The organism is Desulfallas sp. Bu1-1 (genome assembly GCF_015594625.1).
GTDB lineage: Bacteria > Bacillota > Desulfotomaculia > Desulfotomaculales > Desulfallaceae > JADNRQ01.
Genome location: NZ_JADNRQ010000022.1, coordinates 1 through 49119, shown reverse-complemented (window position 1 = coordinate 49119; position 49119 = coordinate 1). Strand labels below are relative to the sequence as shown.

General features: G+C 49.2%; 56 protein-coding genes. 31 read left to right on the top strand and 25 right to left on the bottom strand.

The genetic code is table 11. From position 1 onward, the window contains the following. Positions 1 to 52: 52 nt before the first annotated feature. The 3 genes from IT084_RS15170 to htpG all read right to left on the bottom strand — a co-directional run bounded on the left by IT084_RS15170 (position 53) and on the right by htpG (position 3198). The gene (locus IT084_RS15170) at positions 53 to 463 is read right to left on the bottom strand and encodes a hypothetical protein (protein WP_195713727.1); all 411 of its coding nucleotides are present in this window, start codon (positions 461 to 463) and stop codon (positions 53 to 55) included. Further along, the gene (locus IT084_RS15165; protein ID WP_195713726.1) at positions 444 to 1118 is read right to left on the bottom strand and encodes an undecaprenyl diphosphate synthase family protein; all 675 of its coding nucleotides are present in this window, start codon (positions 1116 to 1118) and stop codon (positions 444 to 446) included. Before IT084_RS15165 ends, IT084_RS15170 begins: the two co-directional genes overlap by 20 nt. A gap of 208 nt (positions 1119 to 1326) precedes the next feature. Then, a complete protein-coding gene (gene htpG, locus IT084_RS15160) occupies positions 1327 to 3198 on the bottom strand; it encodes a molecular chaperone HtpG (RefSeq protein ID WP_243277010.1) in 1872 nt (623 codons plus the stop codon). A 570-nt stretch (positions 3199 to 3768) separates the two neighbouring features. Here htpG and IT084_RS15155 point away from each other — a divergent pair. Then, positions 3769 to 4845 carry a YeiH family protein gene (locus IT084_RS15155; protein WP_195713734.1) on the top strand — a complete coding sequence of 359 codons (1077 nt, stop codon included), beginning with the start codon at positions 3769 to 3771 and terminating at the stop codon, positions 4843 to 4845. A gap of 37 nt (positions 4846 to 4882) precedes the next feature. Then, positions 4883 to 5008 carry a hypothetical protein gene (locus IT084_RS18690; RefSeq protein ID WP_279327888.1) on the top strand — a complete coding sequence of 42 codons (126 nt, stop codon included), beginning with the start codon at positions 4883 to 4885 and terminating at the stop codon, positions 5006 to 5008. Here the strand turns inward: IT084_RS18690 and IT084_RS15150 are convergent. From IT084_RS15150 to IT084_RS15140, 3 genes are all read right to left on the bottom strand, one after another. Further along, positions 5005 to 6435: a hypothetical protein gene (locus IT084_RS15150; RefSeq protein WP_195713725.1), complete on the bottom strand. Its 1431-nt coding sequence runs from the start codon at positions 6433 to 6435 to the stop codon at positions 5005 to 5007. The genes IT084_RS18690 and IT084_RS15150 overlap by 4 nt on opposite strands. 90 nt (positions 6436 to 6525) lie before the next feature. Next, positions 6526 to 7140, bottom strand: coding sequence for a response regulator transcription factor (locus IT084_RS15145; protein WP_195713724.1), 615 nt, complete (start codon positions 7138 to 7140; stop codon positions 6526 to 6528). Continuing rightward, positions 7127 to 8740, bottom strand: a complete 1614-nt coding sequence (locus tag IT084_RS15140) for a PAS domain-containing protein (protein ID WP_195713723.1) — start codon at positions 8738 to 8740, stop codon at positions 7127 to 7129. Before IT084_RS15140 ends, IT084_RS15145 begins: the two co-directional genes overlap by 14 nt. Before the next feature lie 434 nt (positions 8741 to 9174). Here IT084_RS15140 and IT084_RS15135 point away from each other — a divergent pair, with 434 nt between their 5' ends. Beyond that, entirely contained in the window at positions 9175 to 10515 is a 1341-nt protein-coding gene (locus tag IT084_RS15135; RefSeq protein ID WP_195713722.1) for a YeiH family protein, read from the top strand. A gap of 73 nt (positions 10516 to 10588) precedes the next feature. Here the strand turns inward: IT084_RS15135 and IT084_RS15130 are convergent, their stop codons facing one another. Together IT084_RS15130 and IT084_RS15125 are read right to left on the bottom strand one after the other, a co-directional pair. Continuing rightward, entirely contained in the window at positions 10589 to 10957 is a 369-nt protein-coding gene (locus IT084_RS15130) for a hypothetical protein (protein WP_195713721.1), read from the bottom strand. Between the two features lie 94 nt (positions 10958 to 11051). Next, positions 11052 to 11597 carry an ankyrin repeat domain-containing protein gene (locus tag IT084_RS15125; protein ID WP_195713720.1) on the bottom strand — a complete coding sequence of 182 codons (546 nt, stop codon included), beginning with the start codon at positions 11595 to 11597 and terminating at the stop codon, positions 11052 to 11054. A gap of 222 nt (positions 11598 to 11819) precedes the next feature. Here IT084_RS15125 and IT084_RS15120 point away from each other — a divergent pair, with 222 nt between their 5' ends. Further along, on the top strand, positions 11820 to 12287 hold the full coding sequence (locus IT084_RS15120; RefSeq protein WP_195713719.1) for a universal stress protein: 468 nt from the start codon (positions 11820 to 11822) through the stop codon (positions 12285 to 12287). Between the two features lie 102 nt (positions 12288 to 12389). Further along, the gene (locus IT084_RS15115) at positions 12390 to 12857 is read left to right on the top strand and encodes a DsrE/DsrF/DrsH-like family protein (RefSeq protein WP_195713718.1); all 468 of its coding nucleotides are present in this window, start codon (positions 12390 to 12392) and stop codon (positions 12855 to 12857) included. 127 nt (positions 12858 to 12984) lie between these two features. Here the strand turns inward: IT084_RS15115 and IT084_RS15110 are convergent, their stop codons facing one another. Continuing rightward, positions 12985 to 13179, bottom strand: a complete 195-nt coding sequence (locus tag IT084_RS15110; protein WP_195713717.1) for a hypothetical protein — start codon at positions 13177 to 13179, stop codon at positions 12985 to 12987. Between the two features lie 99 nt (positions 13180 to 13278). Continuing rightward, complete coding sequence (locus tag IT084_RS15105) at positions 13279 to 13503, bottom strand: hypothetical protein (RefSeq protein ID WP_195713716.1); 225 nt, start codon at positions 13501 to 13503, stop codon at positions 13279 to 13281. Between the two features lie 225 nt (positions 13504 to 13728). On the opposite strand from IT084_RS15105, the gene IT084_RS15100 reads away from it, so the two are divergent. The 5 genes from IT084_RS15100 (at position 13729) to IT084_RS15080 (ending at position 16745) form a co-directional block, all read left to right on the top strand. Beyond that, positions 13729 to 13959: a hypothetical protein gene (locus IT084_RS15100; protein WP_195713715.1), complete on the top strand. Its 231-nt coding sequence runs from the start codon at positions 13729 to 13731 to the stop codon at positions 13957 to 13959. Further along, positions 13956 to 14621, top strand: coding sequence for a cytochrome c biogenesis CcdA family protein (locus IT084_RS15095; RefSeq protein WP_195713714.1), 666 nt, complete (start codon positions 13956 to 13958; stop codon positions 14619 to 14621). The genes IT084_RS15100 and IT084_RS15095 overlap by 4 nt, the downstream gene beginning before the upstream one ends. A gap of 14 nt (positions 14622 to 14635) precedes the next feature. Beyond that, positions 14636 to 14875 carry a thioredoxin family protein gene (locus IT084_RS15090; protein WP_195713713.1) on the top strand — a complete coding sequence of 80 codons (240 nt, stop codon included), beginning with the start codon at positions 14636 to 14638 and terminating at the stop codon, positions 14873 to 14875. A gap of 13 nt (positions 14876 to 14888) precedes the next feature. Next, positions 14889 to 15278, top strand: coding sequence for a putative zinc-binding protein (locus IT084_RS15085; protein ID WP_195713712.1), 390 nt, complete (start codon positions 14889 to 14891; stop codon positions 15276 to 15278). Positions 15279 to 15701: 423 nt separating this feature from the next. After that, entirely contained in the window at positions 15702 to 16745 is a 1044-nt protein-coding gene (locus IT084_RS15080; protein WP_195713711.1) for a permease, read from the top strand. 75 nt (positions 16746 to 16820) lie between these two features. Here IT084_RS15080 and IT084_RS19065 read toward each other — a convergent pair whose 3' ends face one another. The 6 genes from IT084_RS19065 to IT084_RS15055 form a co-directional block, all read right to left on the bottom strand. Continuing rightward, positions 16821 to 16940 carry a universal stress protein gene (locus tag IT084_RS19065; RefSeq protein WP_395879953.1) on the bottom strand — a complete coding sequence of 40 codons (120 nt, stop codon included), beginning with the start codon at positions 16938 to 16940 and terminating at the stop codon, positions 16821 to 16823. Then, positions 16934 to 17158 carry a universal stress protein gene (locus IT084_RS19060; protein ID WP_207744627.1) on the bottom strand — a complete coding sequence of 75 codons (225 nt, stop codon included), beginning with the start codon at positions 17156 to 17158 and terminating at the stop codon, positions 16934 to 16936. The genes IT084_RS19065 and IT084_RS19060 overlap by 7 nt, the downstream gene beginning before the upstream one ends. A 59-nt stretch (positions 17159 to 17217) precedes the next feature. Next, a complete protein-coding gene (locus IT084_RS15070) occupies positions 17218 to 17646 on the bottom strand; it encodes a universal stress protein (RefSeq protein ID WP_195713710.1) in 429 nt (142 codons plus the stop codon). Between the two features lie 105 nt (positions 17647 to 17751). Then, the gene (locus tag IT084_RS15065) at positions 17752 to 18912 is read right to left on the bottom strand and encodes a cation:proton antiporter (protein WP_313885501.1); all 1161 of its coding nucleotides are present in this window, start codon (positions 18910 to 18912) and stop codon (positions 17752 to 17754) included. A gap of 136 nt (positions 18913 to 19048) precedes the next feature. Beyond that, the gene (locus IT084_RS15060; RefSeq protein WP_195713708.1) at positions 19049 to 20833 is read right to left on the bottom strand and encodes a dynamin family protein; all 1785 of its coding nucleotides are present in this window, start codon (positions 20831 to 20833) and stop codon (positions 19049 to 19051) included. Then, a complete protein-coding gene (locus IT084_RS15055) occupies positions 20834 to 21436 on the bottom strand; it encodes a helix-turn-helix domain-containing protein (RefSeq protein ID WP_195713707.1) in 603 nt (200 codons plus the stop codon). A gap of 528 nt (positions 21437 to 21964) precedes the next feature. Between IT084_RS15055 and IT084_RS15050 the strand changes: the two genes are divergently transcribed. Further along, positions 21965 to 22501: a Chromate resistance protein ChrB gene (locus IT084_RS15050; protein WP_195713706.1), complete on the top strand. Its 537-nt coding sequence runs from the start codon at positions 21965 to 21967 to the stop codon at positions 22499 to 22501. A 123-nt stretch (positions 22502 to 22624) separates the two neighbouring features. Next, a complete protein-coding gene (locus tag IT084_RS15045) occupies positions 22625 to 23755 on the top strand; it encodes an MFS transporter (RefSeq protein ID WP_279327887.1) in 1131 nt (376 codons plus the stop codon). Positions 23756 to 23794: 39 nt separating this feature from the next. Here IT084_RS15045 and IT084_RS15040 read toward each other — a convergent pair whose 3' ends face one another. Then, on the bottom strand, positions 23795 to 24781 hold the full coding sequence (locus IT084_RS15040; RefSeq protein ID WP_195713705.1) for a bile acid:sodium symporter: 987 nt from the start codon (positions 24779 to 24781) through the stop codon (positions 23795 to 23797). A gap of 128 nt (positions 24782 to 24909) precedes the next feature. Continuing rightward, on the bottom strand, positions 24910 to 25464 hold the full coding sequence (locus tag IT084_RS15035) for a putative zinc-binding protein (RefSeq protein WP_243277009.1): 555 nt from the start codon (positions 25462 to 25464) through the stop codon (positions 24910 to 24912). Positions 25465 to 25702: 238 nt separating this feature from the next. Here IT084_RS15035 and IT084_RS15030 point away from each other — a divergent pair, with 238 nt between their 5' ends. Together IT084_RS15030 and IT084_RS15025 are read left to right on the top strand one after the other, a co-directional pair. Further along, positions 25703 to 26029, top strand: coding sequence for a YnfA family protein (locus IT084_RS15030; RefSeq protein WP_195713704.1), 327 nt, complete (start codon positions 25703 to 25705; stop codon positions 26027 to 26029). A 116-nt stretch (positions 26030 to 26145) separates the two neighbouring features. Then, positions 26146 to 26550 carry a (2Fe-2S)-binding protein gene (locus IT084_RS15025; protein WP_195713703.1) on the top strand — a complete coding sequence of 135 codons (405 nt, stop codon included), beginning with the start codon at positions 26146 to 26148 and terminating at the stop codon, positions 26548 to 26550. Positions 26551 to 26636: 86 nt separating this feature from the next. Here the strand turns inward: IT084_RS15025 and IT084_RS15020 are convergent, their stop codons facing one another. Continuing rightward, positions 26637 to 27617 (bottom strand): cation diffusion facilitator family transporter, encoded by a 981-nt coding sequence (locus tag IT084_RS15020; protein ID WP_195713702.1) that lies wholly within the window; start codon positions 27615 to 27617, stop codon positions 26637 to 26639. 323 nt (positions 27618 to 27940) lie between these two features. On the opposite strand from IT084_RS15020, the gene IT084_RS15015 reads away from it, so the two are divergent. The 17 genes from IT084_RS15015 to IT084_RS14935 all read left to right on the top strand — a co-directional run bounded on the left by IT084_RS15015 (position 27941) and on the right by IT084_RS14935 (position 41905). Beyond that, positions 27941 to 29155, top strand: a complete 1215-nt coding sequence (locus IT084_RS15015; RefSeq protein WP_195713701.1) for a tungsten cofactor oxidoreductase radical SAM maturase — start codon at positions 27941 to 27943, stop codon at positions 29153 to 29155. A gap of 346 nt (positions 29156 to 29501) precedes the next feature. Beyond that, entirely contained in the window at positions 29502 to 30005 is a 504-nt protein-coding gene (locus IT084_RS15010; RefSeq protein WP_195713700.1) for a (Fe-S)-binding protein, read from the top strand. Between the two features lie 82 nt (positions 30006 to 30087). Beyond that, complete coding sequence (locus IT084_RS18285; RefSeq protein ID WP_243277008.1) at positions 30088 to 30606, top strand: thioredoxin family protein; 519 nt, start codon at positions 30088 to 30090, stop codon at positions 30604 to 30606. A gap of 60 nt (positions 30607 to 30666) precedes the next feature. After that, complete coding sequence (gene arsB, locus IT084_RS15000) at positions 30667 to 31731, top strand: ACR3 family arsenite efflux transporter (protein WP_195713699.1); 1065 nt, start codon at positions 30667 to 30669, stop codon at positions 31729 to 31731. A 90-nt stretch (positions 31732 to 31821) separates the two neighbouring features. After that, the gene (locus IT084_RS14995; RefSeq protein WP_195713698.1) at positions 31822 to 32184 is read left to right on the top strand and encodes a metalloregulator ArsR/SmtB family transcription factor; all 363 of its coding nucleotides are present in this window, start codon (positions 31822 to 31824) and stop codon (positions 32182 to 32184) included. A 42-nt stretch (positions 32185 to 32226) separates the two neighbouring features. Beyond that, on the top strand, positions 32227 to 32943 hold the full coding sequence (locus IT084_RS14990) for a metallophosphoesterase (RefSeq protein ID WP_195713697.1): 717 nt from the start codon (positions 32227 to 32229) through the stop codon (positions 32941 to 32943). Positions 32944 to 33178: 235 nt separating this feature from the next. Then, positions 33179 to 33520 (top strand): DRTGG domain-containing protein, encoded by a 342-nt coding sequence (locus IT084_RS14985; protein WP_195713730.1) that lies wholly within the window; start codon positions 33179 to 33181, stop codon positions 33518 to 33520. Positions 33521 to 33543: 23 nt separating this feature from the next. Further along, entirely contained in the window at positions 33544 to 33969 is a 426-nt protein-coding gene (locus IT084_RS14980) for an ATP-binding protein (protein ID WP_195713696.1), read from the top strand. A gap of 1 nt (position 33970) precedes the next feature. Next, a complete protein-coding gene (locus IT084_RS14975) occupies positions 33971 to 35317 on the top strand; it encodes a [Fe-Fe] hydrogenase large subunit C-terminal domain-containing protein (protein ID WP_195713695.1) in 1347 nt (448 codons plus the stop codon). Beyond that, entirely contained in the window at positions 35301 to 35651 is a 351-nt protein-coding gene (locus tag IT084_RS14970) for a DRTGG domain-containing protein (RefSeq protein WP_195713694.1), read from the top strand. The genes IT084_RS14975 and IT084_RS14970 overlap by 17 nt, the downstream gene beginning before the upstream one ends. Positions 35652 to 35826: 175 nt before the next feature. Next, the gene (locus IT084_RS14965) at positions 35827 to 36324 is read left to right on the top strand and encodes an NAD(P)H-dependent oxidoreductase subunit E (RefSeq protein WP_195713693.1); all 498 of its coding nucleotides are present in this window, start codon (positions 35827 to 35829) and stop codon (positions 36322 to 36324) included. Positions 36325 to 36330: 6 nt separating this feature from the next. Then, positions 36331 to 36903: an ATP-binding protein gene (locus IT084_RS14960; RefSeq protein ID WP_195713692.1), complete on the top strand. Its 573-nt coding sequence runs from the start codon at positions 36331 to 36333 to the stop codon at positions 36901 to 36903. Next, positions 36878 to 37237 carry a ferredoxin gene (locus tag IT084_RS14955; protein WP_195713691.1) on the top strand — a complete coding sequence of 120 codons (360 nt, stop codon included), beginning with the start codon at positions 36878 to 36880 and terminating at the stop codon, positions 37235 to 37237. The genes IT084_RS14960 and IT084_RS14955 overlap by 26 nt, the downstream gene beginning before the upstream one ends. An 83-nt stretch (positions 37238 to 37320) precedes the next feature. Then, positions 37321 to 39108 carry an NADH-quinone oxidoreductase subunit NuoF gene (gene nuoF / locus IT084_RS14950; protein ID WP_279327889.1) on the top strand — a complete coding sequence of 596 codons (1788 nt, stop codon included), beginning with the start codon at positions 37321 to 37323 and terminating at the stop codon, positions 39106 to 39108. Positions 39109 to 39121: 13 nt separating this feature from the next. After that, positions 39122 to 40843 carry an NADH-dependent [FeFe] hydrogenase, group A6 gene (locus tag IT084_RS14945; protein ID WP_195713689.1) on the top strand — a complete coding sequence of 574 codons (1722 nt, stop codon included), beginning with the start codon at positions 39122 to 39124 and terminating at the stop codon, positions 40841 to 40843. Positions 40844 to 41045: 202 nt separating this feature from the next. Further along, positions 41046 to 41474: a type VII toxin-antitoxin system MntA family adenylyltransferase antitoxin gene (locus IT084_RS14940; protein WP_195713688.1), complete on the top strand. Its 429-nt coding sequence runs from the start codon at positions 41046 to 41048 to the stop codon at positions 41472 to 41474. 2 nt (positions 41475 to 41476) lie between these two features. Beyond that, positions 41477 to 41905: a type VII toxin-antitoxin system HepT family RNase toxin gene (locus IT084_RS14935; protein WP_195713687.1), complete on the top strand. Its 429-nt coding sequence runs from the start codon at positions 41477 to 41479 to the stop codon at positions 41903 to 41905. Positions 41906 to 41968: 63 nt separating this feature from the next. Here the strand turns inward: IT084_RS14935 and IT084_RS14930 are convergent, their stop codons facing one another. From IT084_RS14930 to IT084_RS14905, 6 genes are all read right to left on the bottom strand, one after another. After that, entirely contained in the window at positions 41969 to 42532 is a 564-nt protein-coding gene (locus tag IT084_RS14930) for a Uma2 family endonuclease (RefSeq protein WP_195713686.1), read from the bottom strand. Positions 42533 to 42802: 270 nt separating this feature from the next. Continuing rightward, a complete protein-coding gene (locus IT084_RS14925; protein ID WP_195713685.1) occupies positions 42803 to 44521 on the bottom strand; it encodes an ABC transporter ATP-binding protein in 1719 nt (572 codons plus the stop codon). Between the two features lie 25 nt (positions 44522 to 44546). Then, on the bottom strand, positions 44547 to 45401 hold the full coding sequence (locus tag IT084_RS14920; protein WP_195713729.1) for an ABC transporter permease: 855 nt from the start codon (positions 45399 to 45401) through the stop codon (positions 44547 to 44549). Positions 45402 to 45412: 11 nt separating this feature from the next. After that, the gene (locus IT084_RS14915; RefSeq protein WP_195713728.1) at positions 45413 to 46387 is read right to left on the bottom strand and encodes an ABC transporter permease; all 975 of its coding nucleotides are present in this window, start codon (positions 46385 to 46387) and stop codon (positions 45413 to 45415) included. Positions 46388 to 46420: 33 nt separating this feature from the next. Continuing rightward, the gene (locus tag IT084_RS14910; RefSeq protein WP_195713684.1) at positions 46421 to 48043 is read right to left on the bottom strand and encodes an ABC transporter substrate-binding protein; all 1623 of its coding nucleotides are present in this window, start codon (positions 48041 to 48043) and stop codon (positions 46421 to 46423) included. A 41-nt stretch (positions 48044 to 48084) separates the two neighbouring features. Continuing rightward, on the bottom strand, positions 48085 to 48969 hold the full coding sequence (locus IT084_RS14905; protein ID WP_195713683.1) for a bifunctional 2-polyprenyl-6-hydroxyphenol methylase/3-demethylubiquinol 3-O-methyltransferase UbiG: 885 nt from the start codon (positions 48967 to 48969) through the stop codon (positions 48085 to 48087). Positions 48970 to 49119: the final 150 nt, after the last annotated feature.

The following is a 49119-nucleotide window of genomic DNA, read 5'->3' as shown; positions in this document are numbered from 1 at the left end:
GCCTCCGAGTTAAACCGGCACTACCGGAATCCGGCTTGATTCCCGCCAATCATTAAGCGGGACCCGTGGCGCACGGTCCCAAAGCACACTTGCTGCAAACATCGCACAGTCCCAGGTCGGTAAATTGACCGGCTACTTCCAGTAAACGCCGGTAACAGGTTTGCTTGTCCAACCCGTCAACTTGTAGCGCCCCCGTGGGGCAGTTTGTGACGCAGTACAGGCATTTCCCCCCGTTGTAATACCGGCAAAACTCCCTGCCCGGCCGGGGGGTGGGGGGAATTTCCGCCGATATGACCATACTGCCGAAGCGCCCGGCGCAGCCCGCCGGGGTGATCAGCATCCGGTTGACGCCAAAAGTGCCCAGGCCGGCCACAAAAGCGATGCTCTTGTGGGACCAGCCCGCAGTCAGGTCCTCTTCGTTGAAATTGTGCGTCCCCTCATTCTCAACCGCCCAGGGTAACATCCTGGGTTTCATACCACCTCAAGGCATCATAAAAATGTTCCTTTTTAAAATCGGGCCACAAATCATCCACGACGTAAAAATCGGAATATATGGATTGCACCGGCAAAAAACCGCTCAACCTTCTCCTGCCCCCCCAGCGGATGATCAAATCGATCCTGGAAACATCACGGGAGGCAATGGAATCCCGCACATTGGGCCCGTTGCCGTTATTGCTTGCCAGGTCGTGTTTGAGCAGGTGATTTAAATCCCACATCCATCCGTAGTTCACTAAGAAGTTGATTTTAATCAGGTTTCGCCCGAAGGTTTTTCTTTCCCTGTACTCCAGCAGCTCCCTGGGAAAAAGGGGAGAATTATAATCTCCGATTACAAGCAAAGAAGCATCCCTGTTGGATAGCATACGCACGGCGTCCACGCACGCCTTTTGGAAAGCCCTGGTTTGAACCGCCGGGCGTTTTGTATTGTCCTGCGTAAAACCATAAAAAGTCAATTCCGGAATGCCCAGCTCAAGACACAACTCGTATAGCATCATCCCTGGTTCCAATCCATTCCGGTACCCGTCTTCCTTGGCCAAACCCCTTGCCACTGCCCATCTCCTGTTTCCGTCCGGTATCACCCCGATATGCCCGGGCAACCTTTTAAATTTAGGGTGAGCCATAATATTCCCCCATTGATTATTATCGGCATACATTACATACAATTCCACATTCGTTACCTTTTTATTCCTTGAGTAGAAACTATGAGCGACCCTGCTTGACAAAAAAAACACTTCCTGCCGGCGGTATTAATACGCCAACTGCAATGGAAGTGCTTTTTTGATATTATTCTGAAGGGAAATTGAATAACTGGCGGCCTGGACCATACGATTACTCACCCAGGGCCCGTTCCAAAATCCGGTACATGCGGTCCACCATGCCCTGGGGGTCTGTGATCAAGCCCGCCGCGATCACGGCGTTGTCGTAAATCTGCTCCACCGCCAGTTTGGCGAATTCTTCGTCCTTCAAGCGCAGGGCCGCCAGCCCCTTGATCAGCCTGTGCCGGGGATTGATCTCCAGGACCTTGCCGTAGATATTGCCCAGGTCTTTGTTGACCACTTGCATAATCCGCTGCATACTGCTGGTCATGGCGCCGTTCAAATTAACCAGCATGGCCGGACTGTCCACCAGTCGCTTGGATTCGCGGACCTCGCTCACCCTGTCGCCCAGCGCCTGTTTTATCCAGGCGGTCAGGTTCCTCAACTCCAGGCCGTCAAGTCCCTCGCCTTCCAGCTGATCCTTGTTTTCCAGCTCCGGCAGCTCCACGCCGGCCTGGTCCGCGGAAACAAGCTTTTTACCCTTATACTCACCCAAATGGGTCAGGACAAAATCGTCAACCGGTTCGTGGGTATAAATAACCTCCAGGTCGCGCACCCGGAAAGCCTCCAGGTAAGGCCCGGCCTCGATCATTTCCCGGGTTGGGCCGTTGATGAAATAGATACTGTTCTGGTTCTCCTTCATCCGTTCCACATAATCGTCGAGGGAAATCAATTGGCCCGGTTCGGATTTGGAAGATTCAAACCGCAGCAGCGGAGCTATATCCTTGCTGTAGGCATGGTCCGAGGCCGCGCCCTCCTTCAAGAAAATCCCGAACTTCCTCCAGAATTCGCCGTACTTGCCGGGGTCGTCCTTGGCCTGTTCCCCCAAAAACTTGAGAAAACGGCCGGTTATTACTTTTCGCAACCTGGCCACCAGCGTGCTGTCCTGCATGGTTTCCCTGGATATGTTGATGGGAATGTCCTCGCTGTCCACCACGCCTTTCAAAAAGCGAAGCCAATCGGGCAGCAACCCTTCCGCCTTTTGCTGGATCAACACCTTGCGGCAGTATAAAGACACGCCCGGTTCCATTTTCCCGAAACCGAAGCGCTCCAGGTTTTCCCCCGGCACAAACAGCAATGCATTGATGGCAATCGGCGCGTCGGCGGAAAAATGCAGCCGGTATATCGCCTCATCATACGCGTTGGCGATAAACTTGTAGAACTCGGCGTACTCCTCTTCCTTGATCTCGTTTTTGTTCCGCGCCCAAATGGCCTGTACCGTGTTGACCTTTTCCCCGCCCAGAATAATGGGAAAGGGCACGAAGTTGGAATAACGCTTGATAATCCGCTTAATGTTGTCAACGGAAGCAAACTCGGCAGCGTCATCCTTCAGTTCCAGGATAATGCTGGTGCCCCGCCGCAGACCTTCCGCCGGGCCGATGGAATAACTGCCGACCCCGTCCGAAACCCACTCGCACCCTTCCGCCCCGGGGCGGTAAGAGCGCGTCAGCACCCGCACCTTTTTAGCCACCATGAAGGCCGAATAAAACCCCACTCCAAACTGGCCGATCAGGTTCAAGTCCTTCCGGTCCGTTTCCGCCAGGTGCTGGACAAACGATTTGGAACCGGAATGGGCAATGGTGCCGAGGTTATCCACAAGTTCATCCCTGGTCATCCCGATACCGGTGTCACTGATGGTGAGAGTCTTGTCCCGGTCGTTCACTTCAATGGTTATTTCCAGCGGCAATTCGGGGTCGGTAATATCCTTGTCGGTAATGCTTTTATACCTTATCTTCTCCAGGGCGTCGGCCGCGTTGGAAATCAATTCACGCAAAAAAATTTCCCGGTCGGTATAAAGGGAATTGATCACAATGTCAAGTAATTGTTTAACCTCCGCCTGGAATTCCAGAGTTTCCCGTTGTGACTCCATCTTTTCCGCGGGCATTGCAGTGCAAAACCTCCTTTGCAGAAATTAGAAAACAGGAAGCAATTATTCCCGTTCCCCGCAGTTCCGGTATATCGTGCCGGCCAATCCCGAAGCGGGAACAAAAAATAATTGTTAGCACTCGCCGGCATTGAGTGCCAGCATTATGCTATTAAAAAAAGTCCCTCACTAGCAAGTTTACAAAGAATACAAAATGCGGGAATTTCCCTCCACAGTAAGGATTATCTCCTGATTTCTTCCGGTTTTATACTAAAAGACCTGAACTTGTTCAATCACTTGCACCAGTTCCGCCATCCATCTCCGAAGGTCGACGCCCTTTCTATTTATTTCGTTTTATTATCAAGTTATAATATAATCAAAAGCCTGATCAATACTTTGGAGATTTTACCCTTTGGCAACTCATTTTACCAAAATGAGTTGTTGGAAATGGGAAAAACTCAGATCAAGCCATATTCGTATACTTTTGCCTTAATTTTTAATATATTATAGAATGGTGATTATGGACAAGCCACCAAAGGGGATTTTCGCGTGCCGTCAGCGATTACATTGTTATTAAAGCTGATACCGGGAATGTTGATCATGTTTGCCGTAGCCGTGCTGGCAAGGGGCGGAACGGACCTGGGCCTGCCCTGGCAAGGCCTGGAAGCCATTTTTGCCTCCAACCCCGTAACAAATAAAATATTAATCGATATATTGCATCTTAATTATATCCTCATCTCCATTTTAATCGGCATGCTGTTAAGAAATGTTACCGGCATCCCCAACGTGTTCCTGCCCGGCATCAGAACCTCACGGCTGTTTATCAAAATTGGCGTGATCTTGCTGGGCTCGCTGTACAGCATTGTTGACCTGGCCAACCTGGGCATCCAGGCGTTTTTGATCGTTTTAATCTTTATTACCATTACACTGGCTTTAACCTTGTACCTGGGGCAAAAAGCGGGCATGTCACCGGCGGCCGCATCGGTACTGGCGGCAGGCACGGCGGTTTGCGGCGTTTCGGCCATTGTGGCGGCCGCACCCGCCGTAAGAGCCAAAGTTCCCGACGTAATCTATTCCATTGCCACCATTCTAACGGTGGGATTAATCTTCTTGTTCACCTTCCCCACCATCGGCGCATTTTTGGGGTTGAGTCCCCACCAGTTCGGGGTCTGGGCCGGCACCGGCATTTTAAATTCAGGCCAGGTTTTGGCCGCAACCCTGGCCTTCGATCACACAGCCGCGGACCAGGTCTCGATCAGCTTGAAAACCGGCGAAATATTCAACCTGACCAGGATCCTCTTCCTCCCCTTTATCGTGCTGGCCCTGGCCGTATATAACAGCCGCCTGGACAAGCAAGATGAGTACAACATCAACACCGGGTTTTGGGACAAGTTTCCCTTGTTCGTAGCCGGGTTCTTCGTCGTGGTTATCATCACGTCGCTCGGCCTGCTGGGTGAAACATCCCCTCCTTCACCCGAGCTGGTTTACATCCGCAACCTGTATAACTGGTTTTTCGCCATCGGTTTATCCGGTTTGGGCATGCAGATATCATTTGATGAATTGCGCAAGGCGGGTGGAAAACCGCTGCTGGTCGGTACCCTGGCGGCCCTGGTCAAAGCGTTCGGGGCGCTGGTCGTTGTATTGCTTTTTATATCTGATCAACCCTAAACCGGACCGCGGAAAACTATAAAAAAGGAGGCCTGCTATGGACGGAAGAAAAAATGACCGGGAAGAAAAAATGGACTTATTTTTTACCTCGGAAAGGCTGGAAGATTACATTGCCCTTGCCGTATCCGCCCTGATCCTGATTCTGGTGCTGTTGTTTTTTTAGCCCGGTTTGTTTTTTAAAAATATTATCGCTCCGGAATAGAACCCGTCATTGTCGTAAATTGGCGCAATTTCACAGAGAATGTCTCCGAAAAACAAACTTCCCCGCGTCAATGAAGTTGATCCGATGCTGTTCTCCAGCAATGAAGCCAGTTCCGAGTTTATATCGCTGATGTCCATTTCGCTCCTGATGTTGCCGAGATAGTAGCTGGCCATCAGATTAAATGCCATCACCTTGTTATCCTTGTCCACAAAGATTACGCCATCTTGTAAAAACCGGATAACCTTATCCAGCGCGTAACTGCATAAAAGCTCCTTTTCGCGGCTTAAACTGATCACGACCAGTGATCCCAGCAATTTACCATTTTTAAAAATGGGCGAGCTGATGATTTCCAACAGATTGTCCGACTTTTTCAGGGTTACTTTTTTATCCGACACGCTGGTATTGCCGATTATTTCCTTGAGCTCGGTCTTTTTAAAAATAATGTTCTTTTCGGCGAAAATTTCATGGGCCACATTATTGGCAAACACTATTTTATTAAACTTGTTGGCAATGATAATGCCTTCTTTCAGGTTGTTGAAGATGTTGAAATCAACATTTTCAAAATACGAGTTAATGTTATTCGCTTTAAGCAGTTCAACGAAAAACTGGTAGATCAAAAAATACAACGTAAACAATAAAAACATAATGGTAATAATGCGATAAGTGTCCAGGTTGTTTTGTTTAATAAAAAAATATAAATCCAGAGTTGAATCGTTTATCCCGAGTCTTTCAACAGAATATTGTACATTCCCGGTTTTAAATGTTTCCCGGCCCGGGTTGAACCGGGCCAGGCTGTCCCGGCTAAAAGGCCACACCACCTGGTAACCCCTCCGGTCCATAAGAGCAACCTTTAATTTTTCCGTGGAATAACTTAAAATAAAATTGTTGCTAAAATCACTAATGTTAAAAATTACCACCAGGTACCCCGTTCCACCCTTATCATTTCCCACTGGTGCGGCAACACCAAGCCGGCTGACCGTATTGTCTCCCTTCACCCCGAAAACATAAGGGTCATTACCCCGAATATTTCCAAGTTCCTCCAATTTACCCCCCCGGCCGCCCAGGGCATGCAACACATATCCTCTTTCATCCGTTAACATTACATTGGTAATTCGGGAATCCTGTCTGCCTATGTTTTCCAGCCGCTGTTTAACCGTCGCGTCATTTCCAGCATTAATAGTTTTGGCGACGTTCCCGGTAAAAAACTTTAGATCCTGGATATAGAAACTGGTATTGGTTGACACGATATGCTCAATGCTTTGCTCATTTTCCTGCATAATTCTTTTGATAAAACGAAATTCAAGCACAAAAAAAAGAATAATCAAGGTCAAGAAAAAGATTATGGCAAAGTAAGCCAGAACCTTTTTCTTGCTGTTAAACCTTTCCATAGAAACCACCCTTTTAAATTGAAGCGAAAAGCTCGTTCAAATCAACCGGTTAAGCGCTGCCGGGCCTCACTTTGTGCCGGGCGAATCGTACTATTCGATCAACCCTTTTTTAACCGCGGACGCCAGGGCTTCTTCAATGGTATCCACACCCAGTTTGGTGCAAATCCCCTTGATCCTCCTTCTCAGCGTGGAAATGCTCATAAATAACGCCGACGCAACCGTTTTCTGCGTTTCGCCGTTGGCAATCATCTGCAATATCTTAATTTCCGTTTTCGTCAGGCCTGTTTCCGGAAGGTTCATCAGTGCTTCCAGGCTCAACCCCGGGTAAAGGTACCGGCCGTCCCTGAGGGTAATTTTAATTGCCGATTTTATTTCATCAAAGGATGCGTACTTGGGAATAAATCCATGCACGCCGCTTTCCAGCGCTTTTTTTACAAACAAAGCATCATCGTAGGTTGTTAATGCGATAAATTTTACACCGGGTAGTCTTTTTTTAATTTCATGGCAAAGTTCCAAGCCGTCTCCGTCGGGAAGTTTTATGTCCAACAGAATAATATCCGTGTCTTTTTTCAGGTTGTCCAGGGCGCCGGCACAAGTACCGGCTTCAGCTACCACAGTCATGCCTTCTTCCATTTCAATCAACCTTTTCAGGCCTTCCCTTACAATATTATGGTCTTCCACCAGCATAATCTTAATCTTGTTCATTCCGGTCGCCCTCCGTTGACGCGGGTACGGTCAGGATTACCGAAAAACCGGATTCATCCCCTCCAAATACCAAATCGCCGCCGATTAAATTGGCCCGTTCCTTCATACCCCACAACCCTTTTCCCGCCGCGTAATCTTCCGGTACCTGCCCGTTGTCCATAATTTCCACTTTCAAGGTATTGTTTTCTTCCTTAAAATAAATATCCACCTCGGTGGCATTGCTATGTTTTATCACGTTGCTCAGGGCTTCCTGAACTATCCTGTAAATAATGATTTCCGCCTCTTTTTTTAAATGTAGTTTTTTATTTTGATAATACAGGTAAACCCTGATATTGTGCATTTGTTCAAAATTCGCCACGTACGACTCCAGGGCGGAAATCAAGCCCACCCTTTCAATCAAATACGGGTGAATATCATTCATAATACCGCGCATATCCATGGCGGCGGTTTGGCAGTGGGCTCTCAGTTTGACCAGATCGTCAAAAACATCACCGGGCATTTTCTCACGATGAACCCTTAGAATATAATCCAGGGAATGGATGATCGGGGACATGGCCCTGCCGATCCAGTCGTGAATTTCAATGGATATTTTTTTGCGTTCCGCCTCGATGGTATCGAACAAGTAACGCTTGTTTTTTTCCGTTTCCACGTGGTGCGCCACCATAACCGCGCCGGATAATTTGTCCAGGTAAAATAGCGGGTGGTAATCCACGTTAAGTAAAACTTTCCGGCCGCCGCCGGTGAAAACCACCTGGTTGTTCAAAACTTCTTTTTGCTCCAAAATAACGGTGAAAAGGGGCTGCAGTACATGCTGGGTGGTGGGGAACAAAACCATGATGTCATTAAGGGATTTATTTTTTATTTGTGTTGCGGGGAGACACAGCAACGTTTCCGCCACGTGGTTGATCCCCGTGATTCTACCCCTGTGATCTATAAATGCGATGGCATCTTTTGTAAACTCCGTTAATTTTTCCAAGTGGTGATAATTCACCAGCATGGGGTAAATAAATTTTCGGGTACCGGCAACTAGAAGCGCCAGGGACAAAAATACCAGCAAAATTGAAATGAAGTTAAGCCTTTTTTCGCCGGCAACCAGGCTTTTGGCATCACTGCTTATAAATTCATTACGGGCCGAAAACATTGCATCCGCCGAACTCCGCAATTCCGCGGTCAATGATTCGAATTGCTCGCGGTGTAAAGAACTGATATTGCCCGGCTCGATTGCAGGGGCGATTTCATCCTGTACAAAAGATATATATTCTTTTGTAATCCCTATTAACTCCTGTAACCTGTTCCGGGTTGTGCCGGAATTCACTTGGTTAATTAAGTCATTTTCATTTTTTAATACTATAACACTATATTCATTAAATTTGTCCAAATACCGGGCATCGGAAAATAGAATATATGCCTGGGCATTATAAATCAAATACGATATATCGCCGGACAGCTTGCATATTTCCGATATGAGTTCGTAATTGCCGGACACTCTGGTTAACTTCGCCGGGGTGACATAGGCATCATACAAATTTACCAGAGGCACCAGTAATACCGCCACTAAAAAAAGCGCCGCCCATTTTTTAAAATCGCTGGAAATACCCATATTATCACCTGGTTTTTATTTTCGACACAATGTAATATTCCCCCTCCAGGAAACAAATTTCTCATCAAAATGAACTAAAATGTTCACTATTTTGAAGTGCTTTGACCTTGTGTGAAAACCAAAACAATCACCTTGGCCGTTTGGCATTGATTATATAGGAAAATGTTATAAGATTTTTTTAGCAGTTATTAGCCAGATTTATTCATGCTATAAGAAGGCATGATTTTAAACCGTCACTTTTAACCAACCAGTCAACCGGTTATATGGTAATTTTATAATTTATCAGCCCGGGCTTTAAATTAAATCTTTAACAAAGAGGTGATACAATCTCTGATCAAGTGCCCGAATTCTCAATGTTTATCTGATGTTAACGCGGGATGAAAATAGCAATGGTTTAAAATTAAAAAGCTAATTCTTAAGAAGGAGTGATCTCCATGTCCAATAAGCCCGCTACAGCCAGTGGGGGTTGGTCGGACCTGTACAAGAAAGAAGACTGGTGGGCGGTCTGGCTCGGTATTGGTCTGGTCTTGGCAGCCATATTATTCTGGTTTTCCGGCAGCTCGATCAAGTTGATCGCATTCGACATTCCTGGATGGACGGAATTCGGCGCTGTCACCGCTTACCTTGGAAGCAACCTGGAATCGTTAATTCTAATGTTTATAGTTTTTACGGTTCTGTTTTCCATTGCCGTAAAAATCCTGGGTCACAAACTCAGCGAGTTCATACCCGGTTTTCTAATCATTTTCGTCATGGCCGTAATGGTATCAATATTCGGCTCCTGGGAATGGGCGAAAAAATACAACCTGGAAGCGCCGCTGGTAGCGCTTGGCCTTGGTTTAATCATCAGCAACGTTTTACCGGTTCCCAAATGGTTTGAAGCAGCATTGCGCACTGAATTTTATGTTAAAGTCGGTATCGTTTTACTCGGTGCCACGCTTCCCTTTACTTTAATCATTCAGGCAGGCCCCGTTGCTTTTACCCAGGCCACTGTAATAGCCGTTTCAACATTCCTGTCCATTTACTGGGCCGCCACCAAGCTGTTCGGCCTGGACAGAAGGTTTGCGGCCACCCTGGGCGCCGGCGGTTCCATTTGCGGCGTATCGGCATCCATTGCCATCGGCGGTGCCGTTAAAGCTGAAAAGCAACACGTTTCTGTAGCCATTACGCTTGTTGTCGTTTGGGCCATTATCATGATCTACGCCCTGCCGGTTTTCATTACCGCATCCGGTATTCCCGCCGGCCCCGCTGGAGCATGGATCGGCACTTCGGAGTTTGCCGATGCCGCCGGAATGGCCGCCGCAGCCGCCATCGGGGATAAGGCCATCACAACCTTCACTCTGATGAAGGTAGTCGGGCGCGACATGTTTGTAGGCATTTGGGCTTTCCTGCTGGCTCTGATTTCCATCACCAGGTGGGAAAAGAGGGAAGACGGCACCAAGGCCGACGCCGGCGAAATATGGCGCAGGTTCCCCAAGTTCGTTCTCGGTTTCTTCGTAGCATCGGCGCTGGTGACGTTGATTATCGCCGGAGCCGACGCTGCAACCTCGCAGGCCATAACTTCGGATATAATCAAGCCTCTTAAAACCTTAAGAACCTGGGCCTTTATCTTCTGCTTCCTGGCCATTGGCCTGACCACCCGTTTCAGGGAGCTCACCTCCGTGGGTTGGAAGCCGTTTGCAGCATTCACAACCGGCGTGTTGATCAATGTTCCCCTTGGATACATTTTCTCCGTATTAATCCTGGGGAGTTACTGGGTAGCGGTCGCAGCAAAATAATCATCTTCAAAACACAACGAGTCCCCGGCCAACTTTATCGCCCGGGGACTCGATTTTTATTCCGGCATTGTTACTACAACATACCCCATTTACGTTCATACTCCACTTGCAAAACAAACTCGTCGTCATGAAAACCGTGTTCCTTTAATAATCTGATGGCGTCATTAAAGTCAAACGAGTTGGTCTCCATGATGACCCTGTCCTTTTTACCGGTGACGGCCCAGTTGTCATGGGCGGATAGTAATATTTCCATCATCCGCGCTATTCGGTCAAGCCGCACCGACAAAAAGGCGCCCAAATTCCTGACAGCCCCGGGTTCAACTTTGCGGACCCCGGTGATTTTTTTCAACGGCGACTCTTCCCCCGGCGCCCATTCCCTTTTTTCAAAGAAATCAAAAATAAATTTTGCGTGTTGGATGCAAGTTATATTGTCCTCGCGCACATTATCCCCCGCCTGAACAAATTAAATTTGATTAATACCGCTACACTTATTGTACTCAATTGCCGGGACATGTCCATCCCGCACCGGGAAAATGTTACCGGGCTCCTTTTTCTTTAAGCAGGGAAACCACGTCCGTGTGGCCCTGTTCCTCCGCCAGGTCAATTGCTGTTTTACCCTCGATATTTTTTATATTCATATCCGCCTGACGATCCAACAATAACCGCACGATATCGATATACCCGCCCATCGCGGCGTACATCAAAGCCGTGTTGCCTTCTTTATTTTTTTTATTAATACCCGCGCCCTTATCCACCATTATCTTGACAATATCAGTATGCCCCCTGGCCGCAGCGAACATCAGCGCCGTCCAATCCCGGTTGCCTTGCATGTCCGGTTCGGCCCCGCGATCCAACAGCAGTTTTACCATTCCGGCGTTTCCCCTGTACGCGGCCCACATCAGGGCCGTATTACCGTCGCGATTCGTTATATTGACGTCCGCACCCTCCTGCAACAATTTCCGAACAGCGGCGGAGTCTCCTTCCATGGTCGCCTTGATCAGGGGCTCCCCGGTATTGCCGGAACAAGACGCCAGCAACACGATCGCAAGAATTAAAAAAATGGTATACTTCTTTAATAACATAATTATCACTCATTAACAAATTTGTTTTATTATACAACTTGTAACGATCAAAAAACATGATTTTCTGATACCAACGGGCAAATTAATTTTGCTGCAAAAACCCGGTACTTGTGCCTGGCACTTTTGCAGTAAAATATTATCAGCTTGTTGACAAACCATTATATTGGGGATGCACGCTTTGTCAACAAGCTCGTCATACGTGATTTTTTAAGAAGGGATATTGTGAAAGGCCAAATCGTATTTATCACCGACGGGTCTTTGTCCGCCCGTTTGGCCGGTCTAACGGCAATTGAGTTGGCGCGGTTGTGGCGGACTCCTTTGCGGGCCGTGTTCATCCTGGACGAAAGCTGGAGCTGCATCCTCGGCGATGAATGGATCAGCGCTTCTGGTACAAGAACGAAATTTTTTCGCTGGCTGGAAAATGAACTGGTAAACAATGCACAAAAAGAACTGGCCCGGTTTCAAAAGCTGGCGGAGGAATCGGGGGTTGAAGTGGAAACCGAGATAGCAACAGGCCAAACCACCCGGGTCATTCTGGAATTAGCCGGCTCACCCCGAACGGCCCTGCTGGTACTGCCGAATCCCCATGCCACCCGGCCAGCGGCTGAAGCGGGCCTGAAATTTAATTTCAATACCCTGGCTAAAAAAATAAAATGCCCGGTCATAGTGGGACCCAACACCAGGCCATAGCTTTGAGAAAATCTTCCACGTGTTAATTCTCGCTTGACATTAACACCTATTTATTTTAATATTACAATATATAAATCTAAAAATAAATTATGGAGTGATCTTATGGTTAAAAGTAAACAGAAAAACAATAATAAAAATAAGCGAGCTAATTTCATTTGTTCCCGTAATACCCTGGACGGCGTATACCCCCCCCTGATACTGGCGCTGCAGGCCAAGCGGGCCGGGGCGGAAACCATGATCTTTTTCACCTTTGACGGAATTGACGTTATCCGTAAAGACGGCCTGAAAAAGATTAAATATTACCCCAACGGGTTACTGGGAGCTTTGCCCGGTGTTCCCGCCGCTTCCACCAGAATGATGACCAAACTGGCGGAAGAACGCGCCGGGGTGCCAAATATTGAAACCCTGCTGGAAATGTGCCGTTTGGAAGGCGTAAAACTCCACGCCTGCCTGATGACCATGCAAATGATGAACCTGCAGCCCGAAGATTTTATTGAGGGCGTAGAGGTTTCCGACGCTGCAAGCTACATCAAAACGGCGTTGGAATCGGACGTCAACCTGTTTATTTGACAATTAAGTAGCATCTTTATAGATTTTAGAAATATTAATTATACCCATTTTTTATAATAAAAAAGGCCGTATATGGCCAAGACAATCCCTCCCTTTACGCACCGCACGGGTGCTACTTGATTACACTTCACTTGCGCCTTTGAATTTCGTTTTCCGCCAACAGCAGCAGTTGAGCGGGCTCCAGTACCCGGCCGTCTTCTATTACCGGTTCAATAAAATAGCTGCAATCTTTAAACAACTCGTGGTCACCGGGTTTAATCCGGCGCCCGTTGACATAGCACTGGTCGTTGACCCGCAGGCCGCAGTTCGCACAACCCCTCATAAATACACCCCCGTAATGTACTAAAAACATGTTTGTTAACTTCCAGGTTTTAACTAAATGAACCGTTCTATAACAACACTTTTTTTGGGGCCAGCTACGCTAAATGGGTCCCTTAAACCCCCTGGCCTGCATCTCCATTTCCTTCAACATCAGGTGTTCCTCGGGGGAAAGCAGTTCCCCGTCCTCTTCCATAAACGGGGTAAAATAACTGCACTCACGTTCGGTCTCCGGCGTTTGGGGCGTCATCAGGTAATGGTACTTTACACAGCGCAGCCGACCGTTCTCCCGTTTGGCGATACCACAGCACGCACAATTTGTTGGCATGTGAAATCCCCTTTGCCATAAGTTAATTATTATTTAATTATAATAAAATACAGACATTTTGCCAATACAAAGGAATTAAATAAGATTAAATAATATTGACAACAATAACATATAAAGTTATATTTAATAAAAAAATCATTATATAAGTAAGTATTAATAATGATAACGATAATTGGTCACCGAAAAGAAGGAAGCCCAATAACCTGGATATTAACGATTGGAGGAATGTTATGGGGAAAAGAAGTATGCTTGTTTTATTGCTCATGGATTGACATTGTCTTTTATCAGGAAACCGAGCGCGAAGCATTAATGGAACTGGCCCAAAAATACGCGGTTACCTCTATCCCCGCGGTGGTTCTGGTAGGTAAAGATGGCAAAGCTGTTCCGCCTATTGTAGGCGAGGTGGACCCTACCGGGCTGGATAAACAGCTTCAAGGCCTGGTGAGCGATTCATGATTAACCTGGCAGCCGACTCCATCACCCTTTTGGCCGGCATACTGGTGTTTGCCGGAGGACTAGCCAGCGGTCTCAGCCCCTGCACACTGCCCACGGTGGTTTTTGTGGCGAGCTACGTGGGCGGTTACGCTGAAAAATCAAAGCTGCGCGGGTTTGCCCTGGCGCTGGCATTTGTGCTGGGTTTATCCCTCACCCTGGCCGCTATGGGCGCGGTGGCCGCTTTAGCCGGCAGCTTATTTATGGAAAGCGATGTTTTATGGTATGTGCCGGCCTTTGTTTTACTGCTCATGGGTTTAAACCTGTTGGGCTTATTTAACCTGCCTGATTTACCGGGATTTAACCTGAAATCTACAGGGACCAGAGGTTTTTTGGGGGCGTTTTTACTTGGCATTCCCTTTGCTTTTGCCGCCTCGCCTTGCACCACACCGGTCACGGCCGGGGTTTTGGCCTATGCCGCCGGCAAGGGCAGCGCGTTTTACGGGTTTACGTTGCTTGTCTATGCTTTGGGGCGCAGCCTGCCCCTGCTGATTGTCGGCACCTTTACAGGACTGGTAAAAAAAGTGGGCCGGCTACAAGTTTGGAGAGATATTTTGCAGAGGATAAGCGGCGTGATACTACTGCTGCTGGGTTTATGGTTTTTATGGGATAAAATATTACATTAAAGGAGGCGCAAGTGGTGGATATTAAGGTGCTGGGTCCAGGCTGCAAAAAATGCAAGGAGCTGGAGAAGGCGGTACAGAAGGCAGTGGAGGAAATCGGCTTAGACGCTACAGTGGAAAAAGTGGAGGACATGGACAAAATCACCGAGTACAACGTGCTGATGACGCCGGGGCTGGTGATTAACGGCAAGGTGAAAGTGTTCGGGCGGGTGCCCAAGCACAAGGATATCATTCGTTACATCCAGGAAGAAATGTAAGGGAGGGATTGGCATGGCGGATAAGTGCTCTTGCACTTGCAGCTGCGAAGCAACGGAAATTTTAATTTTTCCCTGTTCGGGGGCTTCCAATGTGGGGCAAATTGCCAACCAGGCGGGCGTAGAGCTGACTAAAGCCGGGATTGGCAAAATGTTTTGCCTGGCCGGCATCGGCGGGCATGTGGAAAGTTTTGTAGAGTCAGCCAAAGGGGCCAAAAGAATAATTGCCATTGACGGCTGCCCCGTGCAGTGCGCCAAAAAGACCCTGGAACACGCCGGAGTGACCATCACCGACTATGTGGTGGTGACCGAGGAAGGTATCAAGAAAAACCATGACTTTGACCTGGCCACGGAGGATATCAATAAAATCAGCGATAGAATTCGTGTTTCTTTGGGTATCAGTTAATTTGTTCATTAAGGTATATGGGCAACTTTCTCCCGGTGTTTCCCCGACACCCAGAGAGTTACTCATAATTCAATTATGCTGGTAAATAGTTATTTAGTTAATTTAATTGTGACCATCACTGGAGCGGGGTTTTAGCTTGGCTGGCCCCGCTTTTATTCTATAAAATTTTTAATAAAAATACATTGACAGAAGATAGGCAGTCTTTTATATTAGATCATAAGGATATAATTATATAAGTAACTGAATAATTTTAATAATATCGTTTATAGCACAAATTTATTAACTTTACGGAAGGATAAAGGAGGAATTTATATGGTTTAACAGGCTGCGCACTAATTTACGCCCTGCAAAAATAAGTAGTTACCAGTTAACCAATCAGTAAACTGCAAAATACAATAAGATGCTTTTGGGGAGATGAACAATATGACCTTCATGGCAATATTACAGAGCGGTATTAACGAACTTCTGGAATACCTGTCGGCGCACGTGCTCACCTGCCTGGTGCCGGCCTTCTTCATCGCCGGCGGCATTGCGGCGGTGGTGTCCACCGGCGCGGTGTTAAAATATTTCGGCCCCCGGGCGCCCAAGCACCTGGCTTACGGGGTGGCCTCGGTATCCGGCGCCATTTTGGCTGTCTGCTCCTGCACCGTGCTGCCCCTGTTTGCGGGTATCCACAAAAAAGGCGCGGGGCTCGGCCCGGCGGTCACGTTTCTTTTCTCCGGTCCGGCCATCAATATCCTGGCCATAGTACTCACCGCCCGGAAAATGGGCTGGGAGCTGGGCCTGGCCCGGGCCATAGGCGCTATATCGTTTTCCATTATTATCGGCCTGTTAATGGCCTTCATCTTCAGGAAAGAAGAAGTTGCCGGCAGCGATGACAGCGGCATGTTTGCCGGTGAAGAGGGCAAGCCGGTGGGTCATCTTTTGGCTTTCTTCGGCACTCTGGTGGCCATCTTGCTGTTCGGCACTGCGGCCATTCCCTTCTGGAGCAAAATCGCCATCATTTTCTCGCTGCTCAGCTTTTTGGCCGTGGTGCTCACCCAGTGGTTCGATGGTGAAGAAGTAAAGGAATGGCTGGTGGAAACCTGGAAATTCGTTAAGCTGATATTCCCCATCCTGCTGGTGGGCGTGTTTGTGGCCGGTATCCTCAAAGCCGTAATTCCCCAGCACTGGATTGAGGTTTCGGTGGGCGGCAACGGCCTGTCGGCCAACCTGCTGGCCTCGGTGTTCGGCGCGCTGATGTATTTCTCCACCCTGACCGAGGTGCCCATCGTCAAGGCGTTTTTGGACATGGGCATGGGCAAAGGCCCGGCCCTGGCGCTGCTGCTGGCCGGCCCCTCGCTGAGCTTGCCCAACATGCTGGTGGTTCGGAACGTTATGGGTACCAAAAAAACTATCGTGTATGTGCTGATTGTAATTGTACTGGCCACAGTAACAGGTATGTTATTTGGTAGTATTGTTAGTTAACACTGGTAAAATCAACAAGCAAGTGTGTCCAAATATTTACTGTTGAACAGAAAAAATGCAATTAAAACTGTAATATTAAGCTTGTACCTGTTTAATAACCATTACCGCGCAGGGAGCGTGCTGGACAATATAACTGGAAGTGCTGCCAAGGATAATTTGTTGAATTTTGTTATGGCCTCGCGCGCCGGTTAAAATAAGATTAAATTTGTTTTCACTGGCAAATTTGACAATTGTATTGCCGGAATGGCCATAATTTCGTCAACTTCACTCACGGTGCCGGCAAAGTCCGGCAAGTTGATTACGGAAACAACCCCGATAAAAGAGTTATATTTTTGCGCCAGGTCAATGGCAGCATCAAGGGCTTTTTGAGCATGCATCGAACCGTCATAAGCCACTAATATTTTTTTAAACATGACACAAAACCTCCAATGCAAAAAATTAAATACCGCCAAAACAGTGATCACAGTCATAACTATTTAACCACTAACACAGGGCAATGTGCTTGCTGGATCACCTTCCGGCTTACGCTGCCCAGCAGCATACCTTTAAAGCCACCGCGCCCCCTGGTGCCGACAACAATTAAATCGCTATTGCTCTGCCGGGCATAATTTACAATGTTTCCGGCCACGTCGCCCTGCAGGGCCACTATTTCCACCGGCAGGCCGGCCCAGTGAAATAATTGTTTTATTCTTTTGAGCAAGGCATCAACTTTTTGGCCGGCGGATAAATGATAATCTGTTGCTGATTCGCCCAGGAACCGGGCTTCATCTTCGGTAAAAGTCAGCACGGTTAAAATTGTGCATTTGGCCTTGGGGATAGATTTCAGCAGGTTAACGGCGTATTGAGCAGCCCTGTAGGCGTTTTCCGATCCATCCACGGCTAATAGTATTTGATTAATCATTGTCTTCCCCCCATCGGGAAAACTAAACTTTAGCCCTTAACAAGCAGATCGAAGGACATGGATATCGCTACAATTATGGCTGCAGATATTTGAGCTTTATGAACGCTAACTTGACGGGGACGGGTTATCCCCCGGCAACGCCTGGGTTTCCTTTTCTGTTTCCGGCCTGAAAAAGGCCTGGGCGATCAGCGTCGGCACTATGGCGCTGCCTACCACCACCGTAACCAAAATGGTATACTGGCTTTGGTCGATTAGATTATGGCTGAGGCCGAACAGTGCGGAAATGGTGCCGAAGGTAAGCCCGGTGGACATGAGCAGGGTGGTGTACATACCGTCCCGGGAGGTAAACTTGAACGCTTTGGTCAAGGGCCACACCCCCAGGAATTTTGTAACCATTTTTACCGCCAGCAGCGCCAGGATCAAGCCAAACCCGGCTATCACAGCGGGAAACGATACAAACAAACCGGCTTTTAGGAAATAAAACGGGGTGAGCATGGCAAAGGCCATTGTCCTCATTTTAACCATTACTTGTTTGTTTTGCATAAAGATGTTGGCTACGGCCAGGCCCAGCAGGTAAGCGGGAAGCACCGCCTCGCTGTTGGCCTTGAGCGCCAGGCCGCCCAGGCCGAAAAGCAGCAGAAAAACAAATTTAACCTCCATCTGGCTGACCTGGTTACCGAACTTCTGGATGACCCACCTGGTCATAAAGGGCGTTAAGGCAATAACGACTACGGAAACAAGCAGGAAAACAGCCAGCCACCAGTCGTAATTGGCAAAGAAGATACCCAGCGCCACCACCGTGCCCAGGTCGTTTACAAAGCAGGCAGCGAGAATAATTTTACCCAGCTCCGTTTCGTTGAGGCCGGTTTCCACCATCACCGCATAAACCACGGCCACGGAAGTGGTGGAAAGGGCAATGCCGGCAATTAAAGACGCGTTTAAAGACCAGCCGATGACATAATAGGCAAAAGCAAACGCCCCCAGGAAGGGAAACAAAAAAGCAATAATACCTATTAAAACAGTCTCCTTAAATTTATTTTTAAGGTCTGACGGGTTAACTTCCGCGCCCGCCAGAAAGGTGAGCAACACTGCTCCAAAACCCGCCAGAAACTCCACCCAGGGTAGCATATGCAGGCCCAGGTAATTGCCGCCGATGGCACCCACCATAATCTCCGTAAGGGCCACGGAAATACCCAGCCGCACGGAAACCAGCGCCGCCACAAGGGCCAAACCCACCCAGAGTGACGCGTCCAACCATATATTCACCTGATAATCCCCCCTTAAAAAAATCACTACTTGGCCATTGTACCGTTGTAATCCAGCGCGATATATTTCAGCCGCAGCACGCCATGACGGGAATGTCGACGGAAATCGTTTCACACCTCCTTTCAATGGGGATCGTTCATCCCCCGGCTTCCTCATCCAGCTTAATTGAGTTTTGCAACTGCACCAGCTCTTTTTTAACCTGCTCGACCTGCGCCAGTTGTTTTTGAATTTCCGCCGTGGCCGCCCCGGCATGTTTTTCGCCCGATGCTTTTTGAGCCAGGGCGCGCTCCAGCACGGACCGCGTCTGGCTGACCACCGCTTGAAATTTCTCCTCCAGCGCCCGGGCAAACAAGCGCACGCTTTTTTCCACCCGCTCCCGCATGTCATACCGCACCCGGCCACAGTTGCGATCCAGTTCCTTATCCACTTTGGCCGTCATTTCCCGCAAAATAATAGGTCCGGAAATAAACCGGGGCAAAACGGCGGCGGTGATTTGGATGGGGTCGGGCAGCAGCAGTCCCGGTTCATCGCCTAAAATATAGTAGAGCTTGCTTTCGGCCGTCAGCCGCTCCACCCTGGTGAAACCTTCCAGGCTGATTTCAAAAATACTGGCAGAATGTTTAAGCAACTCTTCCACTATTTCATTGGTTTTGCCGGTGAACCTTTTTACCAGGTCGTCAAACCCCTGGCTTACCTTTTGGTCCAACTCGGGGTACCATTCCTTCAAACTTCTTTCCACGGATTGATAAATCAGGTCTTCCAGGTGGGCGATTAGTGACCGGCCTCCCAGCCCGCATTCTTGATAGGCACGGCCCACTTCCGCCTCGATCAACTCGCGGCGGGTTGTGCGAAACCGGGTGATTTCCTGTTCCATTGCTGCAAACAGGCGGTCCACTTCCCCCTTTAACAAGTAGCTGTTGTCCAGCTGCTGCTGTTCCAGCTGCCGCACCATTTGATCAAACAATTCAACCTTTTTCTTTAAATCCTGCAGTGGTATCCCCAGCGCTTTTAACTCCAGTTCCAGGTTCAGCTTCAGTTCGCCGCAGGCATTGATACCTTTGGTAACGGCCGCCGCCAGCACGGTCTGGCCCTTTTCCCGCATTAAAAAGTGTTGCAGTTCCTGCTCAAACTGGGGCAAAAGACTGTTTTGCAGTTTTAACCGGTCGCCGGTTATTTTACCCTCCAGCGCAAGCTTGGCGGACAGGGGGTAAACCGGCACCTGGTGATAGCCCAGTTGCTCCGCCAGCGTTCTTTTAGTAAACTCCAGGGCTTTTTCCCTGTCGTTGCCCGCCAAGTAATCTATTTTGTTCAGGATAAAAAATGTTTTGGCCGCATACTGGCTGATTTTGGTTAGAAATTCGCATTCCGCCTCACTAATGGGCTGGTCGGATGAAAGTAGAAAAATGGCGGCGTCGACCATGGGCAGGTATTTGTATGTTTCATCAGTGTTATTTTTATAGATCGATCCCACACCGGGGGTATCGATTAACAGTACACCGTCTTTCAGGTAAGCCGAAGGATAGGCCAGGGTTACATGACGCACATTCTTACTATTGCCCGGGTTGCCTTCTTCCGTTACGTAATCCGGCAGTTCCTGCAGGGTTATTTGCTTGGTCGGGCCATGTTCAAAATAAATGGTAATCTGCATTTGCTCCGCATATTCAATTAAAGTCACAATGGATGTGAGCGGCACCACGCCGGTGGGTAGCACATCATCACCCAGCAGGGCGTTTAAAAAAGTTGTTTTACCCCTTTTAAACTGTCCCAGAACAACCAGGTGAAACCTGTCTTTGGCCAGCTTTAGTTGCTGTTCCGCCAGGTAATCCGCTAAAACCCGGTTGCCCCGGCCGGCCGAGAGCTTTTCCAGTTCTTTCAGAGCGTTGATGGTTTCATGTTTGGCACGGGCGTATTCCATTACCATTTATGAATCACCTCTTTTGCCGGCATGGTATTTTTTAAAAAAGTCATGCCACCACTTTAAGTCGTAGATAAATTTTTGTTGGGCCAATAACGGGAGGTTCTTTAGTATGCTTAAAACTTCTTCCTGTTCCACGGTTAAACCGGCTTGATTTCTTTCGTTATAGCTCTCCGTCAAGCCGAACAAATAATCCAGGCTGACCTGAAAATACCTGGCAATTTTTAAACAAAGCAAGTAACTGGGTGGCCTGCGCCCGGATTCACAGCCAGCCAGCACGGATTTATGGCAGCCCAGTATTTCCGCCAATTGCTCCCGGGTCAGACCGGATAATTTACGCAGGTGGTACAACCGCTCCGCAAATACAGGCAGGTTTTCCGCAATTTGTTCCATTTCCGCCCGGGCCATCATATCCGCCAATGGATGATCCAGTGCTCTGGCCAGTTTTCTGACCATGCGCGGGGTAGGTTTTCTGTTGTCCTGCTCCAACCTGCATAAAGAGCTGGGATCTATTCCCGCTAAGCGGGCCAGTTCCTTTTGGGTCAAGTTTTTTTGATTACGGAGCTGTTTCAGGTAATTGCCGAATGTTTGCATAAAATCACCTTTCACATGACGCGCTCCAATTGCATTAATCAATACACTACCCGGCTTGTGCAGTAAACAAAAAAGCTCCTACCAAACCCGGTAAAGGTGGTAGGAGCTATTAGCCTTGCAGCGTTAAGCGAGCTCCATCGCTGTAATATTTAACTTATAACAAATGTAATTGCCCGGAAAGAAATAGTCAATTGTCATATTCTGCAAAAAACAATGATCACAATCCCCTCATGCCTTTGCGCTCGCTGACACGGGATTATTCTCTATTTTACAACGTTTAATTGGTCATTTAACAATTGTTATTTAACATCCTATCCTATGAACTATAGACAGGGTACAACATCCTTCGGAGAATTTCCATGATGGAATGTGTCTCCAACTGATAGTATGTACAGAATAAAGCGGATACGGGTTTAATTTTTGTTACAGCCTTGACAATCATGTGCAATAGTTTAATAATATCTGTAACCATTGTTAAAGATCAATGAAGTATAACTACCCCAGCTGCCCGGAAAATGTCCTTAATTTATGGAGGTGAAATCCTTGGATTGGTTAATCCTAATCTATAAAATACCGGCCGAGCCTTCCCGGTACCGGGCGTCGGTCTGGAGAAAAATCAAGGACATTGGAGCGATTTATCTGCAAAATTCAGTTTGCATCGTGCCGTTTAACAAAAAAACCGAACGGGTTTTTCGCAAGATTAAAAATGAAATTGAGAATTACGGCGGTGAGGGATATTTGATCAAGGCTGATTTTATCGGTCCGGAAAACAAAATCATCAGTTTATTTAACGACACCAGGGATGAAGAATATGCCGAAATAATTGAGAAGTGCTATGATTTTTTTTATGAAATAGATGCGGAAACGAAAGCCGAGCATTTTACTTATGCCGAGTTGGAAGAGAACGAGGAGGATTTAAAAAAGCTGTACAACTGGTTTGAAAAAGTGCGGGAGCGGGATTATTTCACTTCATTCCTGCAGGAAAAAACCTACCAATTATTAGCGGCATGCCGGGCTTGCCTGGATGATTTCGGTGAGCATGTGTTCGCCCGGGAAGATATGAAGCAAATTGATCAGTGACAGGCTTTCCAAAGGGTTGGTAAAAATTGCACTAATATTGATGGCAAATGGCGAAGATCATTTTGCCAGGATACCAAGGGGGCGATTAAAATATTTAATATAATTATTCTGGGCCTTACCAGTTTGTTGACCGATATCGGTTCGGAGATGGTTTACCCTCTAATCCCCTTGTTTTTGGTGCAACAGTTGGGGGCCACTCCAGCCATTGTTGGATTAATCGAAGGGATTGCCGAGAGTCTGGCTTCCCTGCTCAAAGTTTTCTCCGGCCGGGTGTCTGATAAATTGCAGCGCCGCAAGCCACTGGCCATAGCAGGTTACGCTTCTTCCGCGTTATCGAAAATTCTCATCATTGCGGCGGTCTCATGGACCTGGGTGCTGGCGGGACGCATCGGAGACCGTTTCGGCAAAGGTATCAGGACCGCCCCCCGGGATGCCATTATTGCGGATTCCACCGACCCGCATCAGAAGGGTAAATCCTTCGGACTGCACCGGATGCTGGATACCGCCGGAGCGGTAATCGGAGTCGCCCTTGCCTATTACTTTTTTACATCATATCAGGGCGATTACAGACAGGTATTCATCTGGTCACTGGTTCCGGCTTTTCTCGGGGTGCTGGTTCTGGCGCTGGTGCGGGAAGTCAAAGGAAAGGCGCAAAAAAAAGGGCTGAAAGACGTGCCGCTGAATTGGCAATCTTTAAGCCCGCGCTTGAAAGGGTTTTTAATCGTCGTTTTTCTTTTCGCCCTGGGCAATTCATCCAACCAGTTTCTACTCTTAAGATCTTCGGACCTGGGGATGCAGCCGGCGCAGGTCATTTTATTGTATTTGGTATTTAACATCAGTTATGCCTTGATTTCTTTACCGGCGGGCATGTTATCGGATAAAATCGGCCGGCGGCATTTATTGATTGCCGGGTATTTGATTTATAGTATTGTATATTTTGGTTTTGCCCGGGTACATGATGCCGGCCATCTCTGGCTTTTATTCATTGTGTACGGGTTATACAACGGGGTCACGGAAGGCGTGGAAAAAGCCCTTGTAGCTGATGTTGCACCACAACAACACAGGGCCACCATGCTGGGATTGCATGCCACTTTAGTGGGCATAGGATTGTTGCCGGCTTCCTTTTTGGCCGGCCTGATCTGGCATTACTGGGGCGCCGCCTATATGTTTTATTTTGGTAGTGCCATGGGCCTGCTGGCGGCGCTGGGCCTGGCGGTGGTGTTAAAAATGGAGGATACCAAACAAGCCGGTTAATTGGTTCAACACAGCAACCTACCGGCCAAAAAATTTTCATTATTCACGCGCAGGCTTAACATTTTGCGCCCAGTATTTTTGTAAGGTTGGCGTCAGTCTATAAAACCCCGCCATAAAAAGTACCTGCACCAGCGGTTTGATGGCAATGATCATCACGGTGAGTGGCGAGAAAAATACTACGGCCAGGGCCAGGGCAATGGAGATGTTCTTACCACTAACACCGTAAGCCAGCGCCACCATGTCCGGGTAACTGGTGCGGATAAGCCGGGCGTACAGCACGGAGAATCCGAACAGCAACGTGTAAAAAACCACCAGCGGCATGGCAATGATACCGAGGTACTGGGGATTGCGCACCAGTGTTACGGACTCGGCCATCATCGATATAAAAAAGACCATATACATACCCAGGGCGGAAATTGCCGGAAACACCGGTTTTAGTTCCATAAACTTTTTAGGCCCCCATCTTTTCACCAGCCAGATCCGGGTAAGGTTACCCAGAATTAATGGAATAACTATCGTATAGGTTATTGTTTCTATCATTTTCCAGGCATTCACTGGTACATACTTACCGGCCAAAACGCTCATCCACAGGGGGATCAATATAATGCCCGCCAGAAAGCTGGTAACCGTAATAACCAGCGTCATAGGCGCGTTTCCCTTGGCCATGGACGTCCACGCCACAATCATGCCGGCGCAGGGCACCACACCGGTGAGGATCAGTCCCACCGCAAAGTCGGGGTAACCGGCCAAAAAAATTTGAGCCAGCAATGCCGCCAGCAAAGGGGAAAGAAGATAGTTGAAAAGCATTACTACGGACATAAATCCCACCCTTTTGGCGGCACCTGCTACTTCATCTATTTTTATCCCCACCATCATTGGATAAAGCATCACAAAAAGAGCTACCGGGTAAAGTACCTGAAGCTGTTTGCCCAACCAAGGCAAAATGTACCCCACCAGCAGCCCCAGCACAATTACCCCCATTAATAACTTGATCATGTGTTTATTAATAAATTGGGCGACACGCACCTTTATTTCCTCCAAAGTTATAAAAGTACGTAAGTTATAAAAGTACGTAAAAACACTTGGAGAGCAAAATACTAACATTAGCACTTCCGTTCTCCAAAATATTTAATGAAAATACTCACCACTTTTTACTAAGGCTTAATCAAATAGCCGGGTTTTTCAGTTGGTACAGAATTATACACTTCGCTGACGGCCTGGACAATATGCTGCGATATTGTCTCTAGATCCTGTCCCGTATTTAAATCAAAATCTTTTGTGATCCCGAGGTCTTTGGTAATAACAATGTTTTTCCGTGGTTCCAGCTCATATTTCTTTAATGTTCTCAGGGAACACTGCATTGGGCAACCATCCACAGCTACAATACCCCGGGCGTTTTTGGCACCGTTATAGATATTTTTTAATCCGGCCGGAATACTGGCCAGGCACAAGAGGGCCGCTTTATCATAACCTACTTTATTGGCCGCCTGTACACTGGCCAACATTGAGGCCTGGCCCACATTGGATGCTCCGGCACAATAAAACACTGCCACCGGGCTGGGTTTTTCCTCTACGGCTTCACCCAGGATCTTTTTATTCATGTAAGGTAAATACCAGTTTTCCTTCAATTGTTCCTTCGCAGGTGCGTTTACCGGTTCCATTTCTTGCACTGTAGAACACCCGCAACCACAACCTGTTTTGTTTTCCATGCTGCTCATCTCCTTAATAAGTATAGAATTATATAATATTATCGTGATTAAAGTATATTATAATATTATTCTTATCCCTACTACTTGTCAATATTATTCTTTCAGCAACGAGACATGTATCCCTAACCTCTACAATTTTCATGTCGGCTACCGTCACGGTCAGAGGGTGTCTTGCTTTTAAGATAAGGAAGTATTATCATAAATACCATGTTAAGCCGACAGCTTCAGGAGGGCAGTTATGTTTTTGAGATCGATCATTCTTTTTATCCTGGCCGGTTTGGCCGAAATCGGCGGCGGTTATTTCATCTGGTTGTGGTTACGCGGGCGCAAGGGATTATGGCTGGGGGTTGCCGGGGCGGTCATTCTGGTGTTATACGGCGTAATCCCAACGCTGCAGGATTACCCCCATTTTGGCCGGGTATATGCGGCCTACGGCGGAATTTTTATAGTTTTATCCTTGTTATGGGGGTGGTTTATTGATAAAAAAAGACCCGATAAATATGACTGGGCCGGTTCCTGCGTTGCCCTGATCGGTGCCGCGATCATTATCTGGACTCCGAGGTAGGTAGTTTCCCTTGAAAAACACTAATTAAGCGGGGCTTCGTGACAGCTTCAACTAATGATAATTGTTTAAAAAAATTGTTGAGCAAACCGGCTGCGCAAAGAAAGGTGGTGGGGAATATGTCCATTGCAGTGTGCGGTTTTAACGCCGCCGATAATACCAATGCACTTTGTCCCGCCTGCGGTACGCCCGGAAAAAAAATAAGGCCGGAAACATTAACAAATCTGGTTCAAAGCGACCGGCTCCCGGGTGATCCATACGGTTATAGCCTGTGTTTATCTCCAAGCTGTAATGTTATATATTTTGGTGAGCGGATTTATTATAAAGACGATATTAAAGTCAAAGTCTGGTTTAAGGAACCGGATTTGGACACACCGGTGTGTTATTGCCGAAACGTGACAGCCCAAGACATATTCGAGCATATAGCCATAAAGAAATGTTGCCATAGTATTGAAGACATTCAAGCACACACGGGGGCCAATACCGGTAAGGATTGCCTGACCCAAAATCCCGCCGGCACCTGATGTAAACCGGCAGTGCAATCGGTGATTGCCAGGGCGTTAAAAGTTAGAGACCGGTAAATAATGCGGGAAACGCCAGCAAAAGTGTATCAGGCATGGGCATGTTGTTCGCAGCGATGTTCATGGACATGACCGTTATGATTATGATCCGAATCGCTTTCCCGGTAAAATTCGCGCAAATTGCAGGTTGTCTGCCCGGCTAGGCTGCATTGCCGCTCAAGTTGAATGGTACTATGAAAAATGCCGAATTTTTGGGCCAGAACCTGGTTGCACCCGTTCAGCACAAGCTGCCCGTCAACATGATCATCCTGAATGACATGCATGGTAAAAACAGGAATGCCGCTGTTAACGCTCCAGACATGCACGTCATGAATATTGCACACCCCCGGCACCCGCCGCAGTTCCTCAATCATTTCACCCAACTGCATTTCCGGCGGCGTACCCTCCATCAGTATGTGCAAAGCCTCCCCGGCCACCTTGTAAGCGCTGCGCAGCAGCAACAAACTAATGGCGATACTGATTAACGGGTCGGCCGCATACCAGTGCAGCCACATCATTAACAATCCCCCGGCAATGACCCCCAGTGAAGCCAGGGCATCTCCAATAACATGCAAAAAGGCGCTTTTTACATTTAAATTATCGGCGTGGGTGTTTAACAAAAAAGCAATTAATAAATTAGCCACCAGCCCGATAACAGCAATAATGAACATTTCCTGGCTGCGAACAGCCGGGGGTTCCAATAAACGCCGGATGCCCTCCACCAGTATCCAGCCGGCAATAACAAACAACGAAATACTGTTAATCAAGGCCGCCACCACCCCCAGGCGGTGGAACCCGAAGGTATTTTTGAACGTTGATTGCTTTTTGGCTTGTTTTATAGCTACCCAGGTTAAACCGAGAGCGGCGGCGTCCGTTAAAACGTGCCAGGCATCGCTCATCAAAGCCAGGCTGTGGGTCCAGAACCCACCTACCAATTCTGCCAGAAAAACAGCTGCGGTCAGAAAAAGAGCAATGATCAACTTATTATTCAGTTGCTGATTGTGCCCGTGGGCATGATGGTGGTCATGCATTTTGTCAGCACATCCTGTCGGTTTAAATTAATAAAGTTATTATTATTTAATTATAACTTCATTTAAAAAATAAACCAATAGAATAACTGCACTTGTTCCACATAATTTTAAAGTGATAGCAAGAGCAATTGTCTGTTGCCCGTATGCAAACGGCAGCCTGACTCCGGGCAAATACGGCTGCTGGTATTGCATTTGCTTAAAATATAAGTAGACTTTTATATATAGTTAAGCCGGCATACTTGGCTGTGCTAAAATGTTACACGTGTACCGTTGTGGAACAAAATGATGTGTTGTATGTTAACAATTCCAGCAGGAGGTTTATCATGTCAAAAGGGTATGTAATTGCAGGCTGCAGTTTTCAAGCGGGTCAAACCGTGCCCGTTGAGCAAGACGGTCAAATCAAATTGCCGCCGGAAACAGGCCAATCAGCCGGCAATGCCGGCGCTGTGGACGCGCTATGCATTAAAACCAAAAACGGGTTGCAAATTATTCCCCGGGTTGTTGATGTTAAAAAACTTTATCTTGAGGCAACCACGATGTGCAACTTTGCCTGCACCACCTGTATCAGAAATTCCTGGCGGGATGATCTGGCCCACATGGAATGGCCCGTCTTTGAACGTATTGCAGATGACCTGGGCAGGTTGCCGCAACTCGAATACGTGCACTTCGGAGGTTTCGGCGAACCTTTCAGCCATCCCCGGCTGCTGGATATGCTGGAAACAGTAAAATCCAAGGGACTGCGGGCAGAAGTCATCACCAATGGTTCGCTGTTGACGGCGGGCATTATCAATAAGCTGGTTGATCTCAAACTGGACATGCTCTTTGTTTCCCTGGACGGCCCGGACGAGGAAGAATACTGTCATATCCGGCAGGGGGCGGATTTCCACGGAGTGCTGAACAACATTAAACAGCTGAACGAAATAAAGACCCAAAGGGGCGTGCGCCACCCCGAGCTGGGTATTGAATTTGTGGCCACAAAAGACAACTTCCATAAACTTCCCCGTCTGGCCAGGCTGGCGCATGAATTGAAAGCGCGCCGGGTGATTGTGACCAATGTGCTGCCTTACAATGAAGAGATGAAAGATCAAATTCTTTACGACATGGACGATACAGTTCCGCTTTTCAGCAACGATTCGGTGTTACTGATGGTTCAGGCCCATCTGCCGCACATGAAATTGCGCACCGAACGGTACTGTAAATTCGTTGAAGACAAGGCTATGGTCGTCAACCACAAGGGTTTTGTTGCGCCCTGCTATGCGTTGATGCATTCGTACAACTGCTATATTTACGGTCGGGCTAAAGAAATGTACCCATTTTACCTGGGCAACGTGAAGGAAAAATCCCTGGACCAAATTTGGATCGATCCTGCTTATATTAATTTCAGGTTAACTGTCAACAATTTCCAGTTTCCTTCTTGCACGGACTGCAAGTTCCTGGACGGCTGCTCTTATGTGGATAACAACGACGCGGATTGCTGGGGCAACAGCCCGTCCTGCGCCGAGTGTCTCTGGTCCAGGCAATTAATTGTCTGCCCGTAAAATTTAAATTAACATCTTAATTAAATGCTGAGCAGACAATTGATTTAACTGTAAAAACACCACAGCGGCAGGCGATCCGGTTTTTTCTGGAGCAAACTGATCAAAATTATAATTTATTTTTGTCTGCATTTATTGACGGAATGAATTTAAAAAAAGCATTGACTTTTAAATGATGCAATATTATTATATAAGCAAATTATTATGGGTTTTATAGGTAAAAACATCAAAATATATTTATATATTCGATTATTTATTTATTAATTTTTTGTTTAATGCATAAAATCAAAGGGGAAATCAGAGGAAAGGAGGAGAGTAAATTATTGCATTAAACTATGAAATCACCGGCATGGGGGCCTGCCTGGCCGACGGAGCCAAGGTAAGGGTTACGGCCATATTGAATGAGGATATTGCCCAACTACTTCCGTATGTTAACGCAGTAGTCAAATACGCGTCTTTTGACCCGGGCGGTTTAACCATTACCTTCAAGTACCGCGGAAGTCCCGTAATACTGGAAAAGCGGCGGGTGGTGGTGGGGCAACTGGATAATTTGGATGCGGCGGAGGACATTTTGGATGATTTAATGGATTTTTTATGCGATGTGCAGTCCAAAATGGGGCAAATTACACCCGTATTCCAGCCCAAAATCCAGCCCCAGCCCCATGAAATTATCAAGCTTTTGCCCCGAACCAACTGCGGCCGGTGTGGAGAAACCACTTGCACCGCTTTCGCTTTGAAGCTGGTGCTGGACCAGCAAAAGGCGGAAAACTGTTTGCCGCTTACAGGGGATGAAATCCGCAAGGTTTTAAGCGTCCTTGAATCGTTTAATCACCAGCAGTTAAAAGCTGATTAAGTAAAACTCGGTTTAAAGACAATCAATTGGTGTCAAAAGGGAGTGTCTAATTGAAAAACTTGGAACGGAGGTGACAAAAAGGATGACCAAGTGCTGTGACCCCAGGGCTCCGAGGACATATAAAGTTAAAGTGGGGGACAATCTGGTTGGTATCGTCGGGTTGGACCTGATTATAGCCGGGGTACGGTCATTGGAGCCGCTGTCAAAAGAGGCAGTCAAGTCTGAACTGCTTAAACAAGCCAGGGCGTATAACTATATACCTGATTCAGCAGGGGAAAAGTATGTCGAGGCTTTGTACAGGGAATATTTGAAAAAGTTAAATGAAGTCAATGATGAACAGCAGGACAATCAGGACGGACAGCCGGGTACAATAAAAATCCTGGGCACCGGTTGCCCAAAATGCATCAAGCTGGAGAAAATAGTGAAGGAGGCAATTGAAGAACTTGGCCGCGACCTGAGCGTGGAGAAGGTTACGGATTTGGACAAGATTACATCTCACGGGGTCGCGATCACTCCGGGACTGGTGCTGGGTGGTAAGGTCGTGTCTACCGGACGGGTTCCGGCAAAAAAAGAAATCATCAACTGGATTAAGGAAATATAGTTTTTATTTTTTTGTGGTAATATATAAATTAATATTTATATAAAGGGGGTTTTATTTTAAATGGCGGAACCAGTTGTCAAAAGACTTTCATTTCTCGACCGGTACTTAACCTTGTGGATCTTCCTGGCCATGGCCGTGGGCCTGGGCGCGGGGTACATTTTCCCACAGATTGCCGGCTTTTGGGGTAAATTCCAGGTGGGCACCACCAACATACCCATCGCCATCGGCCTTATTTTAATGATGTACCCGCCCCTGGCCAAAGTCCGCTATGAGGAGTTGCCCGCTGTTTTTCAGGACAAAAAGCTGTTGAGCCTGTCCTTGATCCAGAACTGGATTGTGGGCCCGGTAGTGATGTTTTTCCTGGCCGTGCTCCTTTTGCCCGACAAACCCGACCTGATGACCGGGGTCATTTTGGTAGGTTTGGCCCGCTGCATCGCCATGGTGCTGGTGTGGAACGATCTGGCCGACGGCCACCCGGAATACGTGGCCGGCCTGGTGGCGTTCAACGCGATTTTTCAGGTGTTGACCTATTCCATTTACGCCTACATCTTCCTGACGGTTATTCCGGGCTGGCTGGGACTGACCAGCGTAACGGTGGACGTGTCCATGGGCGAAATCGCCAAGAGCGTGTTCATTTACCTGGGCATACCGTTCATTGCCGGTTATATAACCCGTTCCGTGCTGGTCAAATCCAGGGGTCGGGACTGGTACGAGCAAAACTTCATTCCCCGCGTCAGCAAATTGACGTTGATCGCCCTGTTGTTCACCATCCTGGTGATGTTTTCCCTGAAGGGTGAGGTAATCATCACGCTGCCCCTTGACGTGTTACGGGTGATTATTCCGCTGACCATATACTTTGTGTTCATGTGGCTGGTCACATTTTTCATCGGCAAGTGGATCGGCGCGGATTACCCAAGAACCACCACCATAGCCTTTACCGCGGCCAGCAACGACTTCGAGCTGGCCATCGCGGTGGCTGTAGCGGTTTTCGGGATCCACTCGGCCCAGGCTTTTGCCACGGTGATTGGTCCCCTGGTGGAGGTTCCAGTGCTGATCAGCCTGGTCAACGTGGCCCTGTACTTCAGGAAGAAATACTTCAGTCACGAGCTGACTGCAGCGAGGTAAATTGTAGCGTAGTAATGATATAATAAAATGAGAATAGCCGGGAGGTGTAATATGCCTTCCGGCATGGCAATTTAAATGGGAGAAAAGAATATGAAGGATTTACTTGATTTTCTCAAGCTGATCGCCGACGAAACCCGGCTGAAAATTATCATGATGTTATCCCGGCGGGATATGTGCGTCTGCGAAATCATGGATGAGCTAGGGATGTCTCAGCCAGCTGTTTCCCACCACCTCAGGATTTTAAAGAAAAACGGAATAGTGCGTGATGACAAAGATGGCCGTTGGGTATTTTACTCCTTGAATAAAAAGGTTTTTACACAACGGTTGGTCTCTATCAATAATGACTTGTTTGATCAAATACGTGATAACCTGGAAAACCGGCAGACTCACCGGAATTACGGTGCCTGTCTGCGCATTGAAAAAGAAGTGCACTCCTGCCTAAAGGCAAAATAAAATTAGAGCTGGCTATGCGGGCTAGCGGTAGGGGGAATAAATATGCGAATAGCAGTATTTTCTGATATCCACGGAAACAAACATGCCCTGGATGCAGTTTTGGCAGACATACAAAGCCGCGAACCGGACTTTATGGTCTGTCTGGGCGACCTAGTGGGGTACGGGGCTTATCCCGATGCGGTGGTACAAACCATTCGGGAGAGTGGCATCCTTACCGTAATGGGTAATTATGACGATGCCATCGCCAACCAGCGCCTGGTCTGCGGGTGTGACTATAAAGACGAGAAGGCTCACGAATTGGGGTTGAAATCAATTATTTGGACCTCTGAAAATACCAGTCAGTCCAGCAAAGAATTCATGCAAACCCTACCGGACAGAATTAGCAAAGAAATCGGCGGGCGCAAAGTGTTGTTTGTACACGGCAGCCCGCGTCAATTAAACGAATACCTTTACGAGGACGTGCCCGCCGCCGAGGTGCTAACCATGCTGGAGGAAGCAGACGCTGACGTGTTGGTGTGCGGCCATACCCATTTGCCATATTTCCGGGTTGTTGAAGGCCGGTACGTAATTAACGCCGGTAGCGCGGGCAAGCCTAAACACGGCGACCCGCAGGCGGTGTATGCGCTGATTGAAATGGATAATGATATCCGGGTGGATTTTATCAAAGTTCCATACGACTACGAATCCGCCGCCCGGGCCGTGGAAAAAGTGGGGCTTCCTGTTGAATTCGCTTCGATTATTAGAACGGGGATTGGTTAAATGAAGCTCCCTATCCCGGTTTAAGGCAACAATGCGGCGGCAAGGGGAAAAATATGAGGTGCTAACGGTAAAAAGTTTATAGTTTTTAAACAGTCTGATTTTATATAAAATAATTGATTTTTTTAAATATAAGCTTTATTATAATGATATAATATATTTTTATCAATTACTATAATAGTTATTTATGATCATGGCCTATTATTAATAAGATTTGTTTATTGGCAGGTGACTACCCATTAAACTGGACGATGTTAGGCGCATTTTGGACGCCGAGGTCATCACCGGCGAGGACATGCTTGATATTGAAGTCAGTTCCGGTTTCGGCTGCGATCTGATCAGCGACTCGCTGTGTTTTTCCAGGCCGGAATGCCTTTTAATCACCGGGCTTACCAACATCCAGATCGTTCGCGTGGCGGACATGATCGAGGCCAGGGCCATACTCTTCGTTCGCGGCAAAAAACCGGGCCGGGACATTATCCGGGTGGCGAGGGAGAAAAAACTGCCGCTGATGGTGACCAGGCGCTTTCTCTTTGAAAGTTGCGGCCTGTTGTACCAGCACGGCCTGCGCAGTTCTTAATTGCCGGTGGAGAGTGATAAATTGTGAAGCTGGAGTTTGTTATCGAGGGCATGGACTTTACGCGGGCCGGAGAGGCTGCCGCCAAAATCAAAAAAGCTCTCCAGCTGGTGGGAATGGAAGTTGAAACCGTCAGAAAAAGTGTAATCGTAGCCTATGAAGCGGAAATGAACATTGTCATTCATGCCCGGAGCGGCACCCTCACCGCCCGCGTTTATCCCGACCGGGTTGAAATCGAAGCCGCGGACGAGGGCCCGGGTATCCCCGACATTTCCCTGGCCCTGCAGGAAGGGTACTCCACCGCCCCCCCGCACATCCGGGAAATGGGCTTTGGGGCCGGGATGGGTTTACCCAACATCCAACGCAGTTCGGATGAACTGCACATCGATTCCAAAGTGGGTATAGGAACAAAACTGACGTCAACTATTATGAACCGGACAAGTGGTGTATAAGATGCCAAAATATTTTCATTCCGTAATGCTCGATCCCGACAAATGCAAGGGCTGTACAAACTGCATCAAACACTGCCCCACGGAGGCCATCCGGGTGCGGGAAGGCCGGGCCAGAATTATTGAAGAGCGATGCATCGACTGCGGGGAATGCATCCGCATCTGCCCCAACCGCGCCAAGCTTGCCATTACCGATCCCCTGGAACGCCTGTCCGAGTACAATTACACCATTGCCCTGCCGGCACCCTCCCTCTATGCCCAGTTCGGCCCCCGGGTCATGCCGCACCATATTCTCGGGGCGCTTTTGGATACCGGTTTTGACGATTATTATGAAGTAGCCGTGGGTGCGGAAATCGTTTCCAATGCACTGCGCCGCTACCTCGGCCAAAAAAGCCATCCCAGGCCGTTGATTTCCTCGGCCTGCCCCGCCGTGGTCAGGTTGATGCAGGTGCGTTTTCCCGGGTTGCTTGAACATATTGTCATGATCGACACACCCATGGAAATTTCCGCCCGCCTGGCCAGGGAAAAAGCTATCCGGGAGCGTGGCCTGAAAAGTGAGGAAATCGGCATTTTCTTTATTACTCCCTGCCCGGCCAAGGTTACGGCCATTAAGCAGCCCTTTGGCGACCGTTCATACGTGGACGGGGCTATATCTATGTCCACTATTTATGGTGAAATTTTAAACCGGCTGGAATCACCGCGCACAAAACTGGCAACCAGCAGGTCCCCGGCCCGGGGTGTGGGCTGGGGCAAGACGGGCGGGGAAAACCATGCCATCAAGGATCACTCGCTGCTGGCCGTGGACGGAATTCATAATGTTATCAACGTCCTGGAGGAAATCGAGCGGGGAGGCCTGGGAGATATCGATTACGTGGAAGCGCAGGCCTGCACCGGGGGATGCATCGGCGGCCCCCTGGTACCGCAGAATCCCTTTGTGTCCCGGGTCCGGATGGAAAACCTGCTCAAAAAACTAAGCGCGCGTGAAGAACAGTTTCCGGATACCGTCGACGACGATTTCTGCCTGCTTACCAAACCCATTGAACCCCGCCCCGCGCTGAAGCTCAGCGATGACATCGACCGGGCCATCAGCATGCTGGAAGAAGTGGAACAAATCACCTCCATTCTACCGGGCCTGGATTGCGGTTCCTGCGGTTCCCCCAACTGCCGGGCGCTGGCGGAGGACATTGTCCGGGGTTATGCGGAAACATCCTACTGCATATTCAAACTCCGGGAAAAATTACAGCAACTGGCCAGAGAAATAGTGGACCTGTCGCACATGCAGCCGCCCGCGATGGGACGGGAGCCGGCAAAAAGCGGCAAGGAGGGCGCAAACAATGAATCTTTGGAATAGCATCATCAAAACACTGGAGTTGACGCTACAAACCAAAAACGTCGACCTGGAAAGAAAAATCCGTGGCGCTTATTGCGGCGACCTGTTGAGCGACGTGCTGGCCCACGCATCCCCCGGCGACCTCTGGATAACCATCCACCGCCACCGTAACATAGTTGCGGTGGCCGCACTGGTTAACCTGAGCGGGTTGATCATCACGGGCAACCGCCCGCCCGACCCGGACACCCTGGAAACAGCCGGCAAAGAAGGGATTCCCCTGTTTACCACTCCCTTTAATAACTTTCAAGCCGCGGGCAAACTCTACAAAATATTATCAGATTATTCAATGATTTAGATGTATAAATTTTTAATAAAAATTACAAAACATAAGACGTGTAACACCGGGTGACGCAATAGATAAGAGACCTGATGATGATTCAATTTGCTTATTGATTCGCTGGCTAAACATATAAAGAAATTTTATAAAAGTATTCTAGGTAATACCCATCAAACGCAAGGAGGTTTACAACATGTCAAACAGCTGTTCATGCCACGCTCAATTGACCCCGGACCACCTGGCCGAAGTCGACCGGATACTGGAATCATACCGGGGGCAACCCGGAAGCTTGATCCAGGTACTGCACAAGGCCCAAAACGTAATCGGGTACCTGCCCCGGGAAGTGCAGGTCAAAGTGGCCGAAAAACTTGACGTGCCCCTGACCAGGGTTTACGGCGTCGTTTCTTTTTATTCTCTGTTCACCACCAAACCCAAGGGCAGGCATAAGATCCACGTCTGCGCGGGAACGGCGTGCTACGTGAGGGGAGCCAACCAGCTACTGAACAAGCTGGAAGAAGACCTGCAGGTCAAACCCGGCGACACCACCGAAGACGGAAAGTTTTCCGTGGACGTGGTTCGCTGCCTGGGCGCCTGCGGCCTGGGACCGGTGGTTACGGTGGACGACGACGTGTACGGCCGGGTCCATACGGGCAAGCTGGCGGACATTTTATCAAAATACGACAAGGAGTGACATCAGATGGAAGAGTTGTCCCAGCACCTGCTTGACATCGCAGTCAATTCCCTGGAAGCGGGTGCCACCGAGCTGGAAATCACCATCCGTGAAGACACCGGGGACAATACGCTGCAATTCCATGTGCTGGATAACGGCCGCGGCATCGCCACGCAGGACATTCCCAAACTACTCGACCCTTTTTATACCACTAAAAAACACAAACGTATGGGGCTGGGCATCCCCCTGCTCCGGGAAGCCGTGGACAGGTGCGGCGGCACTCTGGAGATCAGGGCGCTGCCCCGGAAAGGGACCGCCGTAACGGCCACCTTTCCCTACGATCACCTGGACCGTGCACCCCTGGGCGACGTGGCCGGCACCCTGACCGCCCTGCTGGCGGGCAACCAGGGGTTGGATTTAATTTACCGGCACCAGTATAACGGGGAAATCTTCATTTTTACTACGAGGGAGTTCAAATCCCTGTTAAAGGGCATCCCCCTGCAGACACCCGAAGTGCTGGTGTGGTTGAAAAATTACCTGGCCAACCAGGTCAAGGAACTGAGGAGGAGAAACAATGAAAAGCTTGGACGAACTGGATAAGCTGCGTGAAAAACTGCAGCAACAGATGAAAGTAAGGGACAAGGACCACGAGGTGACCGTAAAAGTAAGCATGGGCACTTGCGGCATCGCCGCCGGCGCCCGGGAAACCGTCAAGGCGCTGCTGGAAGAGCTTAAAGAGCAGGGACTGGGCGGGGTGGCACTGACCCAGACCAGCTGTGCGGGCCTGTGCCAGCACGAGCCGCTGGTGGAAATTGTCAAAGGCATGGAAAAAACCACGTATGTAAACGTCGACCGGGAAAAAGCGAAGGAAATCGTCAGAAAACACCTTGTGGAAGGTAAAGTGATCAAGGATTGGACCACGCCGGATCACTAAATTCATAACATGTACCTGGCGGTAGTCAACAACACGTTTATTATTTCCGTCCAACACGACAAGGAGGATATATAACGATGGAAATGTACAGGTCCCACGTGCTGGTATGCGCCGGAGCGGGCTGCATATCCTCGGCCTGCAAAGCGGTGCAAAGCGCGCTCCAGGAAAACATCGATCAATACGGGCTGGCGAAAGAGGTCAAGGTTGTGGAAACCGGCTGCATGGGTCCCTGCGACCTGGGCCCGGTGGTAATGATCTTTCCGGACGGGGTTTTTTACCGCAAGCTGAAACCCGAAGACGCAGCCGAAATAGTCAGCGAGCACCTGTTGAAGGGGAAAGTGGTCACCCGGCTGCTGCACCGGCAACCCGGCGACCCGGATCAGGTCACCAGCTTTGACCAGCTGGATTTTTTCAAAAGGCAGACCCGGATCGCCCTGCGCAACACCGGAATAATCAACCCGGAATCCGTTGAAGAATACATAGCCCGGGACGGCTATCGCGCCCTCGGCAAGGTTTTGTCGCAAATGACGCCCCAGCAGGTGGTGGACACCATCAAGGGATCCGGCCTGCGGGGGCGCGGCGGGGCCGGCTTCCCCACCGGGCTTAAATGGGAATTAACCGCCCGGGCGGCCGGAAACCCCAAATACGTGGTCTGCAACGCCGATGAAGGCGACCCGGGCGCCTTCATGGACCGCAGCATTCTGGAAGGCGACCCGCACTCCGTGCTGGAAGCCATGGCCATCTGCGGCTACGCCATCGGTTCATCCAAGGGCTATATTTACGTGCGGGCGGAGTACCCGCTGGCGGTGGAGCGGTTGGAAACAGCCATCAGTAAAGCCCGCGAGTACGGCCTGATGGGCGAAAACATCTTCGGCACCGGGTTCAACTTTGATGTTGAAATCAGGGTCGGGGCCGGCGCGTTCGTATGCGGCGAGGAAACGGCACTGCTGGCCTCCATTGAAGGAAAACGCGGCGAACCCCGCCCCAAACCGCCGTTCCCGGCCCAGGAAGGACTCTGGGGCAAACCCACGGTGATCAATAATGTAGAAACATTTGCCAATATACCACCCATTATTTTAAACGGCGCAGAGTGGTTCGCCTCCATCGGAACTGAAAAAAGCAAGGGCACCAAGGTGTTTGCCCTGGCGGGAAAAGTGAACAACACCGGTCTGGTGGAAGTGCCCATGGGGACGACGCTGCGGGAAATTATCTTTGAAATCGGCGGCGGCATCCCCGGTGGTAAAAAATTTAAAGCCGTTCAAACCGGAGGGCCTTCCGGCGGGTGCATCCCGGAAGAATACCTGGATACGCCGGTTGATTATGAATCCCTGACCAAGCTCGGGACCATCATGGGCTCCGGTGGCATGATCATTGTGGACGAAGACACCTGCATGGTGGACCTGGCCAAGTTCTTCCTGGAGTTTGTCCAGGAGGAGTCCTGTGGCAAGTGCTCGCCCTGCCGCATCGGCACCAAGCGCATGCTGGAAATTTTAAACCGTATTACTTCCGGCCAGGGGCGGGAAGGGGATATCGAACTGCTGGAAGAACTGAGCCGGGGCATCAAGGACTCCGCCCTGTGCGGGCTGGGACAAACCGCCCCGAACCCCGTGCTGAGCACCCTGCGTTATTTCCGCCACGAGTACGAAGCGCACATCAGGGACAAAAAGTGCCCCGCCGGCGCCTGCCGGGATTTGCTGACTTATTACATCAACCCGGAGTTATGCCGGGGCTGCGGCCTGTGCGCCAAAGAATGCCCCGCCGGTGCCATCACCGGCGACAAGAAAAAACCGCACGTGATCGACGCGGCAAAATGCGTCAAGTGCGGCACCTGCGAGCAAAAGTGCAAGTTCAACGCCATTATTACAGTTTAATGGAGGAATCAACATGTCACAGGTAATGCTTACCATAGACGGAATCCAAGTTGCGGCGGAACCCGGCACCTCCGTTCTGGAAGCGGCGAAAAAGGCCGGCATTAAAATTCCCACCCTCTGCTACCTGGAAGAAATAAATGCAATCGGGGCCTGCCGGATTTGCCTGGTGGAAGTGCAGGGGGCCAGAACCCTGCAAACATCCTGCGTCACCCCCGTGGCCGACGGCATGGTGGTGCGCACCAACACTCCCGCGGTGCGCCGGGCCCGGAAGCTGAACCTGGAACTGATCATGTCCAACCATCCCCGGGAATGCTTGACCTGCCCCCGCAACACCAACTGTGAACTGCAGCGACTGGCCTCGGAGCTGGGCCTTGACGAGATCAGGTTCGCCGGGGATACGCCGCCGTACGAACCGGACCGTTCCAGCCCCTCCCTGGTGCGTGACCCCCGCAAATGCATCCTCTGCCGCCGCTGCGTCAGCGTGTGTGAAAAGGTGCAGCAGGTCAGCGCCATCGCCCCCCAGGAACGGGGTTTTAAAACCATTGTCGCGCCGGCATTCCTGGAACCCCTGGGCGATGTGGCCTGCGTCAACTGCGGCCAGTGCGCCCTGGTCTGCCCCACCGCCGCCATTCATGAAAAAGACCAGACCGCCGAGGTTTGGGCCGCCCTGGCGGACCCCGGCAAGCACGTAGTGGTGCAAACCGCCCCGGCCGTCCGGGTCAGCATCGGGGAGATGTTCGGCCTGGCACCGGGCAGCGTGGTCACCGGGCAACTGGTGGCCGCCCTCAGAAGGCTCGGATTTGCCAAGATTTTCGACACCGATTTCACCGCCGACTTAACCATCATGGAAGAGGGCAGCGAGTTGATCAAGCGCCTGCGGGAGGGCGGCAAACTGCCGCTGATCACTTCCTGCAGCCCCGGTTGGATTAAATTTATCGAACACTTTTACCCGGAGCTGCTCCCGCACCTCTCCACCTGCAAATCACCCCAACAAATGTTCGGAGCGCTGGCCAAAACCTACTACGCCGAAAAGGCGGGCATCAGCCCGGACGATATCTTCGTGGTTTCCATCATGCCCTGCACGGCCAAAAAGTTTGAAGCCGGGCGGGAGGAAATGAACGGCAGCGGCCGGCGGGACGTCGATGTGGTCCTGACCACCCGGGAACTGGGTAAAATGCTGAAGGAAGCCGGCATTGATTTCAGCGCGCTCCCGGAAGAAGCATATGACGATCCCCTGGGCATCTCCACCGGCGCGGGAGTCCTCTTCGGTTCCACCGGGGGCGTGATGGAGGCGGCCCTGCGCACGGCATACGAGCTGGTGACCGGGGACACCCCGCCCTCCCTGGATTTTAACGAAGCCCGGGGCCTGGAAGGGATCAAGGAAGCGTCCGTGGACTTAAAGGGAACCACGTTGAATGTCGCCGTGGCCCACGGCCTGGCCAACGCCCGGGAAATCCTGGAAAGGGTTAAAAACGGCCATCCCTACCATTTTATTGAAGTGATGTGCTGCCCCGGCGGCTGCATTGGCGGCGGCGGCCAGCCCATACCCACCAACAACGAAATCAGGGCAAAAAGGACGGCCGGCATTTACAGTGCCGACAGGGCCATGCAATTGCGCAAGTCGCACGAAAACCCGGCGGTGCAGGCGTTATACCAGGAATTTCTGGGCGAGCCCCTGAGCCACAAGTCACATGAACTACTGCACACCCGTTACGTACCGCGCAGCAGGTATTAATTCACGTAGTTGGTGCGCGGTCATCCATGACCGCGCACCAACTGTACCGCAAACCCGGTAATGACACAGATATTAACAAACCATTCCGCATGACCGCCGGACCAGGTTGGATTTTGCCGAACCCGCGTGTTATACTTTAACTTGACAGCACTGGTTCCATGTATATCATTTATTGAAATATACTGCCTGCGGGGTGGAGTTTTTGGATCTACAATTGTTGCGCGAAAAATTATTGCCGGTTTTCGAATCTTACGGGGTTTCGTGCTGTTACCTCTTTGGTTCGCGCGCCGGGGAAAATTATTACCCTGATAGTGATATGGACCTGGCAGTGGTTTTTGACGGCTATTCCCCCGAAAAACACAACCTGGATCTGGAAATAGAACTCCAGGATACTGTAGCTGAACTTTTGGCGCCCCTGGAAGTAGATCTTCTATTTTTACAAAGGGCTCCCATATACCTGAAATTTACCGTTATTAAAGACGGTAAAATCATTTTTTGTTCAAATGAAGATTTCCGTACCGACTTTGAGGACATGACTGTAAGGGATTATCTGGACTTCAAACCCGTCCTGGACATGTATTACCGGGAAATGGCGGAAGAGCTGACGGCGGGTAATAACGGGAGGGTTTAGACTTGATTAACAAGGACCTGATTCACAACCGCATTGATCTTATCAACCGCTCAATGGCCAGGCTGAAAAAAATAGCCGCTCTAACCCGGGAGCAGTTTTTAGCTGATCCTGATAACTATGCCATTGCGGAACATCACCTGCGCCGGGCACTGGAAAGCATGTTTGACATTGGCAGGCACATCATGGCCAAGCAGGGATTGGGGCACCCGGTAGATTACCGGTCAATCATCTTGACCCTGGGCAGGGAACAAATTATCCCCCCGCAATTTACGGAAAAAATTAAAGGCATGGCCGGATATCGCAACCGCCTGGTGCATGGTTATGCGGAAGTAACCCCGGAAGAAATGTATAGTATCATACAAAAGAAACTCGGCGATTTTGAAGAGTTCTGTAGCCACATTTTAAAGTACAAAGCCAAACAAGGGGTTTAAGCCGTCCCTGCTTTCCAACAATTGCCCTCCCTGTATCGTTCGCACCGGCATTACGCCATTTTTTCAAAAAATACTTTCCACCTGTACCGTAAACCCGGCGATGACACGGGATTGAACCGCCCCCTGTTGCTCCACTTCCTGGTCCAGGGTATATTTCCCCCCCTCCAGGCAAAAAACCTGGACCGATTTACTATGGGGATCAACGATCCAGTATTCCCTGACGCCGCTCTTTTGGTAAACCTTGTACTTGACCCGCAGGTCGTAATAACCGGTACCGGGGGAAAGGATCTCCACCACCAGGTCCGGGGCGCCGTTAATCCGCTTCTCTTCGATAATGGACAGCCTTTCGTTGGAAATATAAATTATGTCCGGCTGGTAGGTTTCCGTTTCCTCCAGGTAGACGTCCACAGGAGCGTACAAAACAATGCCCAGTCCCTTTTCCAGGACAAAGCCCGCCATTTTTAATTCCAGTTTCATGGACACCATCTGGTGGTATGGTGTGGGCGAGGGCGTTATGACCAGCTCCCCCCCAATCAGTTGATAGGGTGACCCTTCCGGAAGGCGGCAGTAATCTTCGTAGGTATACCTTTGCCGGCCGGCCGCCAGCTCACCCGGAACGACGTTCATTTAGCGCACCTCCTTTTCTCCGGTACTGGTTTCGGTATTGTTTTCATCCATGGTTTTTTCATTATTTTAACTGAACGCTGCGGTTTGCGCAAACTTTCCAGCCCGCCCGGCTGCAAAAATGAGTAGCGGAGGACAAAAAGGTACGTGTCTGGGGCAAAGGGCAGTTCACCATTCCGGCTGAAATTATGAAACAGATTAAAGTATTCCTGGACAGCAGCGTAATTATTGCCGGCCTGGCGTCGAGAACCGGCGGTTCGCCCGGCATTCAGATCAAACCAAATCTCTGAAGGCCTCTCTCAAGAGTCTTTTTGTATAAACATGTTCCGGGTTTTCGAATATTTCGAAGGATACGCCTGCTTCCACTATTTCACCTCGATACATAACATAAACTTTATCGGCAATTTTACGGGCCAGATGCAAATCGTGAGTAATATATAGCATGGCAAATCCATGCCTGTTCTGGAGTCCCTTTAGTTCCCTTAAAAGATTGGCCTGGGTAGAAGGATCCAGCATCGAGGTTACTTCGTCTGCAATCAATAATTTCGGTTTTGTTACCAGGGCGCGCGCGATTGCCAGACGTTGTCGCTGTCCTCCACTTAAGGCGTAACAGTAACGATTTAAAAATTCCGGGGAGACGGGCAACTGTACCTTCTGTAAAGCCTTAATCGCTTCTGCTTCCCTTTCTTCTTTACTGCCCCACTTAATTATGTCCAGCGGTTCTCTAACCACTTCCAGAACCTTCATGCGGTGACTGGTGGCAGAGAATGGATCCTGGAAGATTATTTGCATACCTCCCAGCATTTTAGTGGCCCATCTTCCCTCCACCTTTTTGTTTTTAAAAAATACCTGGCCCGCACCGGCCGGCAAAACCCCTGCCAAAATGTGGGCAAGCGTAGATTTGCCGGAACCGGATTCCCCCACCAGGGCCACCACCTCACCGCTTTTAATTTCCAGGCTAACTCCTTTCACTGCCTCAATTTCTCTGTCCTTTAATATATATTTTTTTCGAATCCCTTCAGCCCTGAGGAACGTTTCGATGCCTCCCTTGTGACAGGCTACCATGCGCTCAAGGGCTACATACCTGAGGGGAGGTCTGGTCTGACTGCAACTTTCTTCTCCCTGGCAACACCGGGGATAAAAAGCACAACCTTCTATAGAGCCTCCCAGGGGAGGCTCTCCGCCAATTCCCCACAGGTCTTTATATCTAAAGAAATTGGGGGAAGAATTCAGCAATCCGCGGGTATAACAGTGCATGGGATTTTTAAGCACCTCAGAGGTGATCCCCGACTCGACCACGCGCCCGCAGTACAGGGTCATAACTCTGGAGGTAAGCTTTTTAACTGCTCCCAAATCATGGGATATTAAAATCATGGCAAAGCCCAACTTTTTCTGCAATTTCTGCAGCAACTGCAAAACTTCATTTTTACTTGCAGGGTCCAGCGAGGTGGTAGGCTCATCCACAATCAGCAGTTCCGGATCACAGGACAAAGCCATGGCCAAAAGTACCCGCTGCCTCATTCCCCCTGATAACTGGTGCGGGTAATAGTGCCGCCACTCCGGCTCAAGGCCTGCCATTTCCAATAATTTTACAACCTTTTGGTCAATCTCCATGGGGGATAAGTTATAATGAGCCCGCAAAGGCTCTCCTATTTGTTCTCCAATGCTGAGTACGGGATTAAGCACTTCCAGGGAGTTTTGAAACACCATGGCCATATCTTTCCAGCGATAATTTCTCAGTCTCTTTTCCGGCAACCCCACCAGGTTTTGCCCCTTGTAAATTATTTCCCCTTCAACGATACCCTGTTTGATCAACCCCATTATCCCCAGGGCCAGGGTACTTTTCCCACACCCGGATTCCCCAATAATCCCCAGGCTCTCTCCTTTTCGAAGTTGCAAGGACACGCCGTCAACGGCCTTTACCGGCGGGTGTACGGCATGATACGTAATGGACAGGTTTTTTATTTCCAGCAAATATTGATCAGCGGTCACGGCGGATACCCCCAAGTATAAATGTTTACCTTCCCAGGCGCGGGTCGACCATTCGTTCCAGCTCACGGCTGATAAAGGCCAGGGAAATTACCATTATAATCAAGGCCAGCCATGGGTATAGCAACCACCATTTCCAGAAGTCCGTATAGTATATCCCCTTAAAATTGGTAGCATGGTGAATGATTAAACCCCAGCTTTTGGAAGTAGGGTCCCCCAACCCCAGAAAAGAAAGCCCGGCTTCGGCAACAATTGCCCTCCCCGAAAGCCTGATCATATTTACTGCCACCAAAGGGAAAACTTCCGGGAGAAAATGCTTCCACATTAGATACCAGACGCCGGCACCATATGTCTCCGCCGATTTGATATAGCTCCGTTCCTTCAACATCAGTATCTGGGAACGCACGATTCTGGCGGGGAAAACCCAGGAAAACAGGGCCAGTACTAAAATGATATTTAGAAGACTGGGACCGAAAAAAGCTGCCAGCACAATCATCACCGGCAGGTCCGGCAACACAATCATAATATCAATTAACCTCATTAAAACCTTATCGGGCCACCCGCCCAGGTACCCCGAAACAATACCAATCAGGCCGCCACCCAGGGCTGCCAATAAGGCCGTGCCAAAACCCACGAGCAAGCTGACCCTGGCCCCGTAGCATATCTGGGCCCAGAGGTCAACACCAAGCTCGTCGGTACCCAAAGGGTGCCCTCCTCCCGGCGGCGAGAGGGGCGGTCCCGATGAGATATTGTGGGGATGGATTGAAATATAAGGAGCCAGGATAGCTACCAGCAGGACAACCAAAATCACCACCAGGCCGGCTTTTCCCGGCAGGGAAAATTCTTTTACCCGCTCGACTATTTTCACCAGCAACTCCGGCATTCTCCCCAAGGTTATCCCCCATGTATCCCGCTATAGTCACTAATCCGCGGGTCAAGCTTCTTGTAAACTAAATCGGCTAGAAAATTAGCCAGCAAAACACATATGGTTACCACCAGGAAAATCCCCTGAACAAGCGGATAATCGTGGACCATAACTGCTTCCCTCATTAAATGCCCCAGCCCCGGGTAGGCAAAAACATTTTCCACCAGAATTGCGCCACCCACAAGTGAACCAAGGCTTAAAAACACCCGCGTTACTATGGGAAGCATGGCATTCCTCAAGGCATGGCGAAAAATGATGCGTTTTTTGGGAAGCCCTTTGGCCCATGCAGTACGCAGGTAATCCTTTTCCAGCACGGTCGTCATACTGTTTCTGGAAAGCAAATACATACCGCCCAGCCGGGCAATGGTCAAGGCCATTACGGGCAGGAAAGCATGATGCAAGATATCGAACAACCTTTCCCACCAACTACTATAATTGGCAAAATGTGTGATGGCCCCCGACAGGGGGAATAATCCCAACCCCGCGGCAAATGTAAAAAGTAAAACGAGACCCAGGAGAAAGGCCGGAACCTCTGACAGGAGAATCAAGCAAAAAAACAAGAATTTGTCCGGCCATTTCTCCCGGTACCAGGCGGATATGCTGCCCAGAATAGTACCGAAGACAGTACTCAGCAGCACTGCCGCTATTACCAGAAAAGTTGTCCACGGTAACCGGCGCAGGATGATAGTGCTCACCGGTTCATTATAATACAAACTGTATCCTAAATTCCCCCGCAACAAATCAGACATGTATGACAGGTACTGCCCGGCAACAGGCCGGTCCAGCCCGTAGTATTCAAGATAATACTGTCTCTGTTCCTCCGAAAACCTCGCCACCTCCTGGCCTTCGTCTGCAGACATGTACAAAAAGGGATCACCAGGCATAGCCCGGGGAAGTAAAAAGTTGAGGGTCACTAAGATCCAAATGGTAAAAAGATATTCCATTAGCCTGGTAACCCTCTTCCTTCTCAATTAAGATTAACCCCTTTCCAGGTAAGATAGCTTACTGTGAGATAAAGAATGGTGATCGTACATGAACATCCACCCGTCATATTTGGCCGGCCTGTACACGCTGTAACCGGTAGTATAGTAAATGGGTATCTCCGGGACATCTTCGGCCAAAATTTCCTGAGCTTTAAATATTAATTCTTTACGTTTTTGTTCGTCAAATTCCAGACGCTGTTTTTCCAGTAAAGCGTTCAATTCATCGTTTTTGTAACCCTGCAAGCCTGAAGCGGCAGGTGAAATTCCCCCCCTGGAGCGACCGGCAAACCTTTCGCGCAAATAATCCGGATCATTGCCCCATCCACCGTGTCCTGTGATAGCTAGCTGATATTTATTCTCCCTAACACGAGCATCCCGGGTCTTCATATCCACGCTTTGCACTTTTATCTCAATACCTGCCTTGGCCAGTTGCTCCTTTAAGACTTCCGCCAACCTGACCTCATCACCGACAAGCAAGTTAAAGGAGAGCTTTTCACCATTTTGGTTTTGGCGAATAGCATTCTGGTCCAGCCTGTCGTAACCTAACTTCACCAGCAACTCTTCCGCTTTCTTTAAATCAAGGTCATATTGCTTGACATTGGGATTATACATTACATGGTCGGGAGGCAGGATTCCCGCACTGCCGGGAACAGCAGCGCCACGGGCCACCTTTTCAATCAATTCATTGGCATCAATGGCGTAAGCCATGGCCTGCCTGAATTCTTTATGCCGCAAAACCGGGTAATCGCCCATGTTAAATAGCAAACGATATCCCCAGAAACCCGGACTTTTTACTACTTTGTACTGCGGGTCATTTTGAAAACGGGGCAATACATCGGGAGTAACACCTGCCAGATCAATTTCCCCTTTTTCAAAGGCTAAAATTTCTTCACTAACCGGCACAAATTCAATAACCTTGACTCTCTGCCCGGGCCCCCAGTAATCTGTAAAAGCTTCCAGGCGGTAAGTTCCGTGCTCCTTGCTGTAGCCCGTCAAGCGGTAGGGACCACTCCCAATGACCGCTTCCGGCTTTGTAAACTCCTTCGGGTTATCAATGTTTTCCCAGATGTGTTTAGGAATAATGGGAGTCAAGCCCAGGTTATAAAGCATAGCTGCATTCGGTTCCGAAACGGTAACCAAAACCTGGCGATTTCCAACTATTTCTACTTTTTCAATATCTTCACTGCTAAATGATGACGACACCATGGGATATTTACTTGCATATTCAAAAGTGAATTTAACATCCTGAGCCGTTAATGGTTTCCCATCTTGCCATTTTACGCCATCCCGAAGGGTAAACAGGTACTGTTTACCGCCTTCTTTAATTTCATATTTTTCAGCTAACCAGGGAATAAGTCCCTTTTCATCCCGATCCAGAAGGCTGTCAAAAATCAAGCGCATCTTAAAACTTCCCGGCCCTCTGGGATAATGGGCATAAGGACTGAGGTAACCCCAATCTCCCCCGGCCAGCCTGATAATATCTACCTGCTGCTGTTCCCCCCCCTTCGCTACGCCAGGTTTCTGGTCATCCCTGGCTTGATCTGTCCCACAACCAAACAGAAGAAGGCTTAATGATATAACCAGCAGTAATACAATTAAAAAGCATTTTCTGGGCATTGTGCCACCTCCAATTCTAAATAAAATCCTAAAGTCTTAACTTATGTAAAAATTTCATCAACCCGCCACAGCATCATACCGGTGCAAAAGGTGGTTTCCTGGCGAAAAACGCCGTTTTCGGCATGCTCTTTTACATAATGTTCGATTGTCTGCTTGACTTCGGGAGTGATATCCATATAACTCCAGAAAAACCTTGACAAATTCTCCACTGCTTTTTCTACCGGTTCCTCATCTACCCGGTTAATGGTAAAAAAATTGAGGTTAGGCCGGTAACCCATGGCATAGAGCAAACCAAAAGGATAAATAATATCTCCTGGATTATCACCTATATCTTCACCAAAGAACCGTTGCCAGAGATCGCGGTACGCCTGCCCCCAACGTTGGCCGGAAAAAGCGCCTAAGCAGCAAAACTTCCTTGACGCTGCAAGCATTTTTTGCAGTGTTTCCGGGTCTCGCACCCCGGGTGTCATCGAGGCAAACACCAGATCAAACCGGCCGGCCAGCCCGTCTTTTTCCACCTCCACTTCCTGCCAGGTTCGCTGAATAATAGTAATGTTTTCTATCCGCTCGGTCCTTGCCCTGTCTTCCAATATTTTTACCATCTCGGCGGCAGGTTCAAGGGCGGTTACCTGCTCGCACAACCGGGCCATGGGGATGGCATAGTTACCCGGCCCGGCCCCGATATCCAGCACTTTGACCTCAGGTCCAATGACCCCTTCCCGCTTCAATGTGTCAAGCACCGCTTTTCTCCTCTGCTGCCCCTTGTCGTCACCGGTGCAACAGGCAAACCACCGGGCGCGCCGGTTCCAATTTTCCACCATCTCTTTCTCGCTACGGCAACGCCGCCGTGTTAACAGCGAGTTTTCCCGGGCATCTTGCCAGAGTTTCATCCAAAACTCGCGATCACCAACCGAAAATAAATGCAAAAAACCACCTCCTTTCCTATTCAGTAGTACATTCGAAAAATCTTAAAGCCTTGTAAATACAGGCTTTATTTTTTTGCATTTTTTTAGCTTCACCTCAAAAACCCCCCTTGATTTTATATCATGGCCAAAATACTTGATTTAGATATTATT

Coding starts and splice junctions, on each gene's coding strand:
- IT084_RS14945 (WP_195713689.1), top strand. CDS start 39,122: ATGTCACAGGTAATGCTTACCATAGACGGAATCCAAGTTGCGGCGGAA.
- IT084_RS15035 (WP_243277009.1), bottom strand. CDS start 25,464: ATGGAAAACAAAACAGGTTGTGGTTGCGGGTGTTCTACAGTGCAAGAA.
- IT084_RS15110 (WP_195713717.1), bottom strand. CDS start 13,179: ATGAGGGGTTGTGCGAACTGCGGCCTGCGGGTCAACGACCAGTGCTAT.
- IT084_RS15155 (WP_195713734.1), top strand. CDS start 3,769: ATGTTGATCATGTTTGCCGTAGCCGTGCTGGCAAGGGGCGGAACGGAC.
- IT084_RS15080 (WP_195713711.1), top strand. CDS start 15,702: ATGACCTTCATGGCAATATTACAGAGCGGTATTAACGAACTTCTGGAA.
- nuoF (WP_279327889.1), top strand. CDS start 37,321: ATGTACAGGTCCCACGTGCTGGTATGCGCCGGAGCGGGCTGCATATCC.
- IT084_RS15095 (WP_195713714.1), top strand. CDS start 13,956: ATGATTAACCTGGCAGCCGACTCCATCACCCTTTTGGCCGGCATACTG.
- IT084_RS15135 (WP_195713722.1), top strand. CDS start 9,175: ATGTCCAATAAGCCCGCTACAGCCAGTGGGGGTTGGTCGGACCTGTAC.
- IT084_RS15100 (WP_195713715.1), top strand. CDS start 13,729: ATGTTATGGGGAAAAGAAGTATGCTTGTTTTATTGCTCATGGATTGAC.
- IT084_RS15085 (WP_195713712.1), top strand. CDS start 14,889: ATGGCGGATAAGTGCTCTTGCACTTGCAGCTGCGAAGCAACGGAAATT.
- IT084_RS15115 (WP_195713718.1), top strand. CDS start 12,390: ATGGTTAAAAGTAAACAGAAAAACAATAATAAAAATAAGCGAGCTAAT.
- IT084_RS14920 (WP_195713729.1), bottom strand. CDS start 45,401: ATGCCGGAGTTGCTGGTGAAAATAGTCGAGCGGGTAAAAGAATTTTCC.
- IT084_RS18690 (WP_279327888.1), top strand. CDS start 4,883: ATGGACGGAAGAAAAAATGACCGGGAAGAAAAAATGGACTTATTTTTT.
- IT084_RS14960 (WP_195713692.1), top strand. CDS start 36,331: ATGGAAGAGTTGTCCCAGCACCTGCTTGACATCGCAGTCAATTCCCTG.
- IT084_RS14910 (WP_195713684.1), bottom strand. CDS start 48,043: ATGCCCAGAAAATGCTTTTTAATTGTATTACTGCTGGTTATATCATTA.
- IT084_RS15150 (WP_195713725.1), bottom strand. CDS start 6,435: ATGGAAAGGTTTAACAGCAAGAAAAAGGTTCTGGCTTACTTTGCCATA.
- IT084_RS14995 (WP_195713698.1), top strand. CDS start 31,822: ATGAAGGATTTACTTGATTTTCTCAAGCTGATCGCCGACGAAACCCGG.
- IT084_RS18285 (WP_243277008.1), top strand. CDS start 30,088: ATGACCAAGTGCTGTGACCCCAGGGCTCCGAGGACATATAAAGTTAAA.
- htpG (WP_243277010.1), bottom strand. CDS start 3,198: ATGCCCGCGGAAAAGATGGAGTCACAACGGGAAACTCTGGAATTCCAG.
- IT084_RS14955 (WP_195713691.1), top strand. CDS start 36,878: ATGAAAAGCTTGGACGAACTGGATAAGCTGCGTGAAAAACTGCAGCAA.
- IT084_RS15170 (WP_195713727.1), bottom strand. CDS start 463: ATGTTACCCTGGGCGGTTGAGAATGAGGGGACGCACAATTTCAACGAA.
- IT084_RS15015 (WP_195713701.1), top strand. CDS start 27,941: ATGTCAAAAGGGTATGTAATTGCAGGCTGCAGTTTTCAAGCGGGTCAA.
- IT084_RS15145 (WP_195713724.1), bottom strand. CDS start 7,140: ATGAACAAGATTAAGATTATGCTGGTGGAAGACCATAATATTGTAAGG.
- IT084_RS14965 (WP_195713693.1), top strand. CDS start 35,827: ATGTCAAACAGCTGTTCATGCCACGCTCAATTGACCCCGGACCACCTG.
- IT084_RS15165 (WP_195713726.1), bottom strand. CDS start 1,118: ATGGCTCACCCTAAATTTAAAAGGTTGCCCGGGCATATCGGGGTGATA.
- arsB (WP_195713699.1), top strand. CDS start 30,667: ATGGCGGAACCAGTTGTCAAAAGACTTTCATTTCTCGACCGGTACTTA.
- IT084_RS15025 (WP_195713703.1), top strand. CDS start 26,146: ATGTCCATTGCAGTGTGCGGTTTTAACGCCGCCGATAATACCAATGCA.
- IT084_RS15020 (WP_195713702.1), bottom strand. CDS start 27,617: ATGCATGACCACCATCATGCCCACGGGCACAATCAGCAACTGAATAAT.
- IT084_RS14970 (WP_195713694.1), top strand. CDS start 35,301: ATGAATCTTTGGAATAGCATCATCAAAACACTGGAGTTGACGCTACAA.
- IT084_RS14990 (WP_195713697.1), top strand. CDS start 32,227: ATGCGAATAGCAGTATTTTCTGATATCCACGGAAACAAACATGCCCTG.
- IT084_RS14975 (WP_195713695.1), top strand. CDS start 33,971: ATGCCAAAATATTTTCATTCCGTAATGCTCGATCCCGACAAATGCAAG.
- IT084_RS15070 (WP_195713710.1), bottom strand. CDS start 17,646: ATGATTAATCAAATACTATTAGCCGTGGATGGATCGGAAAACGCCTAC.
- IT084_RS15140 (WP_195713723.1), bottom strand. CDS start 8,740: ATGGGTATTTCCAGCGATTTTAAAAAATGGGCGGCGCTTTTTTTAGTG.
- IT084_RS15125 (WP_195713720.1), bottom strand. CDS start 11,597: ATGTTATTAAAGAAGTATACCATTTTTTTAATTCTTGCGATCGTGTTG.
- IT084_RS14930 (WP_195713686.1), bottom strand. CDS start 42,532: ATGAACGTCGTTCCGGGTGAGCTGGCGGCCGGCCGGCAAAGGTATACC.
- IT084_RS15030 (WP_195713704.1), top strand. CDS start 25,703: ATGTTTTTGAGATCGATCATTCTTTTTATCCTGGCCGGTTTGGCCGAA.
- IT084_RS15010 (WP_195713700.1), top strand. CDS start 29,502: ATGGGGGCCTGCCTGGCCGACGGAGCCAAGGTAAGGGTTACGGCCATA.
- IT084_RS19060 (WP_207744627.1), bottom strand. CDS start 17,158: ATGTTTAAAAAAATATTAGTGGCTTATGACGGTTCGATGCATGCTCAA.
- IT084_RS15060 (WP_195713708.1), bottom strand. CDS start 20,833: ATGGTAATGGAATACGCCCGTGCCAAACATGAAACCATCAACGCTCTG.
- IT084_RS15105 (WP_195713716.1), bottom strand. CDS start 13,503: ATGCCAACAAATTGTGCGTGCTGTGGTATCGCCAAACGGGAGAACGGT.
- IT084_RS14915 (WP_195713728.1), bottom strand. CDS start 46,387: ATGGAATATCTTTTTACCATTTGGATCTTAGTGACCCTCAACTTTTTA.